Source organism: Dactylosporangium sp. NPDC005572 (assembly GCF_040605515.1).
In the GTDB taxonomy this organism is placed as follows: Bacteria; Actinomycetota; Actinomycetes; order Mycobacteriales; family Micromonosporaceae; genus Dactylosporangium.
Genome location: NZ_JBEXCY010000065.1, coordinates 1 through 55068 on the forward strand (window position 1 = coordinate 1; position 55068 = coordinate 55068).

51 protein-coding genes are annotated in these 55068 nt (G+C 70.4%); 25 read left to right on the forward strand and 26 right to left on the reverse strand.

The window, feature by feature from the left end; translation table 11 throughout:
- Positions 1–499: 499 nt before the first annotated feature.
- The 4 genes from ABZS66_RS27990 to ABZS66_RS28005 form a co-directional block, all read right to left on the reverse strand.
- Positions 500–1276, reverse strand: coding sequence for a hypothetical protein (locus ABZS66_RS27990; protein ID WP_354762656.1), 777 nt, complete (start codon positions 1274–1276; stop codon positions 500–502).
- Positions 1277–1731: 455 nt separating this feature from the next.
- Positions 1732–2901: a DNA-processing protein DprA gene (dprA, locus tag ABZS66_RS27995; protein WP_354762658.1), complete on the reverse strand. Its 1170-nt coding sequence runs from the start codon at positions 2899–2901 to the stop codon at positions 1732–1734.
- Positions 2902–3117: 216 nt separating this feature from the next.
- Positions 3118–3621 (reverse strand): hypothetical protein, encoded by a 504-nt coding sequence (locus ABZS66_RS28000; protein ID WP_354762660.1) that lies wholly within the window; start codon positions 3619–3621, stop codon positions 3118–3120.
- Between the two features lie 181 nt (positions 3622–3802).
- A complete protein-coding gene (locus ABZS66_RS28005; protein ID WP_354762662.1) occupies positions 3803–4033 on the reverse strand; it encodes a hypothetical protein in 231 nt (76 codons plus the stop codon).
- Positions 4034–4542: 509 nt separating this feature from the next.
- Between ABZS66_RS28005 and ABZS66_RS28010 the strand changes: the two genes are divergently transcribed.
- The 3 genes from ABZS66_RS28010 to ABZS66_RS28020 all read left to right on the forward strand — a co-directional run bounded on the left by ABZS66_RS28010 (position 4543) and on the right by ABZS66_RS28020 (position 7277).
- Positions 4543–5346 carry an ATP-binding protein gene (locus ABZS66_RS28010; RefSeq protein ID WP_354762664.1) on the forward strand — a complete coding sequence of 268 codons (804 nt, stop codon included), beginning with the start codon at positions 4543–4545 and terminating at the stop codon, positions 5344–5346.
- A 261-nt stretch (positions 5347–5607) separates the two neighbouring features.
- Positions 5608–5739 (forward strand): hypothetical protein, encoded by a 132-nt coding sequence (locus ABZS66_RS28015; protein WP_354762666.1) that lies wholly within the window; start codon positions 5608–5610, stop codon positions 5737–5739.
- 509 nt (positions 5740–6248) lie between these two features.
- Positions 6249–7277, forward strand: coding sequence for an IS630 family transposase (locus ABZS66_RS28020; protein WP_354762668.1), 1029 nt, complete (start codon positions 6249–6251; stop codon positions 7275–7277).
- A gap of 73 nt (positions 7278–7350) precedes the next feature.
- Here the strand turns inward: ABZS66_RS28020 and ABZS66_RS28025 are convergent, their stop codons facing one another.
- From ABZS66_RS28025 to ABZS66_RS28035, 3 genes are all read right to left on the reverse strand, one after another.
- Positions 7351–8154 carry a class I SAM-dependent methyltransferase gene (locus ABZS66_RS28025; RefSeq protein WP_354762670.1) on the reverse strand — a complete coding sequence of 268 codons (804 nt, stop codon included), beginning with the start codon at positions 8152–8154 and terminating at the stop codon, positions 7351–7353.
- A 240-nt stretch (positions 8155–8394) separates the two neighbouring features.
- Positions 8395–8685 carry a hypothetical protein gene (locus ABZS66_RS28030; protein WP_354762672.1) on the reverse strand — a complete coding sequence of 97 codons (291 nt, stop codon included), beginning with the start codon at positions 8683–8685 and terminating at the stop codon, positions 8395–8397.
- Positions 8686–8813: 128 nt separating this feature from the next.
- Positions 8814–9614 carry a helix-turn-helix domain-containing protein gene (locus tag ABZS66_RS28035; RefSeq protein ID WP_354762674.1) on the reverse strand — a complete coding sequence of 267 codons (801 nt, stop codon included), beginning with the start codon at positions 9612–9614 and terminating at the stop codon, positions 8814–8816.
- A 128-nt stretch (positions 9615–9742) separates the two neighbouring features.
- Between ABZS66_RS28035 and ABZS66_RS28040 the strand changes: the two genes are divergently transcribed.
- Both ABZS66_RS28040 and ABZS66_RS28045 read left to right on the forward strand, forming a co-directional pair.
- A complete protein-coding gene (locus ABZS66_RS28040) occupies positions 9743–9970 on the forward strand; it encodes a hypothetical protein (protein WP_354762676.1) in 228 nt (75 codons plus the stop codon).
- A 382-nt stretch (positions 9971–10352) separates the two neighbouring features.
- Positions 10353–10637 (forward strand): hypothetical protein, encoded by a 285-nt coding sequence (locus tag ABZS66_RS28045; RefSeq protein ID WP_354762678.1) that lies wholly within the window; start codon positions 10353–10355, stop codon positions 10635–10637.
- Between the two features lie 250 nt (positions 10638–10887).
- Here the strand turns inward: ABZS66_RS28045 and ABZS66_RS28050 are convergent, their stop codons facing one another.
- The 16 genes from ABZS66_RS28050 to ABZS66_RS28125 all read right to left on the reverse strand — a co-directional run bounded on the left by ABZS66_RS28050 (position 10888) and on the right by ABZS66_RS28125 (position 25584).
- Positions 10888–11277, reverse strand: a complete 390-nt coding sequence (locus ABZS66_RS28050; protein WP_354762680.1) for a hypothetical protein — start codon at positions 11275–11277, stop codon at positions 10888–10890.
- 111 nt (positions 11278–11388) lie between these two features.
- On the reverse strand, positions 11389–11658 hold the full coding sequence (locus tag ABZS66_RS28055) for a hypothetical protein (RefSeq protein WP_354762682.1): 270 nt from the start codon (positions 11656–11658) through the stop codon (positions 11389–11391).
- 96 nt (positions 11659–11754) lie between these two features.
- A complete protein-coding gene (locus ABZS66_RS28060; protein WP_354762684.1) occupies positions 11755–12006 on the reverse strand; it encodes a hypothetical protein in 252 nt (83 codons plus the stop codon).
- Between the two features lie 15 nt (positions 12007–12021).
- Positions 12022–12180 (reverse strand): hypothetical protein, encoded by a 159-nt coding sequence (locus ABZS66_RS28065; protein ID WP_354762686.1) that lies wholly within the window; start codon positions 12178–12180, stop codon positions 12022–12024.
- 138 nt (positions 12181–12318) lie between these two features.
- Positions 12319–12759, reverse strand: a complete 441-nt coding sequence (locus ABZS66_RS28070; protein WP_354762688.1) for a single-stranded DNA-binding protein — start codon at positions 12757–12759, stop codon at positions 12319–12321.
- A gap of 77 nt (positions 12760–12836) precedes the next feature.
- Complete coding sequence (locus ABZS66_RS28075) at positions 12837–13259, reverse strand: single-stranded DNA-binding protein (protein ID WP_354762690.1); 423 nt, start codon at positions 13257–13259, stop codon at positions 12837–12839.
- 479 nt (positions 13260–13738) lie between these two features.
- The gene (locus ABZS66_RS28080; RefSeq protein ID WP_354762692.1) at positions 13739–14650 is read right to left on the reverse strand and encodes a bifunctional DNA primase/polymerase; all 912 of its coding nucleotides are present in this window, start codon (positions 14648–14650) and stop codon (positions 13739–13741) included.
- 231 nt (positions 14651–14881) lie between these two features.
- Positions 14882–15358, reverse strand: a complete 477-nt coding sequence (locus ABZS66_RS28085; RefSeq protein WP_354762694.1) for a hypothetical protein — start codon at positions 15356–15358, stop codon at positions 14882–14884.
- 148 nt (positions 15359–15506) lie between these two features.
- Positions 15507–16490 carry a hypothetical protein gene (locus ABZS66_RS28090; protein ID WP_354762696.1) on the reverse strand — a complete coding sequence of 328 codons (984 nt, stop codon included), beginning with the start codon at positions 16488–16490 and terminating at the stop codon, positions 15507–15509.
- Complete coding sequence (locus ABZS66_RS28095) at positions 16487–16948, reverse strand: hypothetical protein (protein ID WP_354762698.1); 462 nt, start codon at positions 16946–16948, stop codon at positions 16487–16489. Before ABZS66_RS28095 ends, ABZS66_RS28090 begins: the two co-directional genes overlap by 4 nt.
- 160 nt (positions 16949–17108) lie before the next feature.
- Complete coding sequence (locus ABZS66_RS28100) at positions 17109–19052, reverse strand: ParB/RepB/Spo0J family partition protein (protein WP_354762700.1); 1944 nt, start codon at positions 19050–19052, stop codon at positions 17109–17111.
- A gap of 241 nt (positions 19053–19293) precedes the next feature.
- Complete coding sequence (locus tag ABZS66_RS28105) at positions 19294–19971, reverse strand: hypothetical protein (RefSeq protein WP_354762702.1); 678 nt, start codon at positions 19969–19971, stop codon at positions 19294–19296.
- 598 nt (positions 19972–20569) lie between these two features.
- Positions 20570–21940 (reverse strand): hypothetical protein, encoded by a 1371-nt coding sequence (locus ABZS66_RS28110; protein WP_354762704.1) that lies wholly within the window; start codon positions 21938–21940, stop codon positions 20570–20572.
- A gap of 289 nt (positions 21941–22229) precedes the next feature.
- Positions 22230–22583: a hypothetical protein gene (locus ABZS66_RS28115; RefSeq protein ID WP_354762706.1), complete on the reverse strand. Its 354-nt coding sequence runs from the start codon at positions 22581–22583 to the stop codon at positions 22230–22232.
- 287 nt (positions 22584–22870) lie between these two features.
- Positions 22871–24016 (reverse strand): DUF932 domain-containing protein, encoded by a 1146-nt coding sequence (locus ABZS66_RS28120; RefSeq protein WP_354762708.1) that lies wholly within the window; start codon positions 24014–24016, stop codon positions 22871–22873.
- A gap of 596 nt (positions 24017–24612) precedes the next feature.
- Entirely contained in the window at positions 24613–25584 is a 972-nt protein-coding gene (locus tag ABZS66_RS28125) for an ATP-dependent DNA ligase (protein WP_354762710.1), read from the reverse strand.
- A 1710-nt stretch (positions 25585–27294) separates the two neighbouring features.
- Here ABZS66_RS28125 and ABZS66_RS28130 point away from each other — a divergent pair.
- Positions 27295–28137, forward strand: a complete 843-nt coding sequence (locus tag ABZS66_RS28130; RefSeq protein ID WP_354762712.1) for a hypothetical protein — start codon at positions 27295–27297, stop codon at positions 28135–28137.
- 480 nt (positions 28138–28617) lie between these two features.
- On the opposite strand, the gene ABZS66_RS28135 is transcribed toward ABZS66_RS28130, so the two are convergent.
- The 3 genes from ABZS66_RS28135 to ABZS66_RS28145 form a co-directional block, all read right to left on the reverse strand.
- Entirely contained in the window at positions 28618–29535 is a 918-nt protein-coding gene (locus ABZS66_RS28135; protein WP_354762714.1) for an aminoglycoside phosphotransferase family protein, read from the reverse strand.
- Positions 29532–31049, reverse strand: coding sequence for a hypothetical protein (locus ABZS66_RS28140; RefSeq protein WP_354762716.1), 1518 nt, complete (start codon positions 31047–31049; stop codon positions 29532–29534). Before ABZS66_RS28140 ends, ABZS66_RS28135 begins: the two co-directional genes overlap by 4 nt.
- Positions 31050–31780: 731 nt before the next feature.
- Complete coding sequence (locus ABZS66_RS28145) at positions 31781–32029, reverse strand: hypothetical protein (protein ID WP_354762718.1); 249 nt, start codon at positions 32027–32029, stop codon at positions 31781–31783.
- A gap of 264 nt (positions 32030–32293) precedes the next feature.
- On the opposite strand from ABZS66_RS28145, the gene ABZS66_RS28150 reads away from it, so the two are divergent.
- The 19 genes from ABZS66_RS28150 (at position 32294) to ABZS66_RS28240 (ending at position 54998) form a co-directional block, all read left to right on the forward strand.
- Positions 32294–34696 (forward strand): nitrate- and nitrite sensing domain-containing protein, encoded by a 2403-nt coding sequence (locus ABZS66_RS28150; RefSeq protein ID WP_354762720.1) that lies wholly within the window; start codon positions 32294–32296, stop codon positions 34694–34696.
- The gene (locus tag ABZS66_RS28155; RefSeq protein WP_354762722.1) at positions 34693–35106 is read left to right on the forward strand and encodes a roadblock/LC7 domain-containing protein; all 414 of its coding nucleotides are present in this window, start codon (positions 34693–34695) and stop codon (positions 35104–35106) included. Before ABZS66_RS28150 ends, ABZS66_RS28155 begins: the two co-directional genes overlap by 4 nt.
- Positions 35103–35285: a hypothetical protein gene (locus ABZS66_RS28160; protein WP_354762724.1), complete on the forward strand. Its 183-nt coding sequence runs from the start codon at positions 35103–35105 to the stop codon at positions 35283–35285. The genes ABZS66_RS28155 and ABZS66_RS28160 overlap by 4 nt, the downstream gene beginning before the upstream one ends.
- 13 nt (positions 35286–35298) lie before the next feature.
- Complete coding sequence (locus tag ABZS66_RS28165) at positions 35299–36510, forward strand: ABC transporter substrate-binding protein (protein WP_354762726.1); 1212 nt, start codon at positions 35299–35301, stop codon at positions 36508–36510.
- 18 nt (positions 36511–36528) lie between these two features.
- Entirely contained in the window at positions 36529–37344 is an 816-nt protein-coding gene (locus ABZS66_RS28170; protein WP_354762728.1) for a methyltransferase domain-containing protein, read from the forward strand.
- Positions 37345–37391: 47 nt separating this feature from the next.
- The gene (locus ABZS66_RS28175; RefSeq protein WP_354762730.1) at positions 37392–38234 is read left to right on the forward strand and encodes a branched-chain amino acid ABC transporter permease; all 843 of its coding nucleotides are present in this window, start codon (positions 37392–37394) and stop codon (positions 38232–38234) included.
- A gap of 116 nt (positions 38235–38350) precedes the next feature.
- Positions 38351–39253 (forward strand): branched-chain amino acid ABC transporter permease, encoded by a 903-nt coding sequence (locus ABZS66_RS28180; RefSeq protein WP_354762732.1) that lies wholly within the window; start codon positions 38351–38353, stop codon positions 39251–39253.
- Entirely contained in the window at positions 39250–40722 is a 1473-nt protein-coding gene (locus ABZS66_RS28185; protein WP_354762734.1) for an ATP-binding cassette domain-containing protein, read from the forward strand. Before ABZS66_RS28180 ends, ABZS66_RS28185 begins: the two co-directional genes overlap by 4 nt.
- Positions 40719–41711, forward strand: coding sequence for a hypothetical protein (locus tag ABZS66_RS28190; protein ID WP_354762736.1), 993 nt, complete (start codon positions 40719–40721; stop codon positions 41709–41711). Before ABZS66_RS28185 ends, ABZS66_RS28190 begins: the two co-directional genes overlap by 4 nt.
- 193 nt (positions 41712–41904) lie before the next feature.
- The gene (locus ABZS66_RS28195; RefSeq protein WP_354762738.1) at positions 41905–42696 is read left to right on the forward strand and encodes a hypothetical protein; all 792 of its coding nucleotides are present in this window, start codon (positions 41905–41907) and stop codon (positions 42694–42696) included.
- Positions 42697–42779: 83 nt separating this feature from the next.
- The gene (locus ABZS66_RS28200; RefSeq protein ID WP_354762740.1) at positions 42780–43391 is read left to right on the forward strand and encodes a hypothetical protein; all 612 of its coding nucleotides are present in this window, start codon (positions 42780–42782) and stop codon (positions 43389–43391) included.
- Positions 43392–43587: 196 nt separating this feature from the next.
- Entirely contained in the window at positions 43588–44592 is a 1005-nt protein-coding gene (locus ABZS66_RS28205; RefSeq protein ID WP_354762742.1) for an SAM-dependent methyltransferase, read from the forward strand.
- Positions 44589–45377 carry a hypothetical protein gene (locus ABZS66_RS28210; RefSeq protein WP_354762744.1) on the forward strand — a complete coding sequence of 263 codons (789 nt, stop codon included), beginning with the start codon at positions 44589–44591 and terminating at the stop codon, positions 45375–45377. The genes ABZS66_RS28205 and ABZS66_RS28210 overlap by 4 nt, the downstream gene beginning before the upstream one ends.
- A gap of 728 nt (positions 45378–46105) precedes the next feature.
- Positions 46106–46780, forward strand: a complete 675-nt coding sequence (locus ABZS66_RS28215) for a hypothetical protein (RefSeq protein WP_354762746.1) — start codon at positions 46106–46108, stop codon at positions 46778–46780.
- 256 nt (positions 46781–47036) lie between these two features.
- Positions 47037–47204 (forward strand): FxLD family lanthipeptide, encoded by a 168-nt coding sequence (locus tag ABZS66_RS28220; protein WP_354762748.1) that lies wholly within the window; start codon positions 47037–47039, stop codon positions 47202–47204.
- A 229-nt stretch (positions 47205–47433) separates the two neighbouring features.
- The gene (locus ABZS66_RS28225; protein WP_354762750.1) at positions 47434–50436 is read left to right on the forward strand and encodes a lantibiotic dehydratase; all 3003 of its coding nucleotides are present in this window, start codon (positions 47434–47436) and stop codon (positions 50434–50436) included.
- Positions 50433–51698, forward strand: coding sequence for a lanthionine synthetase C family protein (locus ABZS66_RS28230; RefSeq protein WP_354762752.1), 1266 nt, complete (start codon positions 50433–50435; stop codon positions 51696–51698). Before ABZS66_RS28225 ends, ABZS66_RS28230 begins: the two co-directional genes overlap by 4 nt.
- 69 nt (positions 51699–51767) lie before the next feature.
- Positions 51768–53837, forward strand: a complete 2070-nt coding sequence (fxlM, locus tag ABZS66_RS28235; RefSeq protein WP_354762754.1) for a methyltransferase, FxLD system — start codon at positions 51768–51770, stop codon at positions 53835–53837.
- 42 nt (positions 53838–53879) lie between these two features.
- The gene (locus ABZS66_RS28240; protein ID WP_354762756.1) at positions 53880–54998 is read left to right on the forward strand and encodes a hypothetical protein; all 1119 of its coding nucleotides are present in this window, start codon (positions 53880–53882) and stop codon (positions 54996–54998) included.
- The last annotated feature ends 70 nt before the right edge of the window (positions 54999–55068 follow it).

A 55068-nucleotide genomic window follows, 5' to 3' on the forward strand; every position in this document is an offset into this window, starting at 1 on the left:
GACCGCGTCGCGATCATGCAGCACGGCCGCCTGATCCAGGTCGACTCCCCGGACACCCGGCCACCCGGCATGGCATACCCCTTGGGGTCGGGCGGCGGGATGGCTCGGAGCGCGAGACACCCCACGGCGGGCGGTGTGGGCCGGTCGGGGTTGGGGCCATCCCGGAGGCTGCCTCGCCGGCGAGGCGCAGGGTTCGGGGCGGAGCCCCGAGAACTTCGGCTCGTGTTGCGGCGGCCGGTTCATGCCGGCGGCCGGATGGGGTCGGGCGTGGTGCGGGCGGAACTATCGGCGCAGTCGCAGGGCCAGGGCCAGCGAATGCTGGGCCCCGGGGCCGAGTCCCGCGGGAGCAGCGGACAATGAGCCCGGCGGACCGAGGTCCAAAGGATGCCGCACCGGTGCGGGCGGGAGTTCGCCGCTGATGCAGGCGGGGCCGTCGATTTGCTCGCACAGGCTCGGCTGTGGGGCAGTTGCTGGCTGGCCGCGTTGTTGTCTGTGCGGGCTACTGCTTGGCCGGCGTCGTTCGCTGACGTGGCTGGCTGGTCGATCCGCGGCGGCGTTGTGTGAACAGTTTGGCGGTGGCGCCGCGCCAGCGTCGCCTGATGCCGCCCTTGCCGGGTCGGCGGTCGTCGGGTGGCGGCAGGTAGAAGTCGTCGCCGGCGAGCAAGCTGATGAGGGCGTCGTGGGCTGGGCTGGGGAAGGTGTAGCCGGGCAGGTCGGGCTGCCAGGTGCCGCCGTAGCGGGCGAAGATGTCGTGCACGTCCGGCCCGAGCTCGAACTCTTCGGGCCCGTCGACGATGAGCAGGCGTCCGTCGACGGTCGTGGTCCGTGCGGTTAGTTGGTGGCCTTGGAGAGTGGCGTGGCGGGCGGCGACGGCGTAGGCGTGCCAGGTGGGTTTGCTGTTGTCGACGTATCGGCTGAAAGTGCCGCGGGTGATGCGCAGCAGTTGCGCGAACGCGGCGGGGTCGAGCAGGTCGTCGGGGTCCACGTCGAGCGGCGCGCCATGGCTGCGCGCCTGGCCTATGTCGGCGACCTTGGCGAGGTACTCAGGTTTGAACGTGGCGATGTCGTCGATGCGGTACCACTCGCGGCCGGTCTTGCGGCCGTCGGGCATGGTGCGCACGCCGCGGCCGGACGTTTCTGTGTGCCACGGTTCGGGGAAGCCGGTGGCGGCGCGGTGGGCGGCGAGGTTGTCAACGGTCTGCTGGCTGCGGCCGAGGAGTTCGGCGACGCCGGGGCGGTCGGTGCACTCGTGGCCGCGGATGGTCTGCGTCTGCACGGCGTCGTGGTTCCTTCGATGCGGGCTGTCCGCCGTGATGTGGGGTGGCGGCCGAGGATCACTCCGTGGAGTGTTCGCACACCCCGGCCGCCGTTTCCAGAACCAGCCACCCGGCCCAGCAGGCCGAGAAGCCAGATGCAAGTTTAGCCGTCGTGGCGGCCACGGTCGACCGCGGTAAACGGTTGGTGGCCGGCGCCGGGCTGAGTGGCGTTCGTGGTCGGAGCTGGGTCTGTCGTGTGGCGGGCAGGTCCGTGGGTGACATGGATGAGGATCCCTCGCACAGGTCGAAGCCCCGGTGGATGCCGGGGCTGTTGTGGGTTGATGCCGGTTACGCGGTGCAGCGCACGTTGCGGTGGTGCTGAGGTGCGTCGGGTACGGCATCACCGCGCGCCGAACCGTGGTTCGTAGCGCGGTGGTGACGTGCTGCGGTGCAGCGGGCGGATTGTTAGGCGCTCTCACCGGTCGCGGTCGGCGGTGCGCCGGTAGCCGTCCGGGTCGGCCACCACGAGTCCGAGCTCGGCCAGCAGCGGCAGGGTGCGTCTGGCGTCGCGGCCGCTGACCGCGGCTGCGGCGGCGATCTGCTCGGCCGACGTGGCACGGTGCGGCTTGACCGCGTCGAGGATGCGCGCCTGCAGCGCGTCGAGGACATCCTCGCGAAGTTGCCCTGCCCGGGTTGTCACAGCTGGCTCGCCGACGCGGCGGATCTCCTCGATGATCTCCTCGACGCTGCTCACCAGGACGGTCCCTGGCTGCCGCAGCTCGATGTGGCAGCCGACCGACATCATCGAGGTGATCGGCCCGGGTACCACCATGGCCGGTCGCCCGAGGCGGCGGGTGTAGCCGAGCGTGTTGCGCGCCCCGCTGCGTGACCCGGCCTCGATCATGGCTGTGCCCTGCGTTGCTGCCGCGATGATGCGGTTGCGGGCCAGGAAGCTGGTCCTGTGCGGCTGCGTACCGGGCGGCCACTCGGTCAGCAGCAGTCCCTCGCCGCCGATCTGCTCGAGCACGCCGGCATTGGCCGCCGGGTACACCCGGTCGATCCCGCATGCGAGCACCGCCACCGTTGACCCGCCCGCGGCCAGGGCACCCCGGTGCGCGGTCACGTCGATGCCGAGGGATCCGCCGGACACGACGGTCCATCCGCGTTCAGCGAGGCCGTAGGCGAACTCCGACGTCACGTGCTCGCCGTAGGTGGTCATCGCCCTGGCACCGACGACGGAGACCGACTGTGCCAGGGCCTCGGCCAGGTCGAGCGGCCCACGTAGCCACAGGCACAGCGGCGGGTCGGTGTCGAGGTGTAGTGGGTCGTTTCCGCGGCCGACGGCGGTGAGGTCGGCGAGTGCCGACGGCCATTCGTCGTCGGCCGGGGTGACGATCCGGGCCTCAAGCCGGTCGGCGCCTCGCAGCATGTCGTCGGCGATGCGGTCGGCGACGGCGGGAGTGCGTCCGATCGGCTTGAGGCGTACGTCGACGGAGGCGGCGAGGTGCGGGCTGATGCCTTCCCCGTGCAGCATCTGGTCGAGGGCTTGCACCGGCCCGGTGCTGCGGACCAGGTTGCCGAGCTCGCGGTTGCCGGGTGTGGTGAGGGCGGCCAGGACGAGCCAGGCGGTGCGTTCGGTGGTCATGGGTCCCTCCAAAGGAGATTGCGAGTCGGGGTTGGTGGCTTCGAGCGGTGTTCGAGCCGGTCGGGCTGCCTGGTCTGCGGGCTGCCCGATGCGGGCTGTGGGTGCCCGGGGTGGGAGTGGATCGGCTGGTCTGGTGGCAGAGGCCGCGAATGGCGTGTGGCCTGAGCGACGTGCCGGCCGGGAACACGGGTTTGGCGGCGGGTCCGGGCGCGGCGGTCACCGCACCTGGGGCGATGCTGCGGCGTCGTCCAGGGATTGCCACGGGGCGACGCGCAGCGCGGCGGCGCGGTTGAACACGTCGCGGTCCGGGACGGACCAGCCGTCGCTGGATCTGATCTTTCGGTCGCCGTGCTGGTCGATGAGTACGTACCAGCCGGCCTCGCCGCGGGCCTGTCGTGCGGGGTCCACTGGTCCGTATTCGGCGAGGTACGCGGGGGTTCGTGCGGTGGCTTGCTCGTGCAGTTCGGTCGCCCAGCGGCGGGCGATGCTGCCGGTCCAGTAGGCGCGGAAGCGGTAGGTCTGGACGTCGCGGTCGTGGAAGTCGCTCGGCGCGGGGCCGCCCTCGACGTCGCTGGGGTAGTGATAGGCGACGCGGGCGAGGTTCTCCCTCCACAGCGTCCGTCCGATGTCGTCGGCGTCGTCTTCGGTGGTGAGGTTCCATTGGAGGCCGGCCGTGATGAGCAGGTCGAGGTGGTCGCGGCTGACGATCCAGGTGCTCATTGGGACTCCCTTCGCGGCGCCGGTCGAGGTCTGGCGCGGCAGACGGGCCGCCGCCGTGGCGGCGGGCAGGGGCGGTGCGGGAAGGCCACTGGTGTGGCGGTGGCGCTGTGGCAGGCCTGCGCGGGCTGGCCGCGCGACTCTGGTGGTGGGGCGCCGGGCGGTGCCCCACCACCGGATGCGGCTAGTGCAGGGAGAGCACGGCGAGCAGCGGCGTCTTGTCGATGACGCCGAGCGCGGCGACGTGCAGGGACACGAGGCCGGCGACGTGGACGACCGGGTGCAGTGCGTGCTTTGCGATGGTGCGGGTCTTGCGGTGCGGGCGTTCGGTGGCCGCGTGCTGGGCGACGTGCCGGGTCTTGCCCGTGGCGGGCTCGGTGGAATCGGTGCGCTCGATGCTGGGGGTGGAGGACATGTTGGTGGGCTCCCATCGGGCATTGTGGGTGCGGCTCACCCGCATGGCGCCGGATCGGGTGATCCCCGGGGGCGCCGGTGTGCCGCGCTGACGGGGCCGGTCAGAGCCCGCCCTATGCCGGGGCTGCAAGCCTCCAGAAAGAAGATCTTGGCGTCGAGCGGAGCGAGACACGGGCGCCAAGATGTTCTGCGCTGGGGGCTTGGCTGTCCCCGGCTCGGGTGGGCTGACCGTTGTGTCCCTCAGCGGCGGTCGTCTCCGGCGGTCGCTGAGATCCCCAAGCCCCGGCAGCGCAGCGGTGCCGCGCTGCATGTGCGCGTGGGGCGCGGCGACATGTCGCCAGCCGCAGGGCCAGGGCCGCGCGACGGGGCGAGCCGTCACGGGCTACGGTTCGCCGCCGCAAGCCTGCTGGCCGCGCGCAGGCGCAGTGATAGCGGCGGCGCAACTCCCGCAGCGGCAGGGGCCGACTGGCGCCATTGCGTCGTTCCCGTAGGATCGCCACGTCGCCCAGCGTGCCGCGCAGCTGTTCCTCTTCGGCCTCGGCGGCGAACCGGTCGGGGGCGACAGCGAGCAGGTGCAGTCTGATCCTGTCCGGTGCGGCCGGCACCGGCAAGACCACCGCCATCACCCAGCTCGGCAAGACCCACGAGGCCACCGACCGGCTGCGCTATCCAGGGCTGGCGCGGATCCCGGTGGTCTACGTGACTGTCCCACCGGCGGCCACGCCGAGGATGCTGGCGGTGGAGTTCGCCCGGTTCCTCGGGCTGCCCATGACCTACCGGGCCAACATGACGGACGTGATCGAGGCCGTCTGCGGCGTGGCCATCGACGCCCGCGTCGGACTGGTCTGTGTCGATGAAGTCCATAATCTGCAGCTGGCGACCCGCAGCGGCGCCGAGGTATCGGACACCTTGAAGTACTTCTCCGAGCGGATCCCGGCGACTTTCGTGTATGCCGGGATCGACGTCGAACGCGAGGGCCTGTTCTCCGGCACCCGCGGCCGGCAGATCGCCGGACGTTTCAGCCTGGTCGAGACCGTGCCGTTCCCTTACACCACCGAGTGGCAGGGTCTGGTCGCGTCGCTGGAACAGGCGCTCCGCCTGCACCACCACCGCGCTGGAACGCTCAGCCAGTTCGACCAGTACCTGCACCAACGCACCGGCGGGATGATCGGCAGCCTGTCCCACCTGATCCGCGGTGCCGCGATCGAGGCCATCCTCGACGGCACCGAGAAAATCACCAAGACAGTGCTGGAAAGCGTGGAGCTTGATCACGCAGCCGACCACTACCGCACCCGAGCGCAGCCCTCGACATGAGCCATGACCATCGGACCGCCGAGCATGACCAGCTGCGCGCTCTGCCGATCGCGGTCCGGCCACGCCACGGCGAAACCGTCGAGTCCTACATCCGCAGACTCGCTCGCGCCAACCACCTGCGCCCCAGCTACCTGCGCCGCTACCTCGCAGGCCGTCCCGGGCTCACCTGCCCTCTACCGCGCGATCCGCGCAGCCCCGGCCGCCGAACCCGACACCAGCGTCAAGAGCCTCTGCACACGCTTCCGCGTCGGCGCCCGGACCGTGGCCCTGGCCATCGCATCCCCCGAACCCCCACCCTGGAAACCGCCCAACAAGAAATCCCTGCTCGGTCTCCCCGCCATCATCGACGCGCTGCTCGAGCGCCAACCCTTTATCTCGGCGCTGCAGGTCTGAGAGCAGATCCTCGACAACACCGATATCGAGGTCTCCTACGGCAACGTCGCCATGGTCGTCAACCAACGGCGGACTTATTTGGAATCTTGCGTGCCTACCGTTCTCGACCATGATCGAGCTTGAGTAACTCGACCTCACCGACGACGAACGCGCCGCACTCGAAGGCGACCGAGAGACCCTGACGGCCCTCGCCAACCGAGTCGCCGACGTCGCAACTCCATCCGGCCCGACACCGAACGAACTCGGCAACGGCACGGCCTTCATTCCGCTCACCGCCATGCGCGCCAGCCTCCGGGAGGGCCCTCCGTGACGAGAGCGCCTCGCACAGAATCTCGGACGCCCCGTGCGGCCGACCTGCACGGGGCGCCATTGCTGCCCCTTTAAGCGCCTGCCCAATAGTTATGTCCGTAACTCGCCCGGATTGATCGGCGTCCCAATGAGTTGGCCTCGTCGGGGTTTGGATTCGGTTACCACACCAAGAACCAAACAACGACGAGGCCGACGTCAGTATGCGCTCTGCGCACGTGTACGCCAACGTGTCCGGCGAGCAGCACGCCCAGCTCGTCGATGCCCTGCACCGGCAGTGGCGGGTCGCCGCCCGCGCGGTGATGGTCCTGCTGTCCGCGGGTGGGATGAGCGCAGGCGAGATCGCCGAGCTGCTGCACTACGACCCGCGCACCGTGCGGCGGTGGATCGCTCGACACGACACCGAGGGTCTTGCCGGGTTACCCGACCGTCCCCGCTGCGGCCGGCCCCGGCTCGGCAGCGCAGGGCTCGGCATGCGGGTCCGTCGGTTGCTGCTCACACCGAAGGCGTGGACCACCGCCCGGATCTGGCGGGCACTGGGACGTCCACCGTTGAGCCTGCGCACCATGTACCGGCGCATCCGGGAACAGGCCCGCTGGTCCCGGCCACGGCTGATCGCCAAGAGCGACCCCGACCACGACAGCATCTGCGCCGACATCCGCCGGCAGATCGCCGCCCTGCCCAGCGGCTCGGTCGTCCTGGCCCAGGACGAAACCCACCTCGACCTCCTCGCTCGCGTCCGGGCCTGCTGGATGCCCACCGGCCACCGCCACCGGGTGATGACTCCCGGCAAGAATGTCCGCCGCACCATCCACGGCGCCGTCAACCTGGCCACCGGCGCCTTCCACCACCACGTCTCGGTCCACAACGTCTCCGTCGTGTTCTGCTACTTCCTCGACCAACTGCTGTCCGCCTACCCCGCCGCCCCGGTCGTGGCAGTGATCTGCGACAACGGCGGCACGCACCTCAGCGGCATCACGGCTCGGTGGCTGGCCGAGCACCCACGCCTGCGCCTCCTGCGCGGCGCCCGCTACAGCCCTCAGGACAACCCGGTCGAACGGATCTGGGCCGTGATGAAACACCACATCGCAAACACCGCACCCGCCACCATCGCCGTCCGGGTCCGCCAAACCCACGCCTTCTTCCGCAACCGCACCAGCGACCAGAACCTCACCACCGCAGCGCCCTGGACCTCACCCTGGCTACCCGAGGGTTACGGACAGAACTATTGATCAGGCGCTTAATCAGTTCCCCAGCGGGGGCACGGGCGCTCTGCTGAATCCAACCGCCACTGGTCGAAGCGATTCACCGGACTCGTTGGGCGATCCTCAGCTCAGTCAGGTACCGCTTGACAATTCGACCCCCGTAGTCCACGTCGATCAGCCGCGCGATGGAGTTCAGCAGTCCGCTCCGCTGCACGTCCGGCAAGGCACGGTGTCCGGAGTAGGTCAACAGCAGATCCAGGTAGTCAGCTGTCGAGTACGGCAGCTCCCACTCGTATCGGTAGAACTTCGCAGGCCCGAATCGCCCCGACGAGGTGAGCTCCCGATCATCTTCGACGATGTCACGAGCAGTCTCAAGACGCAGGCCCGGTGGGGTCGACGGATCGAAGCGCTCGTAGCACTTCTGGATCTCAACGAAGAATGCCTCGGTCCAGGTGCCGCCAGCGATGTGGTGGGTTCCCACGGTGGCCAGCAGGCCACCGAGACGCAAAGCATCAGCAGACTTCGACACCCGCACCGCGGGATCGATCCAGTGAAACGCGGTAGCGGAGAACACCACGTCGAACGGTTCACCGGGCAACGGCCACTCCTCGAACGCCGCCGTAACGACCTCCACCGCGTCGAACGCGGCAAGATTTCGCCGAGCCACAGCCGCCATGTCCGTGCCCAACTCGACAGCCACGATGCGGTAGCCCCGCTCAGCCAACGGCACGGTCGCCTGCCCAGTGCCACAGCCGATCTCCAGCACTCTTGCCCCAGGCGCTACCCCGGCCGCAGCGAGATCATCAAACATCTGCACCGGGTATCGAGGGCGGGCACGGTCATACCGAGCGGCGTCCTCGTTGAAGGTCGCTCGCAACCTCACGTAGTCATTGCTATCGCTCACCATCCGAGAGTACGAGCGCAGCTCCTACGGCAGGCACCCAATTCTCGATACAAGGCGCGGCAGGGTCCAGCCGCTCGCCCGCCTGCCGATCGTTACCGGAGTTCGCAATAACGTGCCCAAATCATGAACCGCGCATGGATCGGCCCTACGCAGTTCGGGGCAACTTCGATGGCACACATGCCCACCCCGAGGTCAACCCAACCAGCATCGTGAAGGGGCTCCAGCATCCATCCGTGCCATTCAATCGTGTCCGCCCAGGCAGCGGACCTGGGCCCCGAGCACCTTGGATGGCAAAGAACAGTTGTTGTGGACGAACCCGTCGGCGTACGCGCGGGGCGGCCGGATGCCTTCAGCCCGCGCCCAGCCGAGGATGTCGGATTTGGTGAGGTGCGGCGGGTCGCACATCGGGAATCGCACCGTCCACGGTTTCCAGCCGTGTTCGATGGCCGGTGTGCGGCGCTGTTCGGTCCAGTCGATGCCGACGTACAGAATCGTGGTCGCGGGGTCGGCGTTGACAGGTGGGCCAGGCACGGCATGGCTTCTGCTTCAGGTGGTGCTGTGTTATCCGCACTTCGTTCCGATACGGTGCCCATTTCCTCTGCAGAGAGCTCGCGTGGATCTGCGTGGTCGTCTCATGGAAGGCCGGGACGCGCTGCCTTCTACGCAGGGGGCGGAGAGACCGCTGAGTAGAGGCTCGCTCCCTCTCGCAGTCCACGGATGAATCCGGCGACTGCTGCGCGTTCGCGGGCAGGCATCGCCTCGACCGCAGAGAGGATCCATGCGACCTCGGGCGAGAAGGCCTCGGTGTGGGGCCTCGCCATCGGCTCGGGTGGAACAGGTCGCGCCACGGGTTCCGGGCATGCGAAGGTCGTCATGAACTCAAGGGACTCGTTCGAGGCGCCGTCCTCCGATACTCCTGCCCGCAGTTCGATGATGACTGCTGCCAGGCGCCCGTCGACAGGGTCGTAGAGGCCGATCTCGTGTCTGTAGCTAACCTTCCAAGTGTCGCCCAGCAGGCGCATCAGGATGTCGCAGATCGCCTCGGCGAGGGTGAACAACTCGAGCGAAGGCGCGTAGAACTCCTCGTTCGGAGTCCAAACCCTCTTGGTGGCGGCCTCAGCAAAGAGATGATTGGTTTCGGCCTGAGGGCTTGCCGGCAACTCGCGCCACCATCGCGTGTCCACACGCTCTTGGGCCCAACTATCGATCGCGACCATGCCCTGCAGTGCCCACCAGAGCTCGAGCAGAGCGTCCTCGTCGAGTTCCAGGGCGGCGGCGTAGCCGCGGACCATCGTCTCAGTTTTGGGTGGACGGTTGCCGCTTTCGGCCATGGAGACAGCGGCCACGGAGAGCTTGGGCTCGAAGGAACCGGCAACATCGGCTTGGTTCTTCGACAAGCGTTTGCGTACGGCCTGCAACACGCGACCGAAGGCCACCGCCGGACTGGAGCCCGCTTTCACTTCACAAACTCCCTGTGAATCGTGTAGTCTCCGTTTCACAACACGGAGAACTAGTGAAATCTATCATGACGCGCCTTCTCGATCCACGAGTACAGCGCAGTCACTCCGCAGGAGGAAGGAAGCTGCACATGAACCGCCAGCTCCCGAACGACCCCGGCAAGGGCACCCGGCTCCTCGCCGACAGGGCTGAGCAGACGGCCCAAGATTTCAGTCGGATCGCGGCAGCGGTCGTGGTGATCGTCGATGGCGTCAAGCTCATCCATAAGGCCGTATCTCCACTCGTCGCGGAGCTAAGGCGACCTTTGACCAGCCCTCCGGCCAAGATCCAGGTGCTGGTCCCGACAAAACGAGTGTGATAAGGCATCGCGCTGTGTGCGCGACGGTCTGGCGGTGAGCTCAATTTGTGACAGATGGCGCCACGTGGTCGCGACGGAGACGGCCTGGAGCCAGCCGGTAGCCGAGGTGGTGCTGTTCTCGAACGACTTCGCCAACTGCCGAGAGCGTCCGAGGCGACCATGGGCGGCCTCGCCGCGCCACGCGTGCCGGACGGGGCGGAAGACCGGCCGCTTATCGTCCCACCCGGCACGGCGGACCCCGCGATCGTCGCGCCGGCCAAGCGTTCGGGCAACAGCATCGGCGACACCCCGGTCCACCAGAACCCGTTCGAGGCGGCAATGATGCCCCCAGCCCCGCCTTAGCCAGCAGCGCGCCGCGTCGAGCACCTTCGAGCCGGGGTGGTTGACGCCAGAGGATAGTGCAGAAAAGCGAGCAGGGCGCGATCTTGCTGTTGCCAATGAACCGCTGGTCGGCGAAAACCTGCCACGGGGTCCGGCCATCAGCGACGACGACCGGGGTGACGCCCAGGTAGGCGGCGTCGTCGACGAAGCGCCACAGGTCCGGATCCTCGGCCTTCGTGTTCGCCGCGAGGAGGACAAGCCGGTCGGTGCCGTGGGCGGCAGCGACGCGCATCGGGGTCGCCCACGACCCGATGCCGCCGTTCTCCAGAATCTGGATGTCTCATGAGACATCCAGATGCCGATGGGAGGGCGCACGTCAACCGGACTCAGCGGTAGCGCCCAGGCCTGTCCATCGCGGCGGCCCACGAGCCGATGCCGCCGTTCGCCAGAATTCGGACTTCCGCGAGACTGTCGGTCGATCGCCGGCTCGGACTGGGTTACCGGGCGTTGGCGTGTGGGCCGATGTGCACAATCGGACACGTGACGCGCTGCAGTTGGCCCTGCCTGAAGCTCGTGAACCCGATGTTGATTGGTGACTAGCGGCGACCGGTGGGACGTCCGTGTACTTTGAATACGTTCTGCACCTGCTCGGCCCAGAACACGAACGGTTCTGTGAACCGGTAGCCGAGTGCGCGTGCCTCGGCGTAGAAGCCCGAGCCAGGTTCCTTGTCGCCGTACTTGTGCGTGACGATGGATGTCAGAGCCGGTCGTCCTGCGTCGCGCTCGTCCTCGAACACTGCTCCGAGCAGGTGGTTCATGAGGGTCGAGTAGGGTTCGAGATCGACTACATCGACCTGCGCGGCGATTTCGCCGTACCAGGTCATCCGGCGGTCGTAGGCGGCGTCAAGTAGTGCGGAGCGAACCTGTTGCTTCGCGTTGTCCCACTGCTCGTCCGTGAGACCGAACTGCGATGCGGTGCGCCGCATCAGCTCACCCCTAACTCATTTTTCGCGCCCAGTAGGTTCGGTCGGTCGCGTTCCGCAGCATTGCAGTGGCTCAGCGGCGCGCCCTTGATCAGGTATGGCTACCGTCAGCTTTCATTTCGCGGCGCGGCGGAGTCGCTTCATCAATCGGTGCGCCGAATCCGCCTCGTGCTGCTTGAGATGGCGCGTGACGCTGGCCGGCCGACCGTGATAGCCGCAGACGCACGCATCCCAGACTTCAGCCCGCCACGCGGCCTTGATCACCGGATTGCCGGGGTGGTAGCCGTTGTCCTGCAGAAGTTGGGCGACGCTGCCACCGAAATGCAGATCAAGGACCGCAGCCTCGGCGATCTTGTCATGGCCTTGAACGAAGAACGCGCCCAACGCAGTGTCCCTCTCGCAACCACACCAGCAAGTTCCGGTTGGGATGATGCGGTCCGCCCTAGTCATGCTGTCATGGTACGTAATCAAGACGCCAAGTCAAGACATCAATTCAAGACCCGGTGGACGGCGACGGCTCGCCGTCGCCGTCCACCGGTGCGCGTGCCGCCCCAGCGTTCGTGCGTCAGCCTTGGATCGGGCAGCTTCGCAAGTGATCTTCTTCGACACCTGCCCGCTGGGCGAGAGAACGATGAACCGATGGTCGACGAAGACCTGCCACGGGCGGCCGTCGGCGACGATGACGGGGCTGACGCCGAGGTGGGCGGCGGCATCGTTCACGAAGCGCCACAAATCTGGATCTTCGGTTTATGTGTCCGCCGCGAGCAGGACGAGGCGGCCGGTGCTGTGTTCGGAGGCGACCCGCATCGCAGCGGCCCAGGATCCGATGCCGCCGGAGAACTGCACCACGTCATCGGCGGGTCTGCGGGTCGGTGCGGGGTGCGGGTGGCCGGCGGTCAGGGCCATGGCGTCGGCTCCGGGGCTCGTGTTCGCGGGTCGGCAGGTTCGGCATTGGGATCTCCCTTTCGTGAGGTGTCAGTGCAGTGCGGTACGCCGCCCGGCCGGTCGCGTCGGAGGCCGGCCGGGCGGGCCTGGTGCTGCGGGTCAGCGGTGCAGGGCCTCGAAGTCGGTGCTGGCCTCGGCGTAGGTGTCCGCGTCGAAGGTCTCGCCGTCGGCGGTGGTCACGAGGTCGGCGCGGCGACGGTTGCGGCCGGAGCCGGGGTGGGCTTCGTTGCGGCGCATGCTGACCGAGACGTTGCGGGCGGCGAGCATCAGTACCGGCGGCTCGCTGTAGGTGTCGATGGACAGCCGCGAGGCTTGGATGATCACGTCGGTGCCGCGGGTGAGCTCTGCCACGCGGTCGGCGAGCTTGCCCCAGCAGATGACCGAGAAGTGCATCGGCGCGACCTTTGCGGTGGGCTCGCCGTCTGTTTCGCGGCGGTTGACGATGTCGAACTTGGTGAACCGGAAGCCGTTCCTGGTGGCGTCGACGACTGGCGTGGTCTGGATGGTGCCTTCGATGGTGACGTCGAACTGCTGCTGCATGGCCTGCTCCAACGGGTCGGGGATGGTGACGGCGGGGGAGTGGCGGGGTCGGCTGTTGGCCGGCCCCGCCGACGGGGTCAGCTCGCGCGGGCGGGCTCGCGGCGTTCCGCGCCCTCGGGCCACAGGTCCTCGGGAATGTCGTGCCGGTTGGGGGCGTCGGCGCTGCGGCGCAGCGGGGTGGAGACGTCGGCGGCGGTGACCTGCAGCCGGGCGGCGGGATCGCCGGTGGCGCGCTCGGTGTAGGCCCAGGCGGAGAGGTCGTCGCGGCAGGTGACGGTGACCCGCTGACCGCGCTTGAGGTCGGCGACCTGCTCGGCGAGGGCGCCCCAGGCGGTGACGTCGAACCAGGTGGTGGACACGGTGACCCACTCGTCCTGGTCGTTCCGGCGGCGCCGGTCGTAGGCGACGGAGAACTTCGCGACGGACGTGCCCTGCTCGGTGACGCGGAGCTCGGGTTTGTCGCCGAGATTGCCGTCGAAGCTGAGGTTGAACCTGGACATCGGTGGCTCCCATCAGGGGTGCTGGTGCGGTCCCGGCGAGGTGCTGCGGATTTGGTGATCCGGGGTTGCCGGGGTGCCGCGCTGACGGGACTGGGCAGAGCCCGCCCTGGGCCGGAGGTGCAAGCCGCCGCGCGAACGATCTTGGTGTTGAGCGCAGCGAAACGGGTTTGGCCAAGATGGTTCGTGGTGGGGGCTTGACGCCTCCGGCTTGGGTGGGCTGACCTTGGTCCGTTCAGCCGTGGCCGCCCTGGATGACCTCGGCCTCTCTGCACGGCATCCCGACCGGTGGCCGCGGTCCCCGCATGGGCGGCCGTGATGCATGCGCCACCACGCACGAGCGATGCCCTGCATCACCCGGACGTCACTGGTCATCTCGGGGATCCGGCTACGCCGCTGTCGCCGTATCACGGGCGTGGCGGCCCGCACGGTGACGGCACCGGGCTGGGTGGTCCGGTGCCGCCGGTGACGATCAGCGGCGGTCAGCTGCGGGGTCGCCGCAGTCCGGCGCGCCAGCCGGACGCGATCGTCCGCTGGGTCTCGGTCTGGCCGAGGCCGACGGTGCGGGCCGCGTCGGTGAGCCGGGACCAGACGGTGTGCTGGTCGATGCCCCCGCGGGCGGCGAGCTGCCCGAGGCGGAACGCGGCCAGGTGCAGTGCGGTGTTGCGGCCGCCGGCGCTGAGCCGCTGTCCGCCGCGGATCACCGGCCGGGGGGCGGCGAGGATCCGGCTGACCTCGCCTTCCAGCGCGGCCTGGGTGTAGCGGTCCAGGTCGCTGATCTGACCGTCACCAGCGGATAGCTCCGGTGATGGTGGCGGTGGTGCAACGACGAGCCGGCGCACTGCGTCCGGGCAGGTCGGCAGGTCGGCTGGGCCGGTGAACGGCTGCTGGAAGGTGTAGCGGCGGCCGGTGGGGTGCAGCGACGGCGGGGCGACGGCGTAGCCGCCGCGGCCGCGCCAGTCGACGCCGGGCAGCAGCCCGGCCCGGTTGCCCAGCCCGGTGGCGGCGAACCACAGGTGCCAGCCGTACCCGCTGCGGACCAGCGGTCCGGCCGGGCGCACGATGTCGAGGAGGTCGAGGATTGCGCGCAGGCCGTCGTTGGTGTCGATGTCGCACACGTCCAGGCGGGTCCCGGTGGCGACGCCGACGTTCGCGTCGGGCCACCGTCGCCACCAGCGGCGGATACGGTCCGGTTCGGTAGTGGCGTCGTGCAATCCGTGCTGCAGCCTCGGGTGTTTGCCCGGTGAGCCGCAGTCGGTGCGGCCGCGGCAGCTGCACTGCCCGCCACTGTCGGGGGTGTGCAGCGGGACGACGGCGATGCTGGCCGCGGCGTACTGCAGGGCCGCGCCGAGCAGGTCGGCCGCCGTGATCTGTGTCGTCGGGACGGTGAGCATGGCAACCTCCTCGCGATGTGATGTGGTGGTGACCGGCCCGCCGCTGCTGGCGGCGAGGGTTCGCCGGGTGGGTCCGGCGTGCAGGGCGGTCCGGGCGTGCGGTCCCGGCGGCGGTCACCGGCTCCAGCTGGGGGCCGGCATCGTTGCCGGTCAGGGCCCGGTCCTCGTGGGCCGGTTCGCTTCGCCGCGCGATGCGGGAGCGGTCCCATGATGCGCTGCGGTCGTTGACGATCACGACGCGACCGCCGGATCGGCGGCTGCGGCGTTGCCCTGCTCGGCGGCCTCGCGGGCCTGCCGATCGGCGGCGATGTGCAGGTCGGAGATCGCGAGCCAGATGGTGCGGGCGAGCTGCCAGTCGACGTCGCGGTAGCTGCCCAGCTCGAACGGGACCCGGACGCCGTCGAGGTGGATCGTGTACGCGGGCATGGTGTCGCGGATGAGGGCGTGTTTGACGTCGAACATGCTGATTAGCACCGTGTGTGCGGCGGCGGTCAGGGCGTATGTCGATGCCTTCGGCAGCCGGCGCCGGTCCTGGCGGTTCTCCCGGTACACCGGCGTGGCGACCGGCACGTCCAGCAGTCTGGCGACGTGGACGGCGATGTTGCGGCCGAAGGTGTGCACGCCGAGCTCACCGACGGTCGGTTCTGTCGTGATCTGCATGGTGTAGGCGTCTTCGGCCAGCTCGGGCGGCTCAGGGGTGGACAACATTCGACGCTCCTTTGTAGACGTTCGGTGCGTGGGTCGTGCGGTGCTGCCCGAGCCGCTTGACGGCAGCCCGGGTGGGTGACGGTGTTCCGCAGCTGCGGGTCGGGCTCCGGGCGCTACACCGCAGGTGGGTTGCGGCTCGGTTGGCCGCCTATGCGCGGCGAAAGACGGCGATGCGGCCATCGCCGAGGTCGACCTTGTGCACGTCGGCGCGGAACAGATGCTCGGTGAACGCGTCGAGGTTGAAGTACCGGTCGGGTATCCCAGCGGTGGCGAACGCTGTCGTCCACCCGTAGCGGTCGCGTTCAGCGATGGCGAACGCGTGCCGGTTTTCGTGGATGCCGGCGTAGTCGTCGCGGAACGCGGCGGTGACTGTGCCGGGGGTCGGGTCGGCGGCGCTGGCGCCGGCGAGGTCGAGCCAGGTCCCGATCGTCGCGGCCGTCAGGTGGTGCTCGGCGGCGAGGCGTTCGACGGTGCACAGCATGGGCAGGCGGAGCCAGGCGCGGTTGCGGCCGTAGTCGCCGTAGCCGTGGACGTCGAGGATGAGCGCGTCGCTGCCTTCGGCGAGTCCGGTGATCTCGGCGATGTGCAGGCGGCTGGCGGGCAGGTCGGCGGTGACGCGCGTCCGGAAGGTCAGGGTTGGGTCGGCCGGGTCGGCGACGAGGATCCAGGTGCCTGTATCGGCGTCGGCCGGGCGGCTGTCGGGGCGGCTGTCGGGGCGTGTCTGTGGCAGGCCGCCGGGGGTGCGCTGCTCGCGGGTGTCGCGCAGCCGGGCGAGCTCGAGCAGGGCTTGACGGGTCAGCTGGGACAGCGCCGCGACCGCCTGCTGCTGGTGGCGGCGCTGGTAGTCGGTGAGGTCGGCCGGTGGGGTGACCACGGTGGCGGCGAGGGTGAGCCAGGCGACGGGAGTGCCGTCGCTGGAGACCACGTACCAGATGGTGTCCGGGTCGGCCGGGGCGGTGTGGGACCGGTAGACGCTCGCGTGCAGCTGCCGGGCGGCGTCCGGGGTGAGGCTGCCGGGCAGGATCGGCGACAGGTACTGGTAGCGCAGGACACGGCCGGTCAGCCGGCCGGCGTTCACGTCGGCGCAGGCGCTGATCCGCGCCCATGCCTCGGTCTGCGAGGTGCGGTTCATCGGCGGGTCTCCTCGGTCAGTTGCAGGTTGGGTGGGACGGTGCTGCGCCAGGTGCAGGGCATCGGGTCGAGGACCGGCCGGTCGTCGACGGTGACGGCGAGGCCCCAGTCGTCGCGGCCGGCTTCGGTGCCGCTGCTGGTGATGGCGACGTGCAGGTCGGCGGGGCCGCCGGTGGGCTGGGACACCCGGATGGTGTAGGGCCCGGCGGTGACCGTGGCGGTGAGCAGGCCGTAGCGGTCCTCGGTCACGTCGGCGGTGATGTCCCAGGTCTCGTTGAGTAGGGGCCGGCCGCCGCCGGCGATGAGCTGGCCCACGAGGTCCATGAGGTCGCCGCTGGACGGGTCGGCGGTGCTGTTGAGGAATGCGGTGAGTTCGTCGACGAGCACCGAGTCCGGATGGCGCGGTCCAGCTGGAGAACCGGTTTCAGGGCCGATCGTTGAGTTGGCGTCGTTGGTCATGAGGTCGCTCCATCAAGGTCATGGGAGACTCGCTGGTTGGCTGGCCCGCACAACGACAACCGGTGTGGCCAGGCAGGCGTCGGCGGGCCGGCGCGGGACCGGCGGGGCCCGCGAGCGCGTAGGGCCCCGCCGGGCCAGGCGGTTGCAGGTACGGCGATGCTCAGCCGGCGGCCGTGAGCTTCGGCTCGACCAGCTCGTCCGGCTCCTGCCCGAGGTCCTCGCCGGCGTCCGCACCGAGGTCCTCGGTCGGGTCCTCGCTGTGCTCCACGGTGGGCTGGTCGGGGTCGCTGCCCGCGGCGTTGCTGCCGGCGACATCGCCGGTGTCCGACGGCGTCGGTCCCTTGGTGTGGGCGGGGCTCACGGCGAGGTCTGCCACGGCGTCGGCGAGGTCCTCGTCTGTCTCCTGGTCCGGGCTGCCCGACTGCTGGCCGTCCCCGTCGGCCTCGTCCTCGTAGTCCTCGTAGTCTTCGTCGCCGGTGGTGCGGGTGAAGGAGTCCAGGAGCTGCTGCTCGGCGTCGGCGAGGCCGTAGCCGTCCTCCACGAGCTGGGCGTACCAGTCGACGACGGCGGTGCGGTCGAATCCCCACCCCTGGCTGTCGGTGGCGCGGGCGAGGTTGCGTTCCTGGGCACAGATCCACCGGGCCACGCAGCTGCGCCGTAGCCGGTCCTCCCCGGCGGTGCGCAAGACGTCGTCGCTGCTGCCGCCAAGGTTCGCGTACAGGCCGTCGACGTCAGCGAAACTGATCTGGTGCACGCGGATGAGGTCCTGGCGCAGCGCGGCGAGGAACAGCCGCTTCGCGCCCTTGGCAGGCCCGTAGGTGGCCAGGATGTGCTTGCGGCGCAGTCCCTCGGCGGCCTCGAGCGCTTCGAGGAACGCAGCGCGGGCCTGTTCAGCCTCGACCTGCGCGGCGATCTCCTCGTCGGTGAGCTGCCGGCCGTAGGTGGGCTTGAACTTCGTGTAGCCGTACTTGGCCGGGTCGGTGCAGTACACCAGCGTGTCGGCGCCGCTGCCGACCTTCTCCACGAACGCGGCGAAGCCGGGCAGGGTCTTGACCTTGTCGGGGTCGAGGCGGTTGCCGTCGCCGTCGATGAGCTGCCGCACGTCAGTGGCGGTGCTGGTGTACCCGAACCCGGCCGGTTTGCTGGTAACGGTGACACCGTCGATGACGAGCTTGGCCTTGGCCAGCTCTTTTGCCTTCGCGGAGGCGATCTTCGCCAGCTCGCCGGCGAGGGTGTGCTTGCGGCTCCACCCGGCCTGGGCGTTGAGGACCTTGGCGAGGGCGGTCGGGTGGTCGCCCAGGGCCTCGATGTTGTCGTCGATCTCGTCCAGGCTGAGCTGGCCGCTGTCGAGGGCCGCGGCCACCGCCTTGGGCAGTCTGCGCAGCCGCAGGCTGCGCACCACGGTCTCCTCCGGCACGCCGCGCACGGCGGCGATCCGCTCGGTCGTCCAGTCCAGGAGGGTGAGCTGCTCGAACGCCTCGGCCTCCTCCGAGGCGGTCAGACCGACGCGGTGGACGTTCTCGGCCAGCTGGGCCAGGATCCGCTTCACCTCGTCGTAGTCCGTGGCCAGGATGCACGGTACCCGGAACTTCCGCACCAGGATCGAGGCGTACTTGCGGCGGTGGCCGATCACGATCTGCCAGGCGCCGTCGTGGTCCGGTGCCGGGACGACCACCAGCGGCTGGAGGATGCCGACCTCGTTGATCGACGCCTTCAGCTCGGCCAACTGCCGGACACTCGCCGGAAGGTCCTCGAGGTCGCCGTCGACCAACGTCCGCAGTTCCTCGATGTCGGGGTCATCTGCCAGCGGCTCGGGTGTAAGCCCGAGACTGGCGCGCAGGTTCTTGCGCAGGTTCTTCGGGTCGTCGACCAGCTCGCGGGCGTCGAGGTATGCGGTCACCAGCGGCGGCAGCTCAGCGTCGTCGTCGGCCGCGTCGTGTCCGGTCGGGTTCGCGACGGTCGTGTCGTCGGTGGTGTCGGTCTGCTCGACGGGCTCCGGCTCGGTGATGTCGGTGCCGTCAACCAGGTCGGTGACGCCGAGGCCGCTGCCGTCGAGATCCTTGGTGGTGGGGTCGGCCGAGGGCTGTAGGACTGCTGTACTCATGGTGCTCGTCCTCCACAAGGAGTGAGAAACGGGTTACCGCCATCGGCCTTCGCGCGAGCCGGTGTGCGGTGCTGGCCCGATCCGCCCGGCCGGCCGATCGGCGCCGGCCGGCAAGACCCAACCCCTGCGATTCCTGCGTTGAGGGCGGGTTGCTGGGGTGGGTCTTGCGGGGCAAGCCGCGGTCGGCCAGGATCGAGGGCCAGCAACCGCATCCGGCCGCCCGCGGCCGCGGGCGGACGCGTCACGGCGCCCGTGCTCCTGGTTGCGTCCAATGCGACACGGCATGCTGGTGGGCGGCCCGGAGGTGTTCGCCGTCGTTGCCGCAGCGGTGACACAGACCGATCTGCGGTCTGGTCATCCCGTACTCGTCCGGGTCCAGGCTGTAACCGGCGCCAAACTCACCCAGCACACCGCGAGGGTCGTTGTCGCCGTCGTCGCAGCCCCACGGCAGCCACCGGCATGCCACGCACCGGCCGCGGTAGCGCACGACACGATCCCGGCCACCCCAGCCGCCGGACCAGACCTGGACCGGCCGGCCCGCGGCCGCGGCACCGGTGAACACGGGCCGCTCGACGCGGACCGCCGGCTGCTGCGGCGTCGTGAGCAGGTACTCCGGGCGGCCGCTCCAGAGCGGTTTGGCAAGCCTCACAATCCGGCATGTGACTGCCGACCGGGACTCGGCGAACGCGCAGGCAGGCAGCGGCGTGTGGCTGCCGTGGTGCTCGATAAACACCCGCGCCTGCTGGTACTGGGCATCGCTGCGCGAGGCGACGCTGTCGGGGACGACGGCGACCAGCCAGCCGCCCGGACGCAGCAGGCGCCAGGCCAGCCAGACATGCTCCAGCCACCGGTCCAGCCTGCTACCGGGCGACCCTGCAGCAGCATTCCACGGCGGGCTCATCACAACCGCGTCGAACATGGTCCGTTCGGTGGCGGCGACGGCCGCGTACTGCTCGAACGTGCACGGGTACAGCTGCACGGCCGAGTGCTTGCCACGTGGTCGGCGGCGCACATCGCGGCCCGTCCGCGGTCCGGTTCGACCGCGACGACGCGCACGCCCGGCTTGGCCCGCCGGATCGCCGAGACAAGGGAGCCGTCCCCGGCGGACGGCTCCAGGACCAGCGCACCGGGCGGCAGGTGCCGCAGGTCGGTATTCGGCACATCGCAGAGTTCGCCGGCGAGGTGGTCCGGGGTGCGGTCGCAGCCGTGACCGGTGCGGTCGGGGCCGGCGCCCCGTGCGCGCGGGGGAGGCCGCGCGGCCGGTTGGGCTTGTCGGCATCGAGCCGGCTGGGACGGGCAGCATGAGCGGCTCTTGTTCACGGTGGGCGGAGGCATGCCAAATCAGCCGCCCGCGCACCGGAATCGGCAGACGGGGTGGCTGTGGGCGAGTGCGGGATGTTCCGGCTGAGATGATGCGGACCGGCGGGTCCGGCCCGCGACCGACGATGCGTCGACGAGCTCCACGAGCAGCGACCGCTGGTACCTGTCGATGACGTCTTGGGCGTCGCTGCGGAGCGTCAGCTGGTGGGTGGTGGGTCACGGTGGCGCGCTGCGGGCTGGCCGGCGGGGCGGGGTGGGACCTTGCCGAGGACCCGGACGGTGGTGGACGCGGCGATGGGTGCGCTGTGGGGGCCGCGGAGGTAGGCGAAGACGTACCGCCAGCGGCGCAGCGATCGTTCGGGTCCATACGGTTGCTGCCGCCAGAAGCCGGAGACCCATCGCCGGACGTGCGGCGTGGGTTGGTCGGGTGTGGCTGATGCCGGTGACGGTTGGGCGGGGCGGGAATGTGCGGAGCGGCCCCGGAGCTGTACCAGCCGGACAGCGGGCAGCGGGCGGCGGCTGCGCCGGTAGGCCCTGGCGATGCGCGGGTCGGGTTCGACCTCGATCGTTTCGGTGCAACGCTGGGCGATGAGCAGCAGCGTGGCAACCAGCAGCGGCACGCCGTCGCCGGCCGCGATGCCCTGTTGCGTGGCGTGGGTGGCCGTGACGGGCAGCAGCCAGCCGATGTCCTCGCGGAGATGTTGCAGTGCCTCGGGCGGCAGGCCGGCGCCGATGCTGCGGTAGGTGGTGATGGTGATCTCGTCGGCGGTGCTGGTCCAGGAGGCGGCGCTGACCCGGCGTGGGCCGTGGGGCTGTGCCCAGAGCAGCAGTCCGTGCGGGACCGGTAGGTCGGCCGGGGCGAGCGTGGTGCCGGCCGGGAGGTCGCTGGCGGCGTGGCGGGCGAGGTCGGTGAGTTCCTCGTCGATGGCGTACAAGTGGGCCTGGTCGAGCCCGTCGGCGATCGTGCGCCGGACCGGGGCGCCGATCGCCGTGAGCGTGGTGGAGCCGGCGCGCAGTAGCTTGGCGGTAGCGTCACGGGCTTTCGGCAGGGTGGTGGCCGGGATCGGGGTGTGGGGCCAGTCGGTGGTGGTGATGAGGGTGGTGCCGGGCTGGCGGGTGGCCAGGACGGTGGTGTGGATGCGGTGCACGGCTTGGGCGGCGATGGTGTCGGTGGCCCAGCTGGCGCCGTCGACGGCCCGGCGCGCGAGGGGCGCGGCCTTGCCGGCGTCGACGAGGCGGGCGCACGTGATGCACGCGGCCCAGGTGTCGCCGAAGTTGTGGGTGGTCTGGGTGTTCTCGCCGATGGTGACCGCGTGGACCGGGCCGCTGCGGATGGACAGGATCGGGTACGGGTTGCTGCAGAAGTCGCAGTCGCGGGCCACGGCGGCGAGCTGGTCGGCGGGGACGGGTGCCGGTCGATGGTCGTAATCGCGAGGGCCGGTCGGGTGCAGGTGGGAGACGCCCCCGCCGGGGGTGCGATAGGTATTGAGGATCCGGCCGCAGGTGGCGCAGGCCATCTCCGTGGGCGGTCCGCCGAGTCGACGCGGAGCGATCGGATCGGCGGTCACGGTTGCGCTCCGGGCTGGTCGCCGGGCGAGGCATCGACGGTGCGCAGCTGTCGGCGCTGCCCGGGTGGCAGAGGCGGCAGGTGGTTCCTGTGGGGCTGGTAGGTCTGCTGGCGTGGGGAGGGTTCGCTGCCGGTGCGGCCGGGGATGTGGCAGGCGGCGAAGGCGGTGAGCGGCGAGCGGAGACGGTGCATGGGCGTGGGCTCCAAGCGGGGGCGGAAACGAGACGGACCCGCCACGTGGGCGGGTCCGGGCATTGCGACGGACTGGGGTTGGGGCCGGTCCAGGGGGATCAGGGGCCGCGGAGCCGGATGCGGGCCTCGTCGGCTTCGGTGAGCAACCTGGCGGGCAGGTGGGTGACGTGTTCGGCCAGCGCGCGGGTGATGCGGTGCCAACCGTCGATCACGAACAGGCCCGCACCGGAGATCGGAGCGATGAGCAGCGGCCGGGACAGGTCCGCCGCCCCGGCCCGGGCCCGGTTCACGCCGATGAGCTGGACGATCCCGGCCAACACGGTGACGTCGACCCGGCGAACGGGATATTCGGCGGCAATGGCGTTGCCGGCGGTGACATCCCAGGCCCAGGCGAGGAAGTGGAACACCTCCCGCTCGGCACCGGCGGTGCCCTGCTCATGGGCGACGTTCACCGTCGCCCCCGAGCGCCGGGCGCCGGGTCAGCGCCGACGGCGCTGCGGTGGGGCGTCTCGTGTGGCGGCCACGGCCGTGGTTTGAGGATCAGGAGCATGGACGTGACTCCTTGGCAGGCGTGAGTGTGGGCGGACCGGAGCCGCACGACGGTGATCGGGCGCAGGAAAGGCATCGAGGCATCCGCCCAGGGGTGGGGCCGATGAACACCCCGGCGTGACCACAACCGCACGCAGGTCGCGGTGCGTCAGGGGTGCCCGGGCCCAAAGGGCCCGGGCGCGGGTAGCCGTCAGGCGTGGGCGGCGGCGAGGCGCATCGCCTGGACCGCGTTGCTCTCCAGGTCGAACGCGGCGTCGGCGTCGTCGAGGGTCTGTGCCACCGACGTGACGGCGTGCATCACGCCGCCGGCGGAGATGTCTGCGCCGCGGATGAAGTGCGCCAGGATGCTGTCCTGCTGCTCCTCGGTGAACCGCAGCTGCTTGCCGACGACCTTCAGCGTTGTGTCGGGCTCCTTCAGCTGCGTGTCCGCGGTCGTCTCCAGCTCGCGGAGCATCTCAGCGACGTAGTCCGCGTCGAGGAAGGCCCGCACGGCGTCGGTGGCCCGCGAGGTGATCAGTTCCAGGGCCTTGGTGTTGGTCTCGGTCGACCACTCCACGACGCCGTCCTCGTCGGCCAGCCGGCCGCCGAGGTGGGCGCGGCGCAGCACGTTCTCGCCGATGACGAGGCCGTTGGAGCAGACCTCGAACCGGACCCACGGCTGGATGGAGAACGCCCCGCAGCCGGTCTCGGAGTTGGTGATGGCCAGCCCCGCGGACACGATCGGCAGGTCGCGGCCGGAGCGGCCGTTGAAGGGCGACCGGTAGTTTGCCAGGAGCTTCGGGGCCATCACCTGGATCTCCGGGGAGATCATCTTCACGTACATGCGGCGGTCGGTCAGGTCGCAGGCCACCACGTCCACGGCCGTGCCGGCGCGGCGGATGCCTTCGAGGGCGGACATGGCCACGTCGAGGTTGTCGATGCGGGCGTACTTCGTGGACAGCACCGCCCGTGCGATCCCGCCGCCGGCGTTGTTGCGCAGGACCCGGATGAGGAACCGGCGGTCGGTGCGGGTCAGCCAGCCGTTGACGTTCTCGTCGTACAGGTCGGGGTGCTCGGCGGCGAGCTTGCGCAGGTAGGCGGTGGGGATGCCGAGCTTGTCGGCCAGGCCGGCGTTGGCGATGTCGTTGGGCTGGTAGACCCCGGCGGTCATGGTGACGCCGTCGGGGGTGAGTTCGGGCTCGGTCTCGTCCAGCACCAGTTGGCCACCGGCGGCGCGCATCCGGCCGGAGCCGGCCTTCACGTCGAGGCGGCGGGTGGACTGGTCACGCAGCAGGTTGATGAGCTGGCCGAGCTGCAGGTTGCGGGTGTCGGACATGGCGATGGTGGGTGCGGACATCAACGACTCCTCGAAGACGCGGGGCATTCGGTGCGCCGCCCAGCCCGCACGCGGCGGTGCGGCTGGTGCCGGAGGTGCCCGTCACGACAACGGGCTGAGCGGCGGTTCCCGAGGGCCTCCCCGTGGGGGCTGGGAACGAGGGCCCGTTGCCCGCCTGAGCGCAGCTGACGTCAAGCCCATGCGCCGGGCCGGAAACAGGCGCCAAGTAGCTCCCTGACCGTCAGGCCAGGGAGCTCGCGGCGCCCCGGCCCAAGCAGGGGCTTGACGACGGCCAGCCAGGCGGGAGCGTGAGTCCTCGAACCAGCCCCACAGGGCGAGCACCCTGCCGCCGTCAGCCGTGTGACGTCAGGCCGGTAGCCATCCGGGCGCGTTTGAGGCTGCGGTTGTGGTCCGCAAGGCTCGCGGCGGAAGAGGCCGTGTCCGCCGAAACAACGCTCCGATGTCGTTCCTCCCTGCCTCATTACGGAGCATCCCTTGAGCACCCGTACGAAGCCCAAGCTTGGGAAGCTAGGCCCGGCGCCCCAGTTCGGTGAAAAGCTGTACACGCTGCTACGTCGACGTCGATAGGGGCCGGTACTGGCGCGGGCCGCTGGATGTCAGAACGCGGCGGCCCTCATCACGTCGTACGGCGACAGGTCTGCGCGCACCCGCACGAACCCGGCCCGGTGCCGCCACCTGCCGGCCTCCTCGTCGAACGCGGCGTCGACGAGCACCTCGACGACCACCGTCGGCTGGACGGGTACGTATACGAGCGGCCGTCGCTCGCCCAGCTGCCCTGCCCAGCCAGCCGGCAACGGGACGGGCCACGGGTGCGGGATGGTGCCACCGCGGCGCTGGGCGATGTACCGAACGAGGGCCTGGCCGAGCTCGGCTGCGTGGCTGGCGGGGACGGGATTGGTGATTCCGACGTACCGGAGCCGGCCGCTGGCGTCGTACCGGCCGAGGAGCAGCGAGCCGGGGGCGGAGAGGGTGCCGGTGACGCCACCGACGATCGCTTCGGTGGTGTTCCGGGTTTTGACCTTGGTCCAGCTGCGGCCGCCGGACACGTACGGGCCGTCGGGCGCCTTGCAGACGAGGCCCTCAACGCCGGCGTGCTGCCACTCGACCATCCACGCGCGGGCCTTGGCCGGATCGAGGGTTTGCGGGCAGAGTTGCAGTTGCGGCGGAGCGCCGACGAGCAGCGCCTCGAGCCGGGCGCGGCGCTCGACGAGCGGCAGCCCGGTGAGGTCGTCGACGCCGTCGTGCAGCAGGTCGAACACGACGTAGTGGGCGGGCCTGGCCGCGGCCTCAGCGGGCAGCCGGTGGCCGGCGACGACGCGGCGCTGCAGGGCGACGAAGTTCGTGCGCTCCCGGGCTGGGTCCCAGACGATGAGCTCGCCGTCGAGGACGCCAGGCGGCAGGCTGCGCAAGAGTCGGGTGACGTCCGGGAAGTACGGCGTCAGGTTCCGCAGGTGCCTCGACTGAAGCATGATCCGGCCGGGCTGGATGAACGCGAGGCACCGCCACCCGTCCCACTTCGGCTCGTAGATCATCCCGGCGGGCAGGTCTGCGGCAGGGACGGCGTGCATCGGCTCGATAGGTGGCCGCACAGCAAACCCCGGTGAGCAGCGGCAACACAGATCACGCTACCCGCGGCGGGAGGATGAAGGGCCGGCCGCGCGATCGGCGGAGGAGTTCCGCCGCCGCGGCCACCCATCCAGCTCATCCTCGCCGCGTCCTCAGCGCTCGTCCGGGCCGGCGCCGTCGCAAAGGACTACACGCCGGTTTCGGAAGCTGGTCGCCGAGCCTGGCGCGACCATCCTGGACTTGCAGGCCGGCGAGCTGGAGCTCGTCGCTTCGGCAGTCGGCGCTGTGAAAAGTGACCTGACCGCCGCTCCAACGCTGGCACGACAATGACCCCGCACAGCAGCGTGGCCCGCTGCTGTCGTGCAATGGCTCAGGGGCACACGTGGTGGAGTGGGCTCTCTCGTTCGCCAAGGTTCGGCCGTCGCGGAGCAGACGTCCCGGCCAGCGAAGCAGTCGTGCGTCAGCGCTTCGATCCAGTGAGGGTCGACCCGGGAGGTGCCAGGTTCGCTCGTCGTGGCCGTCCTTGCCGATTAAGGCATGTATACGCGCGGAGGGTCGCCCAAGCTGCTCCGAGTGTTTCTGGCTGTTTGTGACTTTGCGCGACAGGTGGCGGAGATCTTCTGCATGACTTGGCGGAGGCCGGAGTGGGCGACGCTGCACGCCGGCTTTGCTGGTGTCGCACTGGAGCTCCGGACAGTCCAGAGCCGCCTGACAGACAGGCAGCTTCCAGGCCGCGCACGGTGAAGGACCGACTCGACGCGACTAAGATGCCGGGGCCAGCGGCAGCCAGCAGGGCTCCAACGATCGTGGACCTGAAGCCCTCCGGAGCCACGTCTCACCGCTGACTATTGCCGCTGGGGGCGTTGACGGCGCCTGCGACGGCGATTCCGCAAGGCGGACGCCGAGGTCGGCAAAGATTCCGCAGCTGGCGATAGATCATTCAGCGACACGGACGGGTTAGGGGTACGGCCGCCATCGACCAAATTCACTGAATGCGGCTCGTTATACCCGGCGAGGATGTACGGCACGATGGCCTGCAATTTGGCGCCACCGTCAGGCCCCTTGCCGATGTGGTAGACGAACAGGGCCCAGAACATCCGCCACAGAAAGGACGGGCGTCTGCCAGCGGGCTTGACAAGGAACGAGAAGACACGGGCAACAGTTGTAGCAATCACGGCGTAGCTCCTTGGCCTCACCGGTGCCCGCGTGGCAGGTGAGGTCACGGAACATGCGCCAAGGGACCAGCGGTCATGCGGCGTCGGTCGGAGTGCCCCTGCACAAGCAGCGCGGGCGGGCACGAATGCAGAGCATTCGACCGGCGAGGCGCGATCGGCGGCGACGCACCTCAAAGCACGGCGGCGGGGTGCCGGTCAGGCAATGGACCCGCGGCGGGAGCTATTCCGTGGCATGCATCATGAGAATCAGATCGTAGCACGCGCATACCGTTGTTCGGTTCACTGGGTGCGCCACGGTCAGGCGAGTCTCACGTGGTAGCCCGTCGCAGCGGTCGAGTTCCGCCAAGTCGGCTGCAAGATTTCCGCCATCTAACGAGCAAAGTCACACTGTTCCACGACGCAACAGCCTGGATCTTGAGATAGCATCTCGAACTGATGTTCCAAACGGCTGCGCGAACCGGCAGGTGAACGTCGTGCAATGCGCCATGCGCTTCCCCTCCGCATGGCACGAGCAGGCATATCTAGGGAGGGGAAACGATGTCGGCGGTTGTCGCGACCGCCGCGTTGGGCGACGCAGGACGCTCAGCTGTACGGCTGGCGGCGCTGGAACGTCTCGGCGTTGTGCGACGCGGCCATCAGCGTCCCGGACCTGGTCTGGACACTGCATTGCCGGTCGCTTCCGAGCTGCGGTCGCTGCTGCCGCATGGGCTGGCACGTGGCGGCACTGTAGCGGTCGCGGGGTCGGGCCCCGCGGACACGTCGCTGCTTCTGCTGTTGCTCAGCGCCGCGTCGAAGGCCGGCTCGTGGTGCGCACTGGTTGGGCTGCCCACGATCAACCCGGCCGCTGCCGCGGAAGCAGGTATCGACCTTGGCCGACTGGCGCTCGTCCCAAACCCGGGTACCGAGTGGAGCACCGTCGTCGCGGCGCTGCTTGACGGTGTCGACGTCGTGGCGGTGGTCGCGTCGCAGGTGCCGCAGGCAGCGGTGTGCGGTCGGCTGGCAGCGCGGGCACGACAGCGCGGGACTGTCCTCGTGCCTTTCGGTGGCTGGCACCAGCCGGACCTGCTGTTGTCCGCAGAAAGGGCGGCGTGGGAAGGACTCGGTCACGGCCGCGGCCGCGTGCAGTGCCGCGAGGTGTCGATCGTGGCATCAGGCCGCGGTGCCGCCGCCCGTCCGCGACGCGCGACAGTGTGGCTACCGCAGCCGTCAGGGTTGTACGCCGAGCGCCGCAGCCAGCGGCATGCGCAGCCTGCAGGAGACCGTCCTCTGACCGCCGTACCGATCGTGGGGCGAGCAAAGGAGAGCCCGGGCTCGGTCGAGCGGATGGCGGGCGGCCTGCGACTGCGCGACGAGCTCGCCGCGGACGTGATCGCGTCATGACGAACCCTCGGGGCAGGCGCTCAGAGGAGCGATCAGGCGCCGCCGGGGGTGGCGTCGTCCAGGGCGGCCACCTGTCTGCGGGGGGCCGCTGGTGGGTGGTACGGCACTGGTGGAACAACTCCTGGGGGCGGTTGAACCGCCGTGACGTCTATGTGCGCACGGACGGAGATCGGTATGAACTCGAGCTGCGGCTCGGCGGCTCCGAAGGAAGATCCTGGTCACGGCGATATGGCACCCTTGATGACGCATGCGATGAGGCAGTGCGGCACATGGCCTCCGACCAGCGGTGGACGGATATTACCGGCGCGCACGGACTCCCGCCCGATTCCCCCGATAGGCGGCCCTCGACAGGACCGCCCGGTCCCGGTTGAACTGATACCGCGAACCAGTGGGGCTGTTGCTACGCACCTGCCGGGCGAACGGCGGCAGTCGTCTGGACCCGTGGCGGCAGCCGCCGAGGGCCGTCTCGCACCTGACGGATCAGCTAATGCGTGGCAGATCGCCGAACGGGGTCCATCGCACGCCGGTATCTCCAGTGCGAACTGATCTCAGCCGTAGCCGAAACTCCTCGGCTACACCAGGAGCGCTAGCCAACAGTGGCACGGCTGCGGCGATCATCTTCAGTTCGCGTGCCTCTTGGAGCAAGCGCCAGGATGGATCCCGGGTGATGTCGTAGCCGTAGGCGGCGGCCAGCTTGCTATGTCCGCCGGTAGGACCGAACCGAGCTTCGTTCGCTGGTGGCGGGACGAGGTCGACCTGCCACGGTCCGATGCAGGTCGCATCGAAGTCACACATCAGAACTTTGCCAGACACATCACGGATCAGGTTTCCCTCGTGCGCGTCACCATGCACGAGTCCTGGTTCCACGCTCGCCGCGAACTGCTGCAGGCGAGGCTCGAGCCGGTCGCACCAAGAGAGCAGATACTCCCGGTCGCCGTCGGCAAGTCCCTCGGCGTCGTCGAGACGGCTCCGAGCGTCTCCAATCGGGTCCCACTCCGGTAGCGGCAGCGGAGGGACGCTGAGGCTATGGAACACACGCAGCGTGACGCCGAGATCGGCAGCGTTCGGCGGAGGCTCGTGCGGTGCGACGTAGCGCCACACCGTGGCGAGCAGGTCCCCGTCGACGACAGGCTGGCCGATGCCGTCGGCGAGCCGGATCGTCGGCGCGTCGACTTCCTCGAACCAGGCACCGAGGGCCGCAACCTTGTGCACGCGCGCCTGCAGCCGATGCGTGCGGGTGATCCGCACGACCAGCCCTGCCGATGGAAGCGCGAAGACGGCATTGTTCGTCAGCCGCAGCAGGCGCGCGTCCGTGTCATCGACGCTGAGCTGGTTGGAAAGGCGTGCGAGGACTCGCCGCATTGCCACCTCGGTGAACCGGCCGGGCGTGCTCGTCATGCGGCTGGGACGGGTTGTGGCAGAGCCCGCACGAAGGCCGCGACCTCTGGCAGATGCATGTGCCGTACCGCGTCCCGACGCAGGTTCGCGATCCGTTCTTTCACCCGCGGCGAGGTCAACGTCGCGGCCTGGCGCTGGGCGGTAGTGCCTGCCTGCAGTGCTAGGTCAGGTGCGTCTGCCAGGAAATAGGCGCTGGCCAGACCGACCTGGTTCAGAACAGTGCTACGGGTGTTCTGCGGGCCGAACGCGTTGATTGCGTCGGTGACCCACAGCACCGCGTCCCCGCCCTTCCGGGGGTCAGCGCGTGCCCAGTCGCGGTACACCCGACCGTACTGGGCGAGCAGTTCGCCCTTGTCGAGGAAGCCAAGCCATTCGGGTTCGTTGCTAGGGTCAACGTCCGTGAATGCATCGCTGGAACAGTCCAGCGCCTGCTTCGCGCCCTCCCAATCGCCGATCGCCCCTCGGGATGCCGCTTCAGCGCCGCGCAGGATCGTGGTAAGCGCGGGTGTCGCGTCGAGCTGGTGGTGCGCCAACCGCAGGATATCCAGCGCATCGCGGTTGTGGCGCAGGTGTTGCATCTGCTTGGCCTGCCCGTATCGAACATGGGCGACCAGCTGCCTGTCACCGGCCTCGATGGCGAAGCGCTCCGCAGCAGCGAAATGCCGCTGCGCGTCGCTGTGCCGTGTCGCGTCGAACGCAGTCCAGCCGGCCAGATGTCTGGCAGTGGCGATCGCAACCAGCAGTTTCGGACGTACAGCATCGCTGACCACATGATCCAGCAACGCCGAGGCGGACTGCGCGAACCGGCCGACATCGCTGGCCAAGTCGCCGCCTCCGAACTCCTGATCGGCCAGCCGGTACAGGCTCGTGAGGGCATTGAGACGCGAAACGTCGGCAGGACCGATCCGGCGGCGCGGCCCACGGCCTGCGCCGAATACTCCAGTAGCGGCAGTCACGGCGGCTAGGCCCACGAGGAGCGATCGGCGGCGGACATGGGCTGTAGCCAGGTCCACATCGTCACCCCCGTCTAGATCCAGCGGTACTACCACACCGGACTCAACCGGCTCGAGCGACGTCGCAGGCAGCTGCCATTGGTCGTCGGCCTCGATGATCCATGCTGCAGGCCGATCCAGCCCGTTCGCAAATAGTCGTGGGTCACGGTCGGGGGACGGCCGATCGGCGACGGACACGATGTGGCCGTCTGCCTGAAGCGACTCGTCTTCGGACAGCTCAAGATCACTAAGGCCGCGTGTGCTGATGCTTGCGCCTGCACCAGTCTGGTGGAGATCGCTATGGCCCCGCTCCGGCGCGTAACCCGCATCTGTGACGCGTGTGCTGTACAGGCCGAGTTCGGCATCGGTCGCAGCATCGAGCACCCGACGCAGCGCGGTACGACGCTCCTCATGCGGCCACCGGGTCTTGCCCCGCTCGAGTTTGCCGACCCAATGTTCCGTGACGTAGAGGTGCTCGACGTTCCGGCCTGTCGTGTTGGCCTCGTCGATCGCGGCGTTCACGGCATCAGCGAGCTCGGCTCGGCTCATCCGCTGACCGGGCCGGCGCGGAGACGGTAGCTGCAGGCGCGCAGCTCGAAGCTCTCGATTTGGGGGAAGTACGGCGTCCGGTCGATGCGGCACGACAGCACCTCCATACGTCGATTCTGGGTCGTGAGTGACTCGCCACACTGAGTACAGGTCTGAATGATGTCAATCCGCGTGCCATGACGCCACCCCATCCGACACTCACGGGGGCATGCATCAAGGTCGTCTCACTGTATTCCGCGGCTCGACCGGCCGCTGGAATGCGCCCGCGCGCGTGGTTGCAGCGAGAGGGCGGCCTTTGAACCTCCTGGCTGGATTGAAGACCTTGGTCGCCTGCCGCCCTTCGGGGTCTCGCTGACGTCATCTTTTCGCGATACCCGGCGTACAGCGCTTGCCGGCGGCCCATGCGCTCGCCGTCGCGGGTCCACCAGCCACTCGCACAGCCGTCGGCCGTCGCCGAGATGATCGTGTCCTGGCGGCGCCGGCCCGACGCGCGAGTGGTCACAAATCGCGTCGCCGAGATCGATGTCTGGGCGGAGCCGTGCGTTCTCCAAGGCGCTGGCCTATTGCCAATTCGAGCCGAACGCGCGAGCCAGCTGATCGGCGGAGCATTGGTGTTCTTCACGAACTCGACGAATCTCCGTCGCCAATCTACGACGGCGAAAGTAGGGGCTGGGGACAGGGCACGGGCGGCCCCCTTCCTGTGATCAGGCGCCACGCGACGCAATCATCGATGTAAAAGCCCAGGTCAGGCCGTGGTGGAACACGTCAAGGAACACGTAGAAGAACATGAGGTGGGCATTCCCTCTGGTTCCGGCGTCGGTGATCGTTAACCCCGCAACGAGTTGTCTGTCGATGGCTTGTGCGGTGACGCCGTCCGATCGTCCTGCCTGCTGGTGTGGCGTAGTTGCGGCGGCATACCGGAATTCCTCCGAGGAGACCGCCGTGAACACCAAGTTCGGCGCTGGAATCGTCCAGGCGGCTGAGCACCCAGCAGTCGACACCGCGCTGCGGACTCTGGCCCACGACCTGATGAGCGCGCATGTGGCCAACGAAGACGGCCGGTGTCGAGAACCGGCCTGTGCGACTGTGGCTTATCCCTGTGTCGTTAGGCGCGTTGCTGCGGAACTCTCGGACGCCAGTAGCGGGTCGTGGCCGCGGCAATGGACTGCACGAATCGATGCGCAGTCCTGTGGCATTCGCGTCGTGGCGGCTCGGTCATGAGTGCTCCGGGCCGTCGGGCAGGTCGTTGGCTCCGGAACCGTGCGATCCGGACGAAGCTCTCGATCATCCTCACGATCCCTGTTGTCGCTGTTGTTGTTCTCGCGGCGCTGGTGTTCTTTGATGCGTACGGCTCGGGGCAGCGGGCGGAGGAAGCGCGTCGTGTGGTGGCGTTGGGTGTCGACACTGGCGCCCTTGTCGCACAGTTGCATCACGAGCGGGCGGCTGCCGCGCTTGTCTTTGCGCCGGGGGGTGGTGACGGCCGGTCGAACGCTGGGTACCGTGCCGCGGTTCAGGACACTGATGCGGCGGCCGTAGCGTTCCGTGAGCGCAGCGGTGGTATCAGCGTTTCGCCGGACGTGCGGTTGGTGCTCGACCGGATCGGTGATGGTCTGGAGGACCTGTCGGCGTTGCGTCGTCAGGTGCAGGATGACCCGCGGGCGCTGTCGAGCGTGATCCTGTTCCGGTACCGGGCACTGATCGCTGACCTGCTGACGTTCCGGGCGTCGCTGAGTCAGATCGGTGTTCCCGCGGCCACGGGCAACGAGTTACGTGCGGCGGCAGCGTTGTCCCAGGCGATCGAGGCGCAGGGTTTGCTGCAGGTCGCGGTGATCCGTGCGCTGGCTGGTGGGGTGCTTACGCCCGCCATGCAGCAGGAGATCGTCGGCGCGTCCAGCATGTTCGGTGAGTCGTTGACGGACTTCCAGCTGTTGGCGCCGGCCGTGTGGCGGGCACGGCTCAACACGGACGTGACCGGCCCGGTTGTGGCCGGTGCGGAGCGTGATCAGGGTGTTGTCACGCGGACCCCGCCGGGCGAGCGGGTGAAGCTCGCGGTGGACGCGGCCGGGTGGTCTTCGGCCATGACAGCGCGCATGGACCTGATGCATGCCGTCGAGGCTGCGATCGACCGGCAGATCCTTGCCGAGGTTGCGGCGCAGCGTGACGCCGCTCGGCGTTCGGCGGCGATGATCGCGGCGCTCGTGCTGACGGTACTGGCGCTGACCGCTGGCGTTGGCGTGGTTGCGGTCCGGTCGATGAGCCGGTCGTTGAACGGTCTGCGTCTGCAGGCGGCGGATGTCGCGTTGAACCGGTTGCCGACCCTTGTGGCGAAGATCGACGCGCAGCACGCGGACGCCGCCGCGGTCCGGGAGCTGGTTGCGGCGGCAGCGACGCCGATCGCGGTGGACGGCCGGGACGAGGTGGGCCAGGTCGCGACCGCCTTCAACACTGTGGTTGCGGCCGCGGCGGGTCTGGCTGCCGGTCAGGCAGGGGCTCGCGCGTCGGCAACGACGATTGTCGCGTCGCTGGCCTGGCGGTTGAAACGCCAGGTCGATGAGGTCGCCGGAGAGCTGGACCGGGTTCAGCGGGATCAGGTCAATCCGGAGGTATTGGCCGGCCTGTATCGGGTCGATACTGCCGCAACCCGCATCCGCCGGCGGGTGGCCAACCTACTCGTGCTGGCTGGCCAGCACAGCCGGGGCCGTTCCGAGCCGGTGTCGCTGATCGACGTGCTGCGGGCGGCGGCGCAGGTCGTCGCCGGCTATGAACGCATCGACGAGCGGGTGAGCGACGCCCGGATCTTCATCCACGGTTCAGCGGTGGACGACCTGGTGAGCCTGTTGACGGAGCTGCTCGACAATGCCACGAGCTACTCGCCGCCCGAGTCGCAGGTGTCGCTGCACGCTGCGGTGACCGGTGATCTGCTGCACCTGCAGATCGCCGACCGGGGACTCGGCATGAGCCCGGAGGCGGCGGCCCGGGTCCGTGCGATGTTCGCCGCGCCGGGGGTCTTCGACGAGCACGCCGCCCGGCACATGGGTATCCCCGTGGCCGCGACCCTCGCGTACCGGCTGCAACTCTCGGTGGCGTTCCGCAGTGAGCAGCAGGCCGGCACCCGGGTCGACGTCACCGTGCCATCGCACCTGTTCATGGTGCGGCCGGATCTGGGGCTGCCGCCCGTCGAACTCCCAACCGCCGCGGTCGACGAGCCGACACGTGAGCTGCGACGGCAGGGACCGCCGAGTGCCCTGACAGCGTCAACCTGGCGTCCGCTGGCTGTCGCGCCCAGCGGGCCGGGCTGGGGTCAGCAGCTCGCCGCGACGACGCCGATCTTCGACGAAGTCTCCAGCCGCAGGTTCGTGACATTCCCGGAGCCCGGGCCATTCCCGGATGCACCTACGGAGCCGCTGGTTCTGGCCCACACCGAGTCCAATCTGCCGATCCGGCAACGCGGCCGGCATTACTACGAGGTGCTCCCGGCCGCGTCGACGGTCACCGCTGCAGCGGCTCCGATCCGCCGCGATCCCGCACACATGCGACACCAGCTCGCCGGGTTCCAAGCCACCAGCCGGCGACGCTCCCTGCCCGCTCAGCCCGCTCACCTCGTGGAGGCACCGCAATGAGCCAGCAGCACCATCTGAGGTCCCCATCGCCGGACTGGGGCTACCTCCTGGACAGCCTGTGCCGGACGCCCGGTATCCACGGCGCGATCGCCACCTCGTCGGACGGCATGCTGCAGGCGCACCGCGGCCTGGATCAGGACGTCGCGGAGACCCTGGCGGCCAGCACGTCGGGCCTGTCGTCGCTGGCCAACGCGACGGCGAGGGTGCTCGGTCAGGGCGTCGTCACGCGCAACCTGATCGAGTACGAGCGCGGCTACCTGTTCGTCGACACGGTCACCAACCTCTGGGTGCTGGCTGTGGTTACCGGGCCCGACGCCGATCTTGGTCAGGTCGGCTTCGAGATGAACCGGCTCGCCGAAGCGGTGGGCGGGGTGCTGGAGCCCGCGGCCCGGGGACCACGCGCCGGATGACGGTCGACGCCGACCGCGGCAGCACGCCGAGGCCGCAGATCGGCGACACCGTGCCGTTGCGCCACCTCGACGCCGGCAATCACCACGACGTGCGGAGCGTGCTCGTGCTGCTCATCGAGCACGCGCTCGCCACGCGCCGGGGCCGGGCCGGTCGCCCGGCAGCCCCTACCCGATTCTGAGGAGCGCACAACAATGCCTGACAGGTACCGACGACGCCGCTGGACCGCGGCCGCCGGGCTGCTGGCCGCAGCGACGGTGCTGGCCGGCTGTGCCGGTTCGGCCGTGGACACGTCGACACCGAAGACGAGCGCCAGTGACCCGCTGGTGGTGGGATACCTCGTGCCGCAGACCGGCCCGTACAAGGCCACCGGCACCGACCTGCTCAACGGCTTCCAGCTCTACCTCGACACGCACGGTGGCAAGCTCGGCGGCCGGACCGCGAAGCTGGTCGTGCAGGACGAGGCCGAAGGTAAGCAGACCGCGGCGAACGCGGCGAAGAAGCTCATCGAGCAGGACCACGCCACCGTCCTGGCCGGCGGCGCCACGGCCGACACGACGCTGAGCGTGCAGGACCTGATCGCCCAGAAGCAGATTCCGTTCGTCGGTACCGGCGGCCGGCCGTCGACGCTTGCCGCGGACAAGCTGCCGTGGATCTGGCACACCTCGTGGCTGTCGCGTGAGGTCGGCGCGGCGATCGCGGAGTACGTCAAGACCACGGTCGACGGCCCGGTGTTCGTGATCGGCCCCGACTATCAGGGCGGCTACGACAACGTCAACGGGTTCGTCGACGCGTACAAGGCCGCCGGCGGGGTGATCGCCAACGACGGCGGCAAGCCGACCTGGACGCCATGGCCGGCGACCACGAACTTCGTGCCGTACTTGTCGAAGGTCGACCCGGCGAAGGTCAAGGGTGTCTTCACCTTCTACGCCGGCACCCCGGCGGTGGGGTTCGTGCAGCAGTACGCCCAGGTCCTCGGCGGGAAGGTCCCGCTGTTCGCGGCGGGGTTCCTGACCGACGAGTCGATACTGGAAGCGCAGGGCGCTGCCGCGGACGGCATCCACACGTCGCTGCCCTACGCCGCCGACCTGGACAACCCGGCCAACAGGGCGTTCTCCACCGCGTTCACCAAGGCGTACAACGCCAGCCCACGGCTGCTTAACGTGACCGGCTACGACGCGGCCGCGGTGATCGACGCCGCCGCGATCGCGGCCGGGCCGGCCGCGACGCCCGCCGAGATCAACGCGGCGATCGGCAAGCTCGGCCAGATCGACAGCCCGCGCGGGCCGTGGCGGTTCTCCAAGGACCACAGCCCGGTGCAGACCTACTACCTGCGCAAGGTCGGCGCCGACGGCCGCGGCCGCGCCAACATCCTCGTCCAGCCGTTGACCACCCTCGGCAACTGACCCCCTCGGAGGGCCCCGATGAGCACCGCACTGACCGCCACCGGCGTACCGCCGGCGTACATGTTCGACAACGCGACCGATGAGGCCGCGCGTCAGGTGGAGCTCCTGGCCGGCATCCTCGACCCGCACACCACCGAGGTCCTGGACCGGCTCGGTGTCCGGCCCGGCTGGCGGGCGCTGGAGATCGGGCCCGGCGCGGGCACCATCGTCGCGCAGCTGGCGCGGCGGGTCGGCCCGACCGGGAAGGTCGTGACCGTCGATCTCGACCCACGCCACGTCCGGCCGGCACCCGGCGTCGAGATCGTCACCGGCGACATCCGCACGGTCGAGCTGGAACCGGGCAGCTTCGACCTGATCCACGCCCGCCTGGTGCTCATGCACCTGCCCGACCGCGAGGAACTCCTTGCCCGGCTGGTAGGGCTGCTCAAACCAGGGGGTGTGATCGTCGTGTCGGACTGGGACTGCACCTGGAGAGACATGCTCATCGACGCCCCGCCCGCCGTGCGGGAGGCGTTCACCCGGTTCCAGACCGTGCTGACCGACATCGCGGAGGAACACGGCGTCGACCCGTCGTGGGCTCGCGAAGCGCCCGCCGCGATGCAGCGGGCCGGGTTGGTCGACGTCGCCGCCACCGCCTACACGCCGCTGTGCCGGGGCGGGGAGCCGGGGCTGCTGTTGCACGCCAGCAACTCCAGGCAGCGGGAGGCGGCGCTGCTGGCCGGCGGGATGACCGCCCAGGCGCTCGAGACCCTGCGCGTCGGCATGACGGACCCGGCCGCACTCGGTTTCGCCTACCTGATGTTCACCAGCGTCGGCCGTCGTCCCGGCGTCTGACTGTCCGCGCACCGAGGGGGAGTGGAGGCATCGTGACGGTGACGCCGGTGGATGTTCTGGACGCGGTGGCGTTCAGCTCGCTGCTGTTCGTGGTGGCAGCCGGTTTGACGCTGATGTACGGCGTGATGGGCGTGCTCAACCTCGCCCACGGCGCCTTGTACCTGACTGGCGCCTACCTGGCGTTCCTGCTCTCCCACGGCAGCCTGCTCTCGCTTGGGCTGGCCCTCGCCGCCGGTGCCGCGCTCGGCGCCGGCGGCGGCGCCGCGTTGTACGCCGCGCTGCGCCCGGTCCGCCGCTACGGCCACCTGACCGAGGCCATGGTCACCCTCGGCGTGGCGCTGCTGCTCGAGCACGCCTACACCAGCTGGACCGGCGGCGCGCCGCCGCCGACCCCGCCACCCCAGGCGCTGGCGGGCAGCATCACCGTCGGTGTCCACGGTTACCCGGTGTACCGGCTGCTCTTTCCGGTCGTGGCGGTGCTCATCGGCGTCGGGCTGCATCTCATCGTGCGGCGCAGCCCGGCCGGGGTGCTGCTGCGTGCCACCGTCGCCGACCCGGACATGGCCGCAGCGACCCGCATCCCGACCCGTGCCGTGACCGTGACCGCGTTCGCGGCTGGCGGCGCCCTCGCCGTCGCAGGCGGGATCCTCGGCGCTCCGTATCTCGGCCCGGCCCCGGGCGTGGGCACCACCATGCTGGTCGCGTGCCTGGCCGTCGTCGTGATCGGCGGCGTCGGCTCGATCCCCGCCACGGCTGGTGCCGCGCTGCTTGTCGGCGGTGTGCAGACGGTCGGCGCCGCCGCGGCGCCCCTCGCGGCCCCGTTCGCCCTCGGACTGGCCATGCTCGCCGCCCTGCTTCTGCGCCGCCCCAGCACCGCGAGGACCGCATGACCACCACGGCAGCCCCAGCGACGACGCCCACCGCCGGAACCGCCCAACGCAGACTTCGCGACAGCAGCGCCCGAGGCGGCAGCGTTGGCCGGGCGGCCATACTCGCCGCAGCCGGGATGCTCGCCGCCGCCCTTCCACTGCTGCTGGACGCCTACACCGTCAGCCTCGCCACCAACGCGATCATCCTCGCGCTGCTGGCAATGAGCACCCAGGTACTCACCGGCGTGGCCGGGCTGCCGACCATGGGCCAGACCGCCTACCTCGGCGTCGGCGCCTACACCGCCGTGCTGCTCGCCCAGGCCGGTATCAGCTCCGGTCTGGCCCAGCTCGCGGCCGCGGTCGCGGCCGCCGCCGCAGCCGCGGCCGTCACGGCGCCGCTGGCGCTGTGTACCCGCGGCCCGGTGTTTCTCATGGTGACCTTCACCATCGGCCAGCTCGCCGTCACCACGGCGAGCAAATGGAGGGCTGTCACCGGCGGTGACGAGGGCGTCAGCGTCGCCCCGATCACCCTGCCCGGTCTGGCCCCGTTGACGCTCGACGGCTACCTGTACTGGTACGCCCTGGCCGTCTTCGCCGTCGCCTGCGTCGGCGTGTGGTGGCTGCTGCGCTCCCGGCTGGGGCTGCTGCTGCGCGGCTGCGCCGCCCACGAGCCGCGGATGGCCGCGCTCGGCCACGCCGTTATCGCCGAGCTCACCGCCGGCTACGTCATCGCCGGCGCGATCGCGGGCGCCGGCGGGGCACTCTTGATCGCCGCGCACCGCTACATCAGCCCCGCCGACTTCGGCTTCGACATGGCGACGATGGCGCTGCTCGCCGCTGCGCTCGGCGCCGGCCGCATGTGGGGCGCAGTGGCTGGCGCTGTTGCCGTCGTCGCCACCCGGGACCTGGCCGGGGCCGCGATCCCGGGCGGCCACGGCATCGCACTGCTCGGCGGGCTGCTCCTCTTCGTCGCCTATACCCGTCCGGCCGCCGCCCGGCTACGCCGCCGCGCGCCGGCATCACCCGAGGCGGAGGCATGACGATGCTGGAGCTGCACGAGCTGACTCGCCGGTACGGTGGCCTGACCGCGCTCGACGGCCTTACCCTCACCGTCGAGGCCGGGGCCAGGCACGCGGTCATCGGTCCGAACGGGGCCGGCAAGACCACCTTGGTCAACCTGATCGCCGGCACGGTCCGCCCGAGCGGCGGCCGGATCGTCGTCGACGGTCGTGCCGTCACGCGGCACGGCGTTGCCCGGCGGGCCCGGGCCGGGATCGGCCGGACCTACCAGCACCCGGCCGTCCCCGCACCGCTCACCGTCGCTGAAACCGTCGCGCTGGCCGTCCCCGCACGGGCCGGGCGACGTGATCGGGTGGCCGCCGTGCTCGACGAGGCCGGGCTGCTCCCGAACGCCGACCGGCCCGCCGGGCAGCTGCCGTACGGCCAGCAGCGGGTCCTCGAACTGGCCACCGTCCTCGCGCGCCGCCCCCGGCTGCTGCTGCTCGACGAACCCTCCGCGGGCCTTGACCAGGCCGACGTCGACCGGCTCGCGCGGTTGCTGGCCGGCCTGCCCGGCCACGTCACCGTGCTGCTCATCGACCACCGCCTCGACCTTGTCTGGCGGGTCGCGACCACCGTCACCGTCCTGGATCTCGGCCGGCACCTGCGCACCGCGGACCCGGCAATAATCCGGGCCGACGCCGCGGTGCAGGAGGCATACCTCGGCGCCACGGACCCTGCCCAGCCCCGCACCACCCGCCACGCCACGACGGGAGCCCAGGTGTTGACTGTGGTGGGACTGGACGCGCACCACGGCGGCGCGCCGGTGCTGCACAAGATCGCGCTGCACATCAGCGGTGGCGAGATCGTGGGTGTGCTCGGCCGCAACGGCGCCGGCAAATCGACCCTGCTCACCAGCATCGCCGGCCTGCACCGTGCCCGCACCCCGCACAGCGTGCATCTGGCCGGCCAGCCCGTGCCCCGCGAGCCGGGCGGCGCGGCCGCCCTCGGCATCGCGATCGTCCCGCAACACCGCCGCCTGTTCACCGGCCTGACCGTCGCCGAACACCTGCACAGCGCCGCCACCCGACCGCCCGCCGGGCAGGCGCCGCGCCGGTGGAGCGTCGCGGACGTCGTCGCACTGTTCCCGCGGCTGCGGGAGCGGCTCGGGCATCGGGCCGGGCAGCTGTCCGGCGGCGAGCAGCAGATGCTCGCCATCGCTCGGGCGGTCCTCACCGGCCCACGGTTGCTGCTACTCGACGAACCGAGCGAAGGATTAGCCCCGGCCATCGTCGCAGAGCTCGCAGCGGCAGTCGGTGTCCTCGCCGAGGCCGGGATCGCCGTGCTGCTGGCCGAACAGCACCTGCACCTGGTCGCGCGGCTCGCCGACCAGATCGAAGTCCTCGACCACGGCCGAGTCGCGCTGAGCGTGGACACAGCCGAATACGACGAGCCCGAACTGCGCAACCAACTCGCCGGGTTGGCCGGCCTCACAACGGAGGCGCCATGAACGCCGAGCACGCCGCAGCGCCAACGCCCGCCATCAACCGAGCCGATGCCAGCGCCAGCGCCAGCGCAGCAACGTCCACGGCAGGACGGAGACCCGCGATGATCAGCAGCCAGCCGCCAGCACCACCGGATCGCACGTCCGGGCAGGTGCCAACGTGCGCGACCCGATCACTGACCACGCTGGCCCAGACCCAGCTGGCGCAAGGCCACCGCCAACCGGCCCTGGCCTTGCTGCGGTTCGCGCTGCTCGGCGCTGACCTCGACATGGCCTCGCCGCCAGCCGACCTGATTACGGCGGCCATGCTGTACGCCGACACACTTGACGTGCACGAGCACGGCGACTGGCGAAGCCTGCGATGGGCCCGCCGCGCCCACCAAGCCGCCACCGCCGCATTCGGCGCCGATGACGAGCACACGATCCACGCCGCCCGAACCCTCGCTCGGGTCCTGGCCGCCTACCGCCTCGACAATGCCGCGATCGAGCTGCGACAGCAGATCGTCGAGCAGCTCACCAGCCGAAACGGCCGTGCCCATGCAGGCGTACTCGCCGCCCGCGCGGACCTTGCGATCGCCCAGCACGCCGCTGGACAGTGCAGCGCCGCGATCACCGGCCTCACCCGGACGTGGCAGCAGTGGCGGCAACAGTACGGTGACGCCGATCTCGACAGCATCACCATGCTGCTGCAACTGGCGGCGATGCTCGACGCCTGCGGCCAGCACGATGCAGCGGCCCGCCGCATCGCGCAGGCATGGCGGGCCTACCGCACACCCGTCAGCCCGGACATCCGCACACCGGCTCGACTCAGCGTCGACTGGCTCACCGAACCGGACCGCCGCCACGCCAGACTCTGCCGCGGCGCACCCCGCTCAACCCGGCTCGGCAACAGCGTCGCCCGACTCCGGCAACTCACTCGAGGCTGGTGGCGCAGCACAAGTCCCACGCTCCACCCGCACAACCGGGCCTGCCCCTGGCAGGAGCTGTTGCCATGACCAGCACACACCCACCGCGGCCAGCAGCGACGGCCTCAGCGCCGGGCGGCATCCGCCGCGTGGCGGCAGCCAGCGCGACCGACCTCGCAGCCCCCGCCGACACGCTCGGTGCGGCATTCGCTGACACGTCGGCACCCCTGCGAGCGGCAAACGCCGCGGCGCCATCAGCAGGGCTCGCTGCAGGGCAGCACCGGTGAACCGGCCGTCGAGCACGGCCGTGCAGGTCGCACGGTTGGACGACGCCTCCGTCGTCGGTTCCATCCTCGCTGCAGCGCTCACCGATACCGCCGTCGGCGCAGTGCTGGCACCTGGTCGCGCCGCCCGCAAACAGTTGCTGCATCGGGTCTTCGCGGCCCTAGCCGCCGAGGCCGTCAACCACGGCATCGTGCACCTGCGCAGCGACGCCGCCGGGGCGGCAATCTGGCTGCCGGCCGGCGTGGCGACCACCGTGTCGGTGCGAACGCCTCAGGACGCCGACATCGACCTCGCCGTCGTCGACACCGTGTTCAGTCGCGCCCTCGCCGCGCTCGATCCTGTCCGCCCCGCCCCTGGTCCGTCCGTGCTGAGCGACGCCGGAGGCACCGTGCTCGCCGCGTTGGCTACGGTGCTGCGGCCTGCCGTACGGGCCGGCGACCTCACCAGACTGCTGCCCCCGGCCGTGCCGTCCCGCGAGCATCCGCCGCGGCCGGGGGCAGCGTTCCTGCTGGCATTGGGTGTCGACCCCAACTCGCGCCACGACGGTGTCGCCCGGAAGCTGCTCGCCCAGCAGCACGTGACGCTCGACGCTTCGCACGCTCCCGCGGTCGCTGTCGCCATCGACCCTGCCGGGCAGCAGCTGTACACGACGGCCGGGTACCAGCCGCACCACGTCGATCCCATTGTCGCCGGACTCGCCGTGCAGTGGCTCGTCCGCCCGCCAAACAGTGCGACGACGTCGAGAATGGTCGGCTTGGTCACGCCGCGAACCGGCTGGACCGGCGCATGAGCACATCAATACGGCTCACCACGGCCCAGCTGGTCAGCGGATTCGCGAACATTGTGACCCTCACACCTGGCCGAAGCAACGCCATGCTGGCCGCCGACACCATCCGTGAGCACCTGGCCGGTCACCGGGTGATGGGCTGGCTGGCGCCGGACACGGCCACCGGCAACCAACTCACCACCGACCTGACGCTGCTCGTCGAGCATCTCCTCGAACGCGGGGGAGTGGTGGACATGTTCGATGACCGGTCAGCCGTTGCCGTCTGGGCCGCTGCCAACGGTCAGGGGCGGCTTCCGTCGTTGGCGTCGTTGCGCCGCGGCAGCGTCGATGCGGCCTACGCCGGACGCTGCGCAGTCCTGGAAGCGATTCTGCACGCATCCGCGCGGTCCTGCGATGGGCACCTGCTGTTGGTCATTGCCGCCAGAAACGACGTGATCAGCCCGCTGCGCGTGTGGACGCTGCTGCGCAGGCACCACCAGCAGCTCGACGCTCGACGGCTGACCGGACACGCGTTGGCGCTCGATCCCGCCACGCGGTGGCTGATGCGCCGCCTTGGCTACACCAGTGGGCCGGGCGGCGCGGGTGGCCGGGGTGGCCCGGGTGGTCGGCTCCCGAACGGGACGCCGTGGTGGCCGATGCGCCGCGAACCGCAGCCCACCCGCTTCACCGACCCGGCCAGCGGCGGCAGCGGGGCCTGACCATGAACCTCGGATACTCCCGAGGCCGGCTCGCCGACCTCCGCCCGCCGACCGCCGAGCTGGGTGGTGCCACCGTCGTGCACGCCCCGGACGCGTGCACGACGAGACCAGCCGCCAGTTCGGCCACACCGCGCACCTTCGACCGGATGCTCGCCGGCGCAGCGCGACCCGCCCAAACGTATGACAGGACGCACCGATGAGTCAGCACGAGACCGCGCCCGAACCGGCCCCACACCGCGGCGAGCACGCAACGCCACTGCAGCGGATCGACACGACCACCGCCCACCCCGCCCGACGGTACAACTACTGGCTGGGCGGCAAGGACAACTTCGCCGCCGACCGCGAATCCGGCGACAACATCGCAGCAGTGTTCCCCACGGTGCGGACCGCCGCGCTCGAAAACCGCCGGTTCCTGCACCGCACCGTCGCCTACCTGGCCGGCATCGCCGGGATCCGGCAGTTCCTCGACATCGGCGTCGGTATCCCGCTGTCGCCGAACACCCACGAAATCGCGCAGGAGGTCGCCCCGGACAGCCGGATTGTCTACGTCGACAACGACCCGATCGTGCTCGCCCACGCCCGGGCACTGCTCACGAGCCACCCGCAGGGCGCAACGGCCTACCTCGACGCCGATCTGCGCGACCCAGGGTCGATCCTGCACCACCCTGACCTGCACCGCACCGTCGACCTGACCCGGCCGGTCGGGCTACTGCTGGTGGCCGTCCTGCACTTCCTGCGCGACGACGAGGCAACCCACGCGGTCGCCGAGCTGCTCGGCGCGCTCGCACCCGGCAGTTACGTCGTGCTCAGCCACGGCACCGCCGATTTCTGGAGCGCCGACGCTGCGGCCCAGGCACCCCAGCTGCAGCGCGGCAACGAGACGCGGTACCAGCCGCGCTCCCGCGAGGAGATTGCCGGGCTTGTCGCGGGACTGCACCTTGTCGACCCGGACCCCTCAATACCGGACCGTGCAGCGGGCACCACCACGCCGATCGACCGGTCCGGAGAGCAGTTGATGTCGGTCTCCCAGTGGCGGCCCTACCACGACGACCATCAGCAGCTTCGGTACGTTCGGGACGAGGACGTCGCCTGCTACGGCATGGTGGCCCGCACCGCCCCAAAGCCCGGGTCCGCGTCGACCGTCGTGGTGCCCTCCGCGTCGCCGGCCAATCCGGCCACGCGGCTGGGCCCGCAGCCGTGATCAGGACGCCGCGCCGCGATGGCGCCACCATCCTGCGGGCGAAGGCCGCCGTACTCACAGGCAAACAGGACGCAGCCGTCGCCGCCCTCGCCCCTCTGCTCGGCCCGCACGACCCGGACTCCGCACCTGCCGACCGGTTCCTGGTCGATACGGCGCTGCTGTGGGCAGCGCAACGTATCCGCGACCACGATGCGCCGCACGCCGCGGTGCAGTGGTGCCGCTACGCGCACACAACAGCCACGACACTGCACGGCTGGCAGCACCCGACAGCACTGCGCGCGGCGCGTCTGCTCGCGCAGGTGCACACCGCCCGGGGCGAACACCTCGAGGCCTACGACGCGTACAGCGCCGTCGTCGCCGCGCTGTGCCGCACCGATCTCGACGGCGCCTGCCGCGCCGGAGCACAAGCCGACCTTGCGGCGCACGCCGCCGGTCGCTGCTCCGAGGCAGTTGCCCACCTGACGGCCGTCTGGGACTCCTGGCAACTCGACCACGACCCAACCGACCGGACCGGCCTGTTCCTCCTCTACCGGCTGACGGCGATGCTGGCTGCTTGCGGCCGCCGCGAAGAGGCTCGCCGGCGCTTTCGCGATGCCGAACCGGCCCTACCGCCCCCCGGCACACCAGCACGGCTCGGCGAGCGGCGGCATGCCGCAGCCGTCCTCGACGACGCCAGCCGTGCGCACGACCTCGTCTGCCCCCATCAACGCGGAGCCCGGTACCGCCGGCGGTCGGCTCCCGCGGCCGCCGTGTTGCCCATCGACCGCGCCATGTTGCTGCCATGACCCGCTCAGCCCGTGCTCTCGCCATGTCGAGGCCCGCGACCAGCGAACCGGCTGGGACCAGCACACCGAAGCCCACCAGGAGATTGATGGACCACTCCGACCACGAACGGGACGGCCGTAACACCGACCGCATCGATGGGCGAGGCCACCCGGCCAGCCAGCGGCCGTCGCCCTCGCCGCGCCGACCGTTCGCCCGCGCCGCTGCCGGGGCCATGTTCGCTGTCCTCGCCACGGTCGCCCTCACAGCCGGGGTTGGCGATCACGCCACGACGCCATCTGCCCTGACTACCCTCGGGCCGACTCCTACCGCACTGCCCGGACACACGGAGCCATCCGATGCCAGCCCGAGACAGCTCCTTGAACGGTTCGCTGCCGCCCTGACCAGCGCGCCAGCCGATCCAGCCCACGCGGGGGTCGAGTACATCAGCCTGCGCGTCTGGGACTCGTTCGCCGCACCGCCAGCAGCGTCCCCGGACGGCACTTCCCCGGTCCGACGCACTCACCTGTGGACCACGGGCCGGGCCAGCAGCCGCGCCGTCGGCGTGAGGTCAGGCCACAGCACCGCCATCGCTGGAGCGCCGCCGGCGACGTGGGCGAGCGACACCGCCCGATCCAGCCCCGAGTTCCAGGCCCCTTCGAGAAAGGTTCTTCCGGTTGAAACGCCCTACACGGCTCGCCTTGCCACGGCATACCTGGCGGTTTGATCCCCTGTCCGCCACGGACGCGAAATGACTGCCACGGCGTGGTCGAGTGCAGCGCCGGACGGCCCGGACAGCCAGGACGGTTCGGTGCGCCTCGCACAGCGAGTCGGAGACCGGACGGAGCCCGCGGATGCGTGGGATCCGGCGGAGAAGGCTGCGCCGGCCGAGCCGGAACGCCTGAAGACCAGCGAGCCACGGCAGTTCCCTGGCTGGCTTGACCGGCACGGGCCGCCAGACCTCGTGGCGGAGGCCGAGCGACGGTGGCCGTGGGCCGTCGTCCTGCATGCGGGTGACACGAGCAGTGAGCGGCGCTTGGTCGTCGGCAACGGGGTCCTCGCCGACGTTCTCAACGTCTCCGTCGGTCACCCGATTGACACCGCGGAGCAGTACGCCGACGCGTGGGAGTTCGCAGCCAGGCGGCTGCGTCCCAGCAGAGGCGGATGGCTGGTCGCCGCAGCACTTGCCCGTGCCGCCCCCCGCCGGGGCACTCTGATCGTGGACCTGAACGCCATCGCCGCAGAGGTAGCGGTCGCGGCCAGAGTCCGGCCTAAGACGCTGCGTGGACACCTCAACCTGCTGGTTGACGACGGGATGCTGGGCCGCTTCGGCGTGCAGCGTCGGGCGGTCAGCAGCGACTGGGGCCGCTACGCCCTGACGGTGCCGCTGCCACCCCTGGCGATGGCCGCGGCGAGCCCACGATGACTGAGTACGGTCCTGGCCCTACATCGATGACATGCCTCGTGCGTCGGATCTGCGGCCACCGCGTCCGGCGACCTCGTGGCCGCCCAGCGAGCGATCGCTTGCCGCTGACCTACGCACAACCCGCCCGTACCCGAGACTTCCGCCGCAGCCAGATTCGGCCCTGGTCACGGCGGCAGCGGCGACCCGCCTCTTGGCCGGATCGCCGGCAGTAACCCTCGCGCCATCGTGGCGCGAGGTGACTCGAAGGAGGACGAGCATGGCACCCCAACCGTCGGCACCCCACACGCCGGCCGTCACCGACCCCGGCGACGGTTTCGACCTCGACGTCACCATCGTCGAACTGACCGATCCGGGCAGCATGATCAACGTGACGAACGACGGGTGCGGCAGCACCTGCGGCGCCTGCGTGACCGGCGCACCCTGACCGGAAGCTCCTGACCGCAGCCCGTTCCCCGCACTGGCTGGCGGTCCCAACGGCAGGTCGCCGATGGGGCCGCCGGCCCTTCCCGCTGATGAGTAGAAGGGCGTCTGTCATGTCGCGGCGTGATCCGCGGTTTCGTTCGCACGGGGTGGCGCTGTTGCGTGCCACGACCAGTAGACCTTGGAACCTGCCGCGGCTGCCGGACGCGCCTCGGATCGTGGCCGGTGATCCTATGTTGGTGAGCTGGTTGCGTGCAGTGTGGTCGCGTGAAGACCTGGCCGGCGCGGTCGAGCACGCCAGTCCCGTGCTGGCCCGTCACGTCCGCACGCTCTGTGTGACAGCCGATCCCGCGCCGCGGGACGTCCGGCGCGCGGTGCTGGCCGTGATGCGGTATCTGCAGCGGGCGGCCAACCGGGCGACTCCGTTCGGCTGGTTCTCCGGCGTGGCCGCGGTATCGTTCGCCGCCGAAGTGTCGGCGGGCTGGCAGGATCGGGATCAGCCAGTGGTGCGGCCGGATGCGTCGTGGCTGACGGCAGTGATTCGGCGGCTGGAGTCCTGCCAGCAGCTGCTGGACCGGTTGCCGGTGCTCACCAACACCAGCGTGTTCGTGCGCGGCGACCGTCTCGTGGTGCCCTATCAGCAACATCCGAACGCCGCGCACCGTGCCGTGGAACAGTCCCTGGCCTACACCAAATGGGTGCAGCTGGCCGTAGTCGCAGGGGCTGCACCGATCCAGGTCGCCGACGTGCAGGCGAAGATCCTTGGCGAGTTTCCGACGACGAGCGGGGAGCGGGTCGCCGGGTTGCTCCGGGAGCTGGTGCACCGTGGGGTGCTGGTCTCGGCGTTGCACGCCCCGAGCACTGAGACCGACGCCCTGGAGCACTTGCTCGCGGTCCTGGGCGAGGCGCGGGCCGCGGACATCACTGCCATCGCCGAGCTCGTCGACGGCCTGCACGACATTGCGGCCGGCCTGGCCGAGCTGCGCGCGACGCCCGCTCTGTCCCCGCGGCACTGCGTCGGGCTCGCCGAGCGGATGCGGACGGTATGCGGGGATCCAGACGTCCAGCCGCTGGCGGTCGACCTGCGGCTGGGCACCACGCTCACGCTGCCGCCGCAGGTCGCTGACGAGGCGGCCCGTGCGGCGTGGGTGCTGGCCCGGCTGTCCGCGCGGCCGTTCGGCACGCCCGGGTGGAAGGCGTGGCACAACCGGTTCTACGAGCGCTACGGCATCGGGACCCTGGTGCCGGTCCTCGAGGCGGTCAGCGACAGCGGTGCCGGGCTCCCCGACGGCTACCCGGGCGCGGAGTATCCGGAGCGGCCGCTGCCGGGCTCGGTCCGCGACGAGCAGCTGCTGGCCCTGGCGCAGCGCGCCGCGCTGGACGGCGCGCAGGAGGTCGTCCTGGACGAGGCGCTGATCGCCCAGTTGGAGCTCAGCCCGGACGAGGCCGGTATGCCGCCGCACCTGCGGGTTGGTCGGCGGCTGCCGCCACACCTGGAGGTCGCGGTGCGGGTCGACGCCGACGACATCGACGCGCTACGCCGCGGCCGGTTCACAGTCGAGGTGCTGTCGGTGTCACGCGGCGCCGGCGTGCTCACCGGCCGGTTCCTCACCGCACTGGAACCGGCCGGCCGGGACGCGCTCAGCGAGTGCCTGGCCGGGCTACCCGGCGCCGACGAGCAGACAGTGGTGGCGCAGCTGTCGTTCGCGCCGCTGGATCCGGCCACTGCGCATGTGACCAGGACGCCGCAGGTGCTGCCGCTGGTGATCAGCGTCGGTGAACACCGCCCGCCAGGGCCGGGCGTGCTTACGCTGGCCGACCTGGCGGTGGGTTGCGACGGGCGGCGGCTGTATCTGGCCGTGCCGAAGCTCGGCGTGCGCGTCGAAGCAGTGGGACTGCACGCGCTCAACCTCGACACGCACACCCCGCCACTGGCACGGTTCCTGATCGAGCTGGCCCGGGCCAACACCGCACAGGTGACCGCGTTCGACTGGGGCATTGCCCGGACGCTGCCGTTCCTGCCCGCCCTGCGCTGCGGCCGCGTCACGGTCTCGCCAGCACGATGGCGTCTGGAACGCGCCGAACTGCCGTCCCGCGACCGGCCCTGGCCGGAGTGGGACACGGCGTTCGCCGCATGGCGCGAGCGTCGGCGGCTGCCCAGCCTGGTCGCCCTGGTTGAGGGAGATCAGCGGCTGCCGCTCGACCTGGACGAGCCGAGCCACCGCGTCCTGCTGCGCGAGCACCTCGCCGGCGCCCAGCATGCGGTACTGACCGCCGCGCCAGCACGGGCGGCCAGCGGCTGGTGCGGCGGGCGCGGCCACGAGCTCATCGTGCCCCTCACCGCCACCACGGCGCCGCGCTGGCCACGGCTGCCCGCACCCGACCCCGGCAGGGTCGTACGGTCCGCCCAGGTGTATAGCCCAGCCCGGGCGCCGGTGCTGCTGGCCAGCCTCTACGGCGACCCGCGACGCCAGGACACCCTGCTGACATCGTATGCGCCGCAGTTACTGGACCGGCTCGACGGGCGGCCCTGGTGGTACATGCGGTATCGCGACCCGGACCACCACCTGCGGCTGCGGGTCGGCCTGGCCGACCCCGACGACTTCGGCCCGGTCGCCGCCGTCATCGCGGAGTGGGCCGACGAACTACGCGGCGCCGGTCTGGTGCGGGATCTCCGGCTGCCGACGTGGAGCCCGGAGTACGGCCGATGGGGTGACGGGCCGGCCTGGCAGGCGGCGGAGGCGGTGTTCCGCGCCGGCTCCCGCGCGGTACTGGCCCAGCTGTGCCAGCCGGCCCGCCCGGGTCGCCGAGCCCTGGTCGCCGCCCACACCGTGGCGATCGCCACCGCGTTCACCGGCAGCGTCAACGCCGGGATGCGCTGGCTCGTCAACCACATCCCCGCCGCCACGCCCGCCCGGGTACCCCGGCCGGAATTCGCCGAAGCGGTCACGCTCGCCGACCCGGACGGCGGCTGGGCGGCGCTGCACGCCGAGCCCGGCGGCGCCGCGATCGTCGACGCCTGGATGGAGCGGGACCACGCCCTAGCCGACTACCGCGAGCGGTTCCCCAGCCCGCACACGGTCGGGGTTGACGTGGACGACGTGCTCGGCTCGCTGCTGCACGTCACGTTCGTCCAAGCCGTCGGCATCGACTTCGCCGAGGAGGCCATCTGCCTGCACCTGGCCCGCTCCGCCGCGCTGGCCTGGCAGCACCGCCATCTCGGCGGTGCCCGATGAACGCTGGCAACCACGAGCTGCTGTTCGCGGACGCGATCGCCGACCAACTCGCTGACCCCAACGACGTGCCGGCCACGACGTGGACCGCGCCATGGTGGCGGCAGTCCCTCGCCCACGGCATGCCTGGCGTCGCGTTGCTGCACATCGAGCGGGCCGCCGCAGGCCTCGCGCCTTGGGAACGCGCCGACGCCTGGCTCACCGCGACCGTCCGTGGACCGGTGACTGGCGGAGCCGATAGTCACCCGTTCTACGGCGTCCCGGCGGTGGCCCATGCGTTGCGCTGCGCGCACGAGCACCGGCCCGCTGCCTATCAGTTGGCCCTCGCCGCCCTGGATGAGCAGGTCGACCGCGACATCCGGCACCGGCTGGCCGTAGCGAACGCCCGCCTCGACGCGGGCGGTCCGGCCCGGCTGGCGGACTTCGACGCGATCCACGGCCTGACCGGATACGGCGCCTACCTGCTGCGCCGCAACCCGGACACCGACCTACTGCCCGCCGTCCTGGACTATCTGGTCCGGCTGACCCAACCCCGCCACGACGACGACGGCGGCGGGGAGCTACCCGGCTGGTGGGTGCCCACGGGACCGTCCGGCCGCCCCGATCCACGATTCCCCGATGGGCACGCCAACACCGGCGTCGCGCACGGCATCGCCGGACCTCTCGCGCTGCTGTCCCTCGCCGCACACCGCGGCATCACCGTGCCCGGCCACACCGCGGCGATCAGGACCATCCGCGGGTGGCTGGACCGCTGGAACACCGGCACCGACTGGCCCTACTGGATCACCCCCGCCGAGGACCGCGCCGGCCGCTCGCTCGTCACCCTGCCCCAGCGGCCGTCATGGTGCTACGGCGTCGCCGGCGTCGCCCGCGCCCAACAGCTCGCGGCCCTCGCCCTCGCCGACGCCACCCGCCAGCAACACGCTGAGCGCATGCTCGTCGGCGCGGTCACCGACGCCCAGCAGTTGGCCAGCACGACCGACCCGTCGCTGTGCCACGGTTTCGCCGGCCTGGCCTACCTGGCTGCCCGCACCGCCGCCGACGCCCAGGCGGACACCGCCGACGCGCTGAACGCCGCCGTGCCGGACCTCATCTCGCACGCAGCGCTCGCGCCGGCCAACCCTGTACAGGCGGCGGTGGCGCTGCTCGCCGACCCGGACCGCGGTGCCGGGCTGCTCGACGGCGCCGCCGGCATCGCCCTGGCCCTGCATGGCACCACCAGACCACCCGCCACCGGCTGGGACAGCTGCCTGCTCATCGCCTGACCGAACCAGACCACCCGACTGCAGGAGTGGAGGCCCATCGTGACCCTGATACCGCCGTGGCGTCAGTACATGATCTTGTTCCCTGACCGCGATACCACCCACCAGGCCGCCGTCCAGGCGATCGCCCCGGCCCTGGAAGCTGCGCACACCGCCGGGCACCTGCACGACTGGTGGTTCCTCAACAAAGAGCCCTGGCTGCTGCGCTGCCGAGGCCACCAACCCGTGATCAGCGGCATCGACCAGATTCTCGACGGCCTGCGACGGGCCGGGCAGCTCACCCGGTGGTCCCTCGGCATCTACGAGCCCGAGACGCACGCCTTCGGCGGGCCGCCCGCGATGGACGCCACGCACCGGCTCTTCCACGCCGACAGCCGCTACCGCACCACCCAGACCACCCGGACGGCCCAACCGGCCGGCCAACCAGCCGCGCTCGGCCCCCGCGAGACGTTCGTCATCGCCGCCGGCGTCCTGTGCCGCGCAGCCGGACTGGACCAGTTCGAGCAGGGCGACGTCTGGCACCAGGTCGCCGAACTGCGCCCCGAACCACCCGCCGCGATCCTGGCCCGGACCGGCGAGCTCGCTGCGAAGGTGCACCGGCTCGTCGCTTGCCACGCCCCCGCCACCCTTGCCGCCGACCTGGCCCAGCCTCACACCGCCGGCGCCTGGCTCGACGCCCTGACCGACACCGGCCGCGCCCTGGCCCAGTTGCACCACCAGGGTCAGCTGCTCCGCGGACTTCGCGCGGTGCTCGCACACCACCTGTTGTTCCTGGCCAACCGGGCCGGGCTGTCCCTCACCGACCAGGCCAGCCTGGCCCATCTGGCGGTGCACGTCGCATTTCACACCGAACCGTCCACGCCGACGCTCAGGAAGGTACCGCCCGTGGCACTCCACACCGACCACACCGACCGCGCTGGCCACAGCGAACTGTCCGCTGATCAACTGCGTCGCGACCTCGTCGACCGCCTCGAACGCAACGGCACCGCCCGCAGCCAGCGCGTCATCGCGGCTCTGCGTGCTGTGCGCCGCGAGCTGTTCGTCCCGCAGGTGCCCGTCGAGAAGGCGTATGCGGATGATGCCGTCTACACCAAGAACAACGTTGACGGGGTGGCGATCAGCGCCGCGAGCCAGCCCACCATCGTCGCCACCATGCTCGAGCAGCTCGACCTTCACCCCGGCCACAAGGTCTTCGAGGCCGGCGCCGGCACCGGCTACAACGCCGCCCTCATGGCCGCCATCGTCGGCGACAACGGACACGTCACTGCTGTCGACGTCGATGACGACATCGTGGGCGTCGCTCGCGCCCACCTCGCTATGTCTGGCGTGACCAACGTCGAGGTCGTGCTCGGCGACGGTGCCCTCGGCCATGCCCCCAGCGCCCCCTACCAGCGGGCGATCGCCACCGTCGGCGCCTACCAGATCCCCGACGCCTGGCTCAACCAGCTCGCCCCCGGCGGCCGGCTCCTCGTCCCGCTGCGCCTGCGCGGCACCACCACCCGCTGCATCGCCTTTGAACGCGACGCCGACGGCTGGTACGCCGTCAACAGCGAGATCGCGGTCTTCATGCCCCTGCGCGGCATCGGCGACGACAGCGACCAACGCATCTACCTCACCGACGACCACACCATCCAGCTACAGGTTCACCAGGACCAGACCGCCGACCCGGCCGCCCTCACCGGCGTGATCGCCACCAAACGGCACGAACGGTGGACCGGCGTGCTGTTCCCGCCGGACGAGCCCCTCGCGTGGATGGACCTGTGGCTGGCCTGCACTCTCGACAACGCCCTCATGCGCATGAACGTGCAACCTCCGGCCGTCGAACGCTGCCTGGTCACGCCGTCGTTCGGCTGGGGTTCCATGGCCACCGTCCGCGGCGCCGACCTCGCCTACCTCACCATCCGGCCAGCCCGGCCCACCCCGGACCGTGGGAAACTCTACGAGGTGGGCGTCATCGGGCACGGGCCCGCCGGTGACACCCTCGCCGACGAGACCGCCGACCAGATCCGCCACTGGGACACCCACTACCGGACCAAGACCGTCGCGTTCACCCTGCCCACCGCCCTGCCCGACCCGGACCCGGCCATCGGCCGGTTCGTCCTGCCCCGCCGGCAGAACTCGATCGTCGTGGCCTGGACCTGACAAATGGACCCGCACGGACCGATCGCCAGACGGTTCCCCCTCGTGGCCCGCGTCCGTCCGGTCTGCCTCCCGCTTGACGCCCGCGTCGGCCAGCTCACCGAGCTCGCCGACCGGGCCGAGCAGGAAGCTAACCCGGGCGAAGCATCCACGGTGTTCAACCAGGCCGCCCTCATCGCCTCCGACCTCGGCCTGCCCGAACTCGCCCGCCAGTGGTGCCACTGGCACGCCCGCCTCTACCTCGAGCACTGCCCGCTCACCGGCATGGACGGCATTCGCACCCTCGAACCCCTCGTCAACCTCGCCCGCCTCCACATCCGTGCGGGCAGCGGCCGTCAGGGCCACCAGTTGCTACTGCGCCTCCAGGACGCCGTCACCAGCGGCGATGCCGTCACCGTCGACGGGCTCACCGTCCCCGCCAACCTCACCGTCACCGCCACCGACCGTGACGAGGTCCGCCAATGGCTCTGGCGCGTCGTCCTCGCCGACGGCACCCGCGCCCTCACCACCGACGGCCACTGGCAAACCGCCCTCGAACACCTACACCGCCAACACGGCATCGGCAGCCGCATGCTCGACGGCCGCCAGGTCGCCGTCATTGCCGCCACCACCACCGGCGACCGTGCTCAGGCCTGGGACCTGCTCGCCACCACCACACCGGGCGAACCGTGGGAAAACGCCGTCACCGCCTGCCTCACCGCACACTGCCGCCCGCCGGACCTACCACCCGCCCCAACGCGCCTCGACGAACTCATCACCCGCTGCGGCCAGCTCGAGTTCAGCCCGGCCACTGTCGTGTTCCACACCCGGCTCATGCTCAGCGTTGCCGACGTACCCGCCATCCGCCGCACAAACCTGACCGACCTGACCGACCTGCTACGTGGCCTGGCCGATCGAATCATCGACACCGGCGACGGCTACGCCGCCCGCGAAATGCTCACGCACAACGAGTCGCGACATGAACTGACGGGCGACCACGTCTCGGCACTGGCCAGCGTCGTTGCCGCGAGCCGCCTCGACGCAAGGTCCATCCCCGCCGACGTCGAACCGCGACTGCGAGCCGCACTGACAACCGCCGCCCGGACCCTCGCTACGGCGGGCCGACAGCCCCTGGCGGCGATAGCCAGTCGCAACGAAGCGGCAGCGTCATCAGGCGACGGCTGACCGGTTGGGCCGTCGGCGCCGCCAACGCGATCGACCCTGCTCTGGGGCTGAGGGATCGGTCACCACAACG

Bases quoted from the DNA above. Each gene is read 5' to 3' on its own strand.
- dprA (WP_354762658.1), bottom strand. From the start codon at position 2,901: ATGACCACCGAACGCACCGCCTGGCTCGTCCTGGCCGCCCTCACCACA.
- ABZS66_RS28000 (WP_354762660.1), bottom strand. From the start codon at position 3,621: ATGAGCACCTGGATCGTCAGCCGCGACCACCTCGACCTGCTCATCACG.
- ABZS66_RS28005 (WP_354762662.1), bottom strand. From the start codon at position 4,033: ATGTCCTCCACCCCCAGCATCGAGCGCACCGATTCCACCGAGCCCGCC.
- ABZS66_RS28020 (WP_354762668.1), top strand. From the start codon at position 6,249: ATGCGCTCTGCGCACGTGTACGCCAACGTGTCCGGCGAGCAGCACGCC.
- ABZS66_RS28040 (WP_354762676.1), top strand. From the start codon at position 9,743: ATGAACCGCCAGCTCCCGAACGACCCCGGCAAGGGCACCCGGCTCCTC.
- ABZS66_RS28050 (WP_354762680.1), bottom strand. From the start codon at position 11,277: ATGCGGCGCACCGCATCGCAGTTCGGTCTCACGGACGAGCAGTGGGAC.
- ABZS66_RS28065 (WP_354762686.1), bottom strand. From the start codon at position 12,180: ATGGCCCTGACCGCCGGCCACCCGCACCCCGCACCGACCCGCAGACCC.
- ABZS66_RS28070 (WP_354762688.1), bottom strand. From the start codon at position 12,759: ATGCAGCAGCAGTTCGACGTCACCATCGAAGGCACCATCCAGACCACG.
- ABZS66_RS28075 (WP_354762690.1), bottom strand. From the start codon at position 13,259: ATGTCCAGGTTCAACCTCAGCTTCGACGGCAATCTCGGCGACAAACCC.
- ABZS66_RS28080 (WP_354762692.1), bottom strand. From the start codon at position 14,650: ATGCTCACCGTCCCGACGACACAGATCACGGCGGCCGACCTGCTCGGC.
- ABZS66_RS28085 (WP_354762694.1), bottom strand. From the start codon at position 15,358: ATGTTGTCCACCCCTGAGCCGCCCGAGCTGGCCGAAGACGCCTACACC.
- ABZS66_RS28090 (WP_354762696.1), bottom strand. From the start codon at position 16,490: ATGAACCGCACCTCGCAGACCGAGGCATGGGCGCGGATCAGCGCCTGC.
- ABZS66_RS28095 (WP_354762698.1), bottom strand. From the start codon at position 16,948: ATGACCAACGACGCCAACTCAACGATCGGCCCTGAAACCGGTTCTCCA.
- ABZS66_RS28100 (WP_354762700.1), bottom strand. From the start codon at position 19,052: ATGAGTACAGCAGTCCTACAGCCCTCGGCCGACCCCACCACCAAGGAT.
- ABZS66_RS28105 (WP_354762702.1), bottom strand. From the start codon at position 19,971: ATGTTCGACGCGGTTGTGATGAGCCCGCCGTGGAATGCTGCTGCAGGG.
- ABZS66_RS28120 (WP_354762708.1), bottom strand. From the start codon at position 24,016: ATGTCCGCACCCACCATCGCCATGTCCGACACCCGCAACCTGCAGCTC.
- ABZS66_RS28125 (WP_354762710.1), bottom strand. From the start codon at position 25,584: ATGCACGCCGTCCCTGCCGCAGACCTGCCCGCCGGGATGATCTACGAG.
- ABZS66_RS28130 (WP_354762712.1), top strand. From the start codon at position 27,295: ATGTCGGCGGTTGTCGCGACCGCCGCGTTGGGCGACGCAGGACGCTCA.
- ABZS66_RS28135 (WP_354762714.1), bottom strand. From the start codon at position 29,535: ATGACGAGCACGCCCGGCCGGTTCACCGAGGTGGCAATGCGGCGAGTC.
- ABZS66_RS28150 (WP_354762720.1), top strand. From the start codon at position 32,294: ATGAGTGCTCCGGGCCGTCGGGCAGGTCGTTGGCTCCGGAACCGTGCG.
- ABZS66_RS28155 (WP_354762722.1), top strand. From the start codon at position 34,693: ATGAGCCAGCAGCACCATCTGAGGTCCCCATCGCCGGACTGGGGCTAC.
- ABZS66_RS28160 (WP_354762724.1), top strand. From the start codon at position 35,103: ATGACGGTCGACGCCGACCGCGGCAGCACGCCGAGGCCGCAGATCGGC.
- ABZS66_RS28165 (WP_354762726.1), top strand. From the start codon at position 35,299: ATGCCTGACAGGTACCGACGACGCCGCTGGACCGCGGCCGCCGGGCTG.
- ABZS66_RS28170 (WP_354762728.1), top strand. From the start codon at position 36,529: ATGAGCACCGCACTGACCGCCACCGGCGTACCGCCGGCGTACATGTTC.
- ABZS66_RS28180 (WP_354762732.1), top strand. From the start codon at position 38,351: ATGCTCGCCGCCGCCCTTCCACTGCTGCTGGACGCCTACACCGTCAGC.
- ABZS66_RS28185 (WP_354762734.1), top strand. From the start codon at position 39,250: ATGACGATGCTGGAGCTGCACGAGCTGACTCGCCGGTACGGTGGCCTG.
- ABZS66_RS28190 (WP_354762736.1), top strand. From the start codon at position 40,719: ATGAACGCCGAGCACGCCGCAGCGCCAACGCCCGCCATCAACCGAGCC.
- ABZS66_RS28200 (WP_354762740.1), top strand. From the start codon at position 42,780: ATGCTGGCCGCCGACACCATCCGTGAGCACCTGGCCGGTCACCGGGTG.
- ABZS66_RS28205 (WP_354762742.1), top strand. From the start codon at position 43,588: ATGAGTCAGCACGAGACCGCGCCCGAACCGGCCCCACACCGCGGCGAG.
- ABZS66_RS28215 (WP_354762746.1), top strand. From the start codon at position 46,106: ATGACTGCCACGGCGTGGTCGAGTGCAGCGCCGGACGGCCCGGACAGC.
- ABZS66_RS28220 (WP_354762748.1), top strand. From the start codon at position 47,037: ATGGCACCCCAACCGTCGGCACCCCACACGCCGGCCGTCACCGACCCC.
- ABZS66_RS28225 (WP_354762750.1), top strand. From the start codon at position 47,434: ATGTTGGTGAGCTGGTTGCGTGCAGTGTGGTCGCGTGAAGACCTGGCC.
- ABZS66_RS28230 (WP_354762752.1), top strand. From the start codon at position 50,433: ATGAACGCTGGCAACCACGAGCTGCTGTTCGCGGACGCGATCGCCGAC.
- fxlM (WP_354762754.1), top strand. From the start codon at position 51,768: ATGATCTTGTTCCCTGACCGCGATACCACCCACCAGGCCGCCGTCCAG.